General features: G+C 59.7%; 33 protein-coding genes and 3 pseudogenes (1 of these 36 running past the window's edge). 23 read left to right on the top strand and 13 right to left on the bottom strand.

What is annotated here, in order from left to right; translation table 11 throughout:
- Positions 1-13,969 carry the 5' portion of a T1SS-143 repeat domain-containing protein gene (locus GA0061103_RS16445; protein ID WP_092712922.1) on the bottom strand. 1,460 nt of this gene lie to the left of the window's left edge, so 13,969 of the gene's 15,429 nt are visible here — the first part of the coding sequence; the start codon lies at positions 13,967-13,969; its stop codon lies off the left edge, out of view.
- Between the two features lie 241 nt (positions 13,970-14,210).
- Here GA0061103_RS16445 and GA0061103_RS16440 point away from each other — a divergent pair, with 241 nt between their 5' ends.
- Positions 14,211-15,422 (top strand): type 1 periplasmic-binding domain-containing protein, encoded by a 1,212-nt coding sequence (locus GA0061103_RS16440; protein ID WP_092712920.1) that lies wholly within the window; start codon positions 14,211-14,213, stop codon positions 15,420-15,422.
- A 260-nt stretch (positions 15,423-15,682) separates the two neighbouring features.
- On the top strand, positions 15,683-16,627 hold the full coding sequence (locus tag GA0061103_RS16435) for a transglutaminase-like cysteine peptidase (RefSeq protein WP_092712918.1): 945 nt from the start codon (positions 15,683-15,685) through the stop codon (positions 16,625-16,627).
- Between the two features lie 62 nt (positions 16,628-16,689).
- Here GA0061103_RS16435 and GA0061103_RS16430 read toward each other — a convergent pair whose 3' ends face one another.
- From GA0061103_RS16430 to GA0061103_RS16405, 6 genes are all read right to left on the bottom strand, one after another.
- Positions 16,690-17,343: a ribbon-helix-helix domain-containing protein gene (locus GA0061103_RS16430; RefSeq protein WP_092712916.1), complete on the bottom strand. Its 654-nt coding sequence runs from the start codon at positions 17,341-17,343 to the stop codon at positions 16,690-16,692.
- An 8-nt stretch (positions 17,344-17,351) separates the two neighbouring features.
- A complete protein-coding gene (locus GA0061103_RS16425) occupies positions 17,352-18,656 on the bottom strand; it encodes an HlyD family type I secretion periplasmic adaptor subunit (RefSeq protein ID WP_092712914.1) in 1,305 nt (434 codons plus the stop codon).
- Entirely contained in the window at positions 18,653-20,806 is a 2,154-nt protein-coding gene (locus GA0061103_RS16420) for a type I secretion system permease/ATPase (RefSeq protein WP_092712912.1), read from the bottom strand. Before GA0061103_RS16420 ends, GA0061103_RS16425 begins: the two co-directional genes overlap by 4 nt.
- Before the next feature lie 29 nt (positions 20,807-20,835).
- On the bottom strand, positions 20,836-22,230 hold the full coding sequence (locus tag GA0061103_RS16415; RefSeq protein WP_092714301.1) for a TolC family outer membrane protein: 1,395 nt from the start codon (positions 22,228-22,230) through the stop codon (positions 20,836-20,838).
- 1,236 nt (positions 22,231-23,466) lie between these two features.
- Positions 23,467-24,234 carry a coniferyl-alcohol dehydrogenase gene (locus GA0061103_RS16410; RefSeq protein WP_092712910.1) on the bottom strand — a complete coding sequence of 256 codons (768 nt, stop codon included), beginning with the start codon at positions 24,232-24,234 and terminating at the stop codon, positions 23,467-23,469.
- An 89-nt stretch (positions 24,235-24,323) separates the two neighbouring features.
- Positions 24,324-25,796 (bottom strand): benzaldehyde dehydrogenase, encoded by a 1,473-nt coding sequence (locus GA0061103_RS16405; protein ID WP_092712908.1) that lies wholly within the window; start codon positions 25,794-25,796, stop codon positions 24,324-24,326.
- A gap of 323 nt (positions 25,797-26,119) precedes the next feature.
- Here GA0061103_RS16405 and GA0061103_RS16400 point away from each other — a divergent pair, with 323 nt between their 5' ends.
- From GA0061103_RS16400 to GA0061103_RS16385, 4 genes are all read left to right on the top strand, one after another.
- Positions 26,120-27,907, top strand: coding sequence for a sigma-54-dependent Fis family transcriptional regulator (locus GA0061103_RS16400; protein ID WP_092714299.1), 1,788 nt, complete (start codon positions 26,120-26,122; stop codon positions 27,905-27,907).
- 124 nt (positions 27,908-28,031) lie between these two features.
- Positions 28,032-29,093, top strand: coding sequence for an aromatic ring-hydroxylating dioxygenase subunit alpha (locus GA0061103_RS16395; protein ID WP_092712906.1), 1,062 nt, complete (start codon positions 28,032-28,034; stop codon positions 29,091-29,093).
- A 3-nt stretch (positions 29,094-29,096) separates the two neighbouring features.
- A complete protein-coding gene (locus GA0061103_RS16390) occupies positions 29,097-29,840 on the top strand; it encodes a GntR family transcriptional regulator (RefSeq protein WP_092712904.1) in 744 nt (247 codons plus the stop codon).
- A gap of 80 nt (positions 29,841-29,920) precedes the next feature.
- On the top strand, positions 29,921-30,907 hold the full coding sequence (locus GA0061103_RS16385) for a PDR/VanB family oxidoreductase (RefSeq protein WP_092712902.1): 987 nt from the start codon (positions 29,921-29,923) through the stop codon (positions 30,905-30,907).
- Between the two features lie 43 nt (positions 30,908-30,950).
- On the opposite strand, the gene GA0061103_RS16380 is transcribed toward GA0061103_RS16385, so the two are convergent.
- Positions 30,951-31,355, bottom strand: coding sequence for a MarR family winged helix-turn-helix transcriptional regulator (locus GA0061103_RS16380; protein ID WP_245304766.1), 405 nt, complete (start codon positions 31,353-31,355; stop codon positions 30,951-30,953).
- Between the two features lie 409 nt (positions 31,356-31,764).
- On the opposite strand from GA0061103_RS16380, the gene GA0061103_RS16370 reads away from it, so the two are divergent.
- Both GA0061103_RS16370 and GA0061103_RS16365 read left to right on the top strand, forming a co-directional pair.
- Positions 31,765-32,604, top strand: coding sequence for a p-hydroxycinnamoyl CoA hydratase/lyase (locus GA0061103_RS16370; RefSeq protein ID WP_092712896.1), 840 nt, complete (start codon positions 31,765-31,767; stop codon positions 32,602-32,604).
- A 13-nt stretch (positions 32,605-32,617) separates the two neighbouring features.
- On the top strand, positions 32,618-34,774 hold the full coding sequence (locus GA0061103_RS16365) for an acetate--CoA ligase family protein (RefSeq protein WP_092712894.1): 2,157 nt from the start codon (positions 32,618-32,620) through the stop codon (positions 34,772-34,774).
- 24 nt (positions 34,775-34,798) lie between these two features.
- On the opposite strand, the gene GA0061103_RS16360 is transcribed toward GA0061103_RS16365, so the two are convergent.
- A complete protein-coding gene (locus GA0061103_RS16360) occupies positions 34,799-35,695 on the bottom strand; it encodes a helix-turn-helix transcriptional regulator (protein WP_092712892.1) in 897 nt (298 codons plus the stop codon).
- Positions 35,696-35,939: 244 nt separating this feature from the next.
- Between GA0061103_RS16360 and GA0061103_RS16355 the strand changes: the two genes are divergently transcribed.
- From GA0061103_RS16355 to GA0061103_RS35050, 9 genes are all read left to right on the top strand, one after another.
- The gene (locus tag GA0061103_RS16355; RefSeq protein ID WP_092714297.1) at positions 35,940-37,391 is read left to right on the top strand and encodes an aldehyde dehydrogenase; all 1,452 of its coding nucleotides are present in this window, start codon (positions 35,940-35,942) and stop codon (positions 37,389-37,391) included.
- A 71-nt stretch (positions 37,392-37,462) separates the two neighbouring features.
- Positions 37,463-38,773: an ABC transporter substrate-binding protein gene (locus tag GA0061103_RS16350; RefSeq protein WP_092712890.1), complete on the top strand. Its 1,311-nt coding sequence runs from the start codon at positions 37,463-37,465 to the stop codon at positions 38,771-38,773.
- Positions 38,766-39,533, top strand: a complete 768-nt coding sequence (locus GA0061103_RS16345; RefSeq protein WP_092712888.1) for an ABC transporter ATP-binding protein — start codon at positions 38,766-38,768, stop codon at positions 39,531-39,533. Before GA0061103_RS16350 ends, GA0061103_RS16345 begins: the two co-directional genes overlap by 8 nt.
- Complete coding sequence (locus GA0061103_RS16340; protein WP_092712886.1) at positions 39,530-40,258, top strand: ABC transporter ATP-binding protein; 729 nt, start codon at positions 39,530-39,532, stop codon at positions 40,256-40,258. Before GA0061103_RS16345 ends, GA0061103_RS16340 begins: the two co-directional genes overlap by 4 nt.
- Positions 40,255-41,151: a branched-chain amino acid ABC transporter permease gene (locus GA0061103_RS16335; protein WP_092712884.1), complete on the top strand. Its 897-nt coding sequence runs from the start codon at positions 40,255-40,257 to the stop codon at positions 41,149-41,151. The genes GA0061103_RS16340 and GA0061103_RS16335 overlap by 4 nt, the downstream gene beginning before the upstream one ends.
- Complete coding sequence (locus tag GA0061103_RS16330; RefSeq protein WP_092712882.1) at positions 41,148-42,167, top strand: branched-chain amino acid ABC transporter permease; 1,020 nt, start codon at positions 41,148-41,150, stop codon at positions 42,165-42,167. Before GA0061103_RS16335 ends, GA0061103_RS16330 begins: the two co-directional genes overlap by 4 nt.
- A gap of 39 nt (positions 42,168-42,206) precedes the next feature.
- Positions 42,207-42,992: a coniferyl-alcohol dehydrogenase gene (locus GA0061103_RS16325; RefSeq protein ID WP_092712880.1), complete on the top strand. Its 786-nt coding sequence runs from the start codon at positions 42,207-42,209 to the stop codon at positions 42,990-42,992.
- A gap of 26 nt (positions 42,993-43,018) precedes the next feature.
- The gene (locus GA0061103_RS16320) at positions 43,019-44,464 is read left to right on the top strand and encodes an aldehyde dehydrogenase (RefSeq protein WP_092712879.1); all 1,446 of its coding nucleotides are present in this window, start codon (positions 43,019-43,021) and stop codon (positions 44,462-44,464) included.
- A gap of 318 nt (positions 44,465-44,782) precedes the next feature.
- Complete coding sequence (locus GA0061103_RS35050; protein WP_167376596.1) at positions 44,783-44,953, top strand: hypothetical protein; 171 nt, start codon at positions 44,783-44,785, stop codon at positions 44,951-44,953.
- A 699-nt stretch (positions 44,954-45,652) separates the two neighbouring features.
- Here the strand turns inward: GA0061103_RS35050 and GA0061103_RS16315 are convergent.
- Both GA0061103_RS16315 and GA0061103_RS16310 read right to left on the bottom strand, forming a co-directional pair.
- Positions 45,653-46,360, bottom strand: coding sequence for a LuxR family transcriptional regulator (locus tag GA0061103_RS16315; RefSeq protein ID WP_208603532.1), 708 nt, complete (start codon positions 46,358-46,360; stop codon positions 45,653-45,655).
- A gap of 641 nt (positions 46,361-47,001) precedes the next feature.
- Positions 47,002-48,090, bottom strand: a complete 1,089-nt coding sequence (locus GA0061103_RS16310; protein WP_092712875.1) for a hypothetical protein — start codon at positions 48,088-48,090, stop codon at positions 47,002-47,004.
- Between the two features lie 572 nt (positions 48,091-48,662).
- On the opposite strand from GA0061103_RS16310, the gene GA0061103_RS16305 reads away from it, so the two are divergent.
- The 4 genes from GA0061103_RS16305 (at position 48,663) to GA0061103_RS16290 (ending at position 52,804) form a co-directional block, all read left to right on the top strand.
- Positions 48,663-49,238 (top strand): PE-PGRS family protein, encoded by a 576-nt coding sequence (locus GA0061103_RS16305; protein ID WP_092712873.1) that lies wholly within the window; start codon positions 48,663-48,665, stop codon positions 49,236-49,238.
- A gap of 104 nt (positions 49,239-49,342) precedes the next feature.
- The gene (locus GA0061103_RS16300) at positions 49,343-51,058 is read left to right on the top strand and encodes a type I secretion system permease/ATPase (protein WP_092712871.1); all 1,716 of its coding nucleotides are present in this window, start codon (positions 49,343-49,345) and stop codon (positions 51,056-51,058) included.
- Between the two features lie 14 nt (positions 51,059-51,072).
- Positions 51,073-52,518, top strand: a complete 1,446-nt coding sequence (locus GA0061103_RS16295) for an HlyD family type I secretion periplasmic adaptor subunit (RefSeq protein ID WP_092712869.1) — start codon at positions 51,073-51,075, stop codon at positions 52,516-52,518.
- Between the two features lie 7 nt (positions 52,519-52,525).
- Complete coding sequence (locus tag GA0061103_RS16290; protein WP_162747666.1) at positions 52,526-52,804, top strand: transposase; 279 nt, start codon at positions 52,526-52,528, stop codon at positions 52,802-52,804.
- Between the two features lie 413 nt (positions 52,805-53,217).
- Here GA0061103_RS16290 and GA0061103_RS35360 read toward each other — a convergent pair.
- Together GA0061103_RS35360 and GA0061103_RS16280 are read right to left on the bottom strand one after the other, a co-directional pair.
- A pseudogene (locus GA0061103_RS35360) lies at positions 53,218-53,322 on the bottom strand (hydantoinase/oxoprolinase family protein); the annotation flags it as partial.
- Between the two features lie 53 nt (positions 53,323-53,375).
- A pseudogene (locus tag GA0061103_RS16280) lies at positions 53,376-53,471 on the bottom strand (LamB/YcsF family protein); the annotation flags it as partial.
- A gap of 634 nt (positions 53,472-54,105) precedes the next feature.
- On the opposite strand from GA0061103_RS16280, the pseudogene GA0061103_RS35355 reads away from it, so the two are divergent.
- Positions 54,106-54,767, top strand: a pseudogene (locus tag GA0061103_RS35355) (3'-5' exonuclease).
- 1,011 nt (positions 54,768-55,778) lie between these two features.
- A partial coding sequence (locus tag GA0061103_RS16265) for a methyl-accepting chemotaxis protein (RefSeq protein WP_092712860.1) occupies positions 55,779-57,671 on the top strand: 1,893 nt, incomplete at its 3' end.

Here is a 57,671-nt window from a genome sequence, read left to right as displayed (position 1 = left end):
CGATGGTGTTTGCAAAGACCAGCGTGTCATTGCCGCTCGAAGCGCTCAGCGTGTCGTCACCCGACCAGGCAAAGATCGGCGCACCCTTGGCATAGGCTTCGACGTTGGTGGCGACCGTTGCCATTCCGGTCGAGCCATCCGCATTGGTCCAGGTTTCGGTGATCTGAAGAACCATCGCACCGGTAGTACCGTTTGGCGAGGTCACCGTCAGCGATGACGGATCGTTCGTCACCACGGTCCAGGTACCATCGGCATTATGCGTGCCTTCGCTGAGCACCCAGCCCGCCGGAACGCCCGCGACGCTCAAGGTCACCGCGCCAACGTGATGCGATGCATCCGCAAGCGCAAGGTTGATGGCCTCACCGGAGGCGCCGGCAGGCATGCTCGGAGGCTGCAGAGTCACAATCGCGGAGGATGATCCGCCATCTCCATCGGTGATGGTGAATTTGACAGTCCTGCCATCTCCCGAATTCGAATTCGACAGCAGTTGAATATCTTTTAGGAGTGCCGTTACCGCGTCAGGTGTAGCGCTACTGTTGAACGCGATCGTCAGCGTCGCGCCTCCATTGCTGGACGCATAAGTTCCAATTTTCGTCCCGCCATAATACACGGAGGTTGCGTCTACAGCTATTTTGCCAGGCAAGCTTCCCTGATACAGAATGCTCAACTTATCTGAAGCACCCGTGGAGGCGATGGTAAGAGTCCCGCCGTTGAAATTGGGCGAATCGGCATCCGTCACAAGAGCATGCGGTGCCAGATTAACGGTGGTCTGCCTTTTGTAACTGAACGATGCATCGTTTCCGCTAGTTCCGGTATCCAGATCCAGTATCGGCGCCACATTTTGGTGCGGCGTCACCGTAAGCGTCGTTGTGCTCACACTGCTATTTACCGCTCCGTCATTGACAGACCAACTGATCGTCCGAGTCGCCGTGCTGGAACTTGTCGACGAGAAGGTCACGCTGTCCAAAACCGCTTGATAATGCGCCAGCGTATCATTGCCGCTCAGCGTCAATACGCCGGTCGCGGCGTTGTAGCTTGCCGTAATCGACGTCCCCGTCAGCGTCGCCGACAATAGATCTCCGCTCACAAAGCCGTCCGAAATGGAAACCTTGGCGGACGCCATTGTTGTATTGTCGATATCGGCTACGGTTGTCGTGCTCGACAGAACCGATGCCGCACCTCCTATGGTATAGGAGGCACTCGAGGCAGTGCCACTCAGCACGGGCGCATCATCCGCTCCGTTGATCGTGATGTCGATCTGCTGCTGCGTACCATCGGCAGTCGTCACGGTGATCAGATCGTGCAGCATCGTGTTGCTGCCGGTGCTGTTCAGCGCCTGGACGGCATTATTGCTGTTGTCCAGCACATAGTTCCAATGACCGTTAGCGCCGATCGTGAAGTGACCGTAGTTCGTCGCCACGTTGTTTTGCGCCGTAAACGAGGCATCGCTGTCAACGTCTATCGCCGAAAGCACGCCGCTCACCACCGGTACCCCGGCCGTCCCGTTGTTGACGCCACCGGCCTCCGTCACGCTCTTGGCAACATCGCCAGTGATCACGGCAGCGTCGTTCGCTCCATTGATTGTGATATCGATCTGCTGCGGTGTGCCATCGGCAGTCGTCACTGTAATCAAATCGTGCAGGGTCGTGTTGCTGCCGGTGCTGTTCAGCGCCTGCACGGCATTATTATTATCGTCCAGCACATAATTCCAATGACCATCGGCGCCGATCGTGAAATGACCGTAGCTCGTCGCCACGCTGTTTTGCGCCGTAAACGAGGGGGCGCTGTCGACATCCGTCGCCGAAAGCACTCCGCTCGCCGTAGGCACCCCGACCGTCCCGTTATTGACGCCGCCGGCTTCCATCACGATAGCCGCCACGTCACCAGTGATGACGGCTGGATCATTTACACCGTTGATCGTCACGACGATGTCACGGGTCGTTCCATCAACCGAAGAAACCGTAAACGTATCGGTTTTGGTCTGGTTCGCACCCAGGCCCTGAACGGCCGACAGGCTGTCATCGACCTTATAGCTCCAGTTGCCGTCCGCATCGATCGTCAGTGTGCCGAGATGCGTGCCATCCGCGTTTATGGTCGTTGCCTGGAACTTGCTTTCCCCCCGATCGGCATCGTTGATGATCAACTGGCCGCTTGTCTGCAGATAGCCGGCGACAACATTCAAATCTTCCGTGACGGTGCCGGTATCGACCCCGGTGATCACGGCCGCGTGATTGGCGTGGTCGACATCGACGGTGAACGCACCTGTACCCAAGGTCACGGAGTCACCGTCACCATCCGTCGCCTTCACATATTGCGAGAAGTCGAGTGTCTGGTCCTTGGCACCGTCGAACGTTTGGTTCAGCACAAAGGAAGCGTGGCCGGCGCCATCGACAGTCAGCGTGAAGACCGTATCGCCGCCCGCCGAGCCGACAATCGTATGCCCGTCCGTACTTGCGAGCGTGATGGCTACACCGTTGTAGGTCAACGCGGTGCCGCCTGTCAGGATACTGGAAGAAGTACCGGCTGCCACAGCATTCAGCGACCACGCCAATGGACTGTCGGCACCGGGAATTACCAGCGAAGTCAGGTCCGCCGTCATCGCTGCGGAATGCGAACCGGCCGTCACCACGCCATCGTCGGAAACGGTTGCGGAGATCCCTGCACCGGTCAACTCAGGCGCATCATCGGCAATGTTGAACGTCAGAGTCGATTGACTTGTCCTGCCGTTCATATCGGTCACCGTGTAGGTGAACTGATCCATATCTCCCGATACATTCAAGCCCGGATGAGTGAGCGTGTATGTATATGCGCCATTCGCGTCGATTATGAGATCACCATAGGAGCCATGGATCGTTGTCGTCTGGCTGTCTGGGGCGGTTTGATCGACTGTTACGGCATTGTTGTCGGCGCCTGTGACGCTGGTAATATGCGGATTGTCGAATGTCCCAAGGACGATGCTCCCCGCGGCCGTCAATTGACCGGGCTGCGGATTGGAGCCGGTCGCAAGATAGGCCTCCGACAGCGGCGTGGTATCGATCGTCGGAGCAAAGACGACCGGCGCGATGACGGTGGAGGTTGTCTGCGTCACGGCATCGTTGAAGACCTGACCATCCGTATAGCTCACCGTCAAGATCAGCGAATGCCCGACATCGGCACTCGTCACTGTGTAGGACGATGCAGTTCCAAGAACGGTATGCGAGCTGTCGTCCGCCCAGCTCCACGCATAGGTCAGGCCCGACTGCCCGTGATCCGGGTCGTCTGCCACAATAGCTGCGTTCAGCGTGTCGCCCGCGACGATCGCCTTGCCTGTATGCGTGGTCTGATCGTCGATCGAGATCGTGGCCTTGCCGTCGTCGACGGCCGTGACGTTGATCGTCATCATATGGGCGGTTGACGTATTCGCGCCACCGTTGGCAGTGCCGCCATCATCCTGCACAGTGAAGCTGAAGCTCCCGGTTTCTGTCGAACCGGCAAACTCCGACGAAGGCGTAAAGCGGAGCGTTGCAAGGTCGCTCGCCGCGATATGCTGACCGACCGTGACTTGTGTCGAGCCGAGATAGAGCGCTCCATCGGTCGGCAGGCTGTTGATGGTGACGTAGCTCAGCTTATTGCCGTCGACGCTGTCGCTGAAGGCGAAATCCGTCGACTTGAAGTAATAGTCCGCATCTTCACTGGTAGAGACGCTTCCATCCGCCGTGGTCGGCGCATGGTTTACGCCATAGACGGTAATGTTGAAAGTGCCGCTGGATTTGCTGCCATCCCCGTCGGTGACCGTATAGCCGACCGACAGGACCGAGGACTTGCCGAGCGGCAGAGTGTCGAACACGCCACCTGGAGTGACGGTCACATGACCGGCGTCAATCGTGACGATGGAAGTGCTCAGCGTCGTTCCCGCGAGAGGGCCGCCGGCACTGACGCTGTCGACATGGATCGCACCGCTCTGGGCCGCTCCGTCAGCACCAAAGGCGATGGTTCCGGTAGAAAGCGTGAAGATCCTGCTGCTGTCGTTCTCATACATCGATCCCAGCGAAAGGGTGCTGGCGATCGGCTTGTCGTCACTGATGTTGAAGGTCAGTGTTGCTGTCTGGCTTTCACCATCAATCGGCGCATCGCTGATTTTAATGGAGAAGTCGTCATGATTGCCAGCGCCGCTCGTCGCGCCGGTCAGCGTATAAGTATAGTTGATAGCCGTCGTAGTGACGCTGAGGATATGCAGCGTTCCGTGGGCGCCCTGAATGGTGGCATTGGTATCGCCGTTGGCGATAGCGGTGCCGACGTTGAACGTATGGCCATTGATCGTCACGATCGAGGGCGCATCGCCTGCGGTGATCGCGATGCTGCCGGAATGGACGTTGGCGACGCCGGCTGTCCCCGTGCCACCTGGCAAGCCGCTTTCGCTGACACTTGACACCAGGCTCGCCGAAGAGATTGTCGGAAGGCTGTCCGTCGCCGACTGAACGACAATGGTTGCGGAACCGCCGCTCAAGGTGACGGAATCGCCGTCGAAATCCGTCGCTGTCAGATATTTCGAGAAGTCGAGCGGCAGCGTCTTGCCGCCGTCGATCGGATGGTAGAGATCGAATGTGGCGTGACCGGTCGCAGGATCGACGGTCAACGTGAAGACCGTGACGCCTCCGGCCGAGCCGGTGATCGTGTGCCCATCCGCGCTGGCAAGCGTGATGGCCGCGCCGTTGTAGGTCAATCCGGTACCGCCCGTCAGGCTGCCGGACGACGTTCCAGTGGTGATGGCGTTCACCGACCAGGTCAGGGGGCTATCGGCGCCAGCGTGAACCAGCGAGGTCAGATCCAGCATTGTCTCAGCGGGGGCATTGGTGGGCGTCGTCGTCGTGTCGATAACATGAATGTTGTCGAGCGTGATCGTCAGCGAATTGTCATGCGGATCGATCTCGAGCGACGTCAGTTGTTTGCCTTCGAGGGCGGTGCCGGCGGCAGAGAAGGTCGTACCGGTAGTCGTCACTGAATAGGTGTTGCCATTGGCATCGGTGCCGATGATCGTGACCGTCTTGGACGACGCACCTTTGTGGTCAAACACACCTATATCCATCTGGGTGAGGACAAAGGTCGTTCCCGTATTGGACACGAGCACGATATCGCCCCCCTTGGACGACGATTCCACATGGCCGTCGCTGACACTGCCCTCGCTGACCGTCAGTTTGGCAGCCGCAGGGTTCACCGTGTCGAAATCGACCGTGTAAGATGCCGTCGTCACTGCGGGAGCATTAATCGCCGTTTCCGAGACGGTCGCGGAAACCGAGGCATGATCAGCCAGCGTCGGCACATCATCGATCACATCGACGGAGAAGCTCTGCGTGCCGGTCGTGGTGTCGCCGTCGCCGTCATGTCCAGCAACCTGGAAAGTTAGCTTAATATCCGAGAGGTTGGTTTGATCGTTGACGTCGTCGAACGACTTGTAAAGCGTGAAGTCGTAGGCGCCGGTGGCGTGGCCGCTGTCCTGAGACAGGGCAACCTTGAAGACCCAGCTCGACTGGTCGGCAGCGTTGCTGCCCGTATAGGCGATCAGCGTCATACCGTCACTGCTGACCGAGTAGGACAACGCATGGCCGCCGGAGCTGAGCTTGGTCGCGTCAAGCGTCTGGTTGTTACCGTAGCTTGCGGTGAAATAGCTGCCGTTCGAATGTGCCACGAAGGTAACGGCATGGGCGGCCGGGCCGTCTGCGCCGAAGGCGAGATTAAGCGCGATCGCGCCAGTGCTGATGCCTGAAGGCGACAGCGAGCCCGAATTCGTCACAAGATCATGCTCGGCGAGCGTCTTCGTCGAGACTGTACCGCCAATCGACGGGCCGTCATCATCGAAACGAATGCTGCTGCCGATGGAAACAGACTTGGCGACAGTGTCGCCGTCGCTATCTGTCGCGCTCAGCACCGCCGAGAGCTTGCCGGTAAGATCGACCATGTCCCCGTCCGACTTAGACGTGTTCGGGTTGGCGAGCGACATGTACTGGGCGATGCTAACCTTGCCGCTATTGTCAAGGCGGATCGCAAAGGCGATTTCGCCGTCGCCGATCTTGCCGACAACCGTGCCGTCCGCGAGCTGCGAGAGCGTGATCGGCTGACCAGCAGTCGTCTTCAAGCCGGAGTCGGCATTGTCGATATGAAGCGTCAGGCTGCTCGTCGTACCCGACGCATCGTCGGCGCCCATGGAGATCGACGGCGAAACGACGTTGTGCTGAGCGTAGACCGTCGACATATAGGGATCGGTGCCGCCGGTGATGCCGGCAAACAGGCTCTTGACCGCATTGCTGGCGCTGACGTCGTTGTCGCCGCTGCCGCTCTCATCGATCGTGATCGAGCCCGTGAGGGCCAGATCGACCCTCGGCGTGTCATCGACGATCGTGACTTTCAAAGCACCGGTCAGTGTCACGCGGTCGCCGTCACCGTCAGTCGCCTGAATGACCGAGCCGAAGTCGATGGCCGAGATCGAGCCATTGCCCGAACGCAGATCGTTGCCAGGACCGGCAACATTGTCGAGCTGATCGTATTGCTGAAAGGTGAAATTGCCGCCGCCAGATAGCGACAATGACAGGACTGGACGGTCGAGAAGCGGATTGTAGCCGCTGTGGTGGTCGTTATCGACATAGCCGATGATCACGTTGTTGACGACGGCATAGGACAGCGCTTCGCCACCCGAAGTCAGATGCAGAGCGGTAAGCGTCGATGTCGCATTGGCCGTGAAGCTGAAGCCGCCGCCAACCGCTGCGCCGTCAGCACCGAAGGAGACGGTGGAGGCTAGCGAGCCGGATACCGTCGCCGCGAAGCCGAGGCCAAACAGTGCCGGCTGCGAGGACGATCCGTCATGCGTACCATCGAGCGGGCTGTTGCCATGCGACAGGAGATTGTGGATGTCGCCTTCATCAGCCCTGACCGCAACGGTCGTGCCGGAAGCAACCGGGACGTCGTCGGTGATGGCGATCGCCAGCGAACCCTTCGCCGCATCGCCGTCGCCGTCCGTGATGGTGAAGCTGAAATTCAGCGTCAGGCTATCTTCGGTGGTCGACGAGGTCGAATGAACGAGCGGCGCATCCGCGGTGAAGCTGTAGGACCCGTCGGCACCGATCGTCAGAACTGCGATGGTGGCATGGCTGGAAGCGCCAGTTGCCGTCCAAGTCGTCACACCGTTTGCCGCAGACGACGTCCAGGTGACGGCCTCCTGATGACCGATGCCGTGGCTGTCGAGATAGATCGCCTTCAGCGTCGGGAGGCTGTCCATCGACACGCTCTTGACGCCATCGGCGCCAGCGGAGAACAGGGCTCCTGCATTGCCGTTGATCGTGTTGACGTCCGCGGTGCCGCCGTCGAGGTTGCCATGTGCCTGTGCGTCGTCGTTAAGTGGCGTCGAGGTGACATCAACCTTATAGGCGATCGGTGCGTCGTCCTTGACGGTGACCGTGAGCGCGCCGCTGGCCGTATCGCTGTCGCCATCGGTAACAGTGAAGTTGAAGGTCAGATCCTGCGTATTTTCCGCAGTCTGGCTTGCGCCGTGAGCGACCGGCGCACTCAGCGTGAAGCTGTAGGAACCGTCAGCGCCGATCGTCAGCGTCGCGACCGTCTGGCCGCTGTCCTTGCCTGTTGCGATCCAGATCGTCTCGCCGCCCGCCGCCGTCGTCGGGCTGCCCCAGACGACCGACTCGACATGGGCAAAGCCGTCCTTGCCGGTATAGATAGCGCTGAAATCCGTGGTCGCTCCGAGCGTTACCTGATGAACTCCGTCCGCGCCGCCCGTAAAGAGCGTGCCGCTCGTGCCACTGACGCTATCGGTGGCGGCGACACCGACCGTGTCCGGGTTTCCGCCCTTCAGGGCATCGTCGTTCAACGTCACGCTGGTGACGGTGACGGTGCTTGCCAGCGGCACATCGTCCGTAACATGCAGGGTCAGCGAGCCGGTCGACGTGTCGTTGTCGCCGTCCGTCACCATGAAGGTGAAGGTCAGCGGCAAGCTTTCTTCCGTCGTTCCGGTGGTCGGATGCACGAGCGGCGCACTGGTGCTGAAGCTATAGGAGCCGTCTGCATTGATGGTCAGCGTGGCGACGGTCTCGTGATTGGCGCTGTAGGCAACCCAAGTCGTCGCACCTCCGGAAACCGTCGGCTTGCCCCAGGTCACGTCTTCCTGCTGCGCGAAACCATTGGCATCGACATAGATCGTCTTCAATGCCGGCAGGCTGGACTGGTCGATCGAGACGCTGGAAAAACCGTCGGCGCCAGCGCTGAACAGGGCGCCGGCAGCGCCCGAGACGCTGTTCGTGTCGGCGCCGTTGCCGTCCAGGTTGCCGCCGGTCTGCGCATCGTCGTTGACCGATGAGGCAGTATTGTCAACCGTGTGAGCGATCGGCACGTCATCCTTAACGCCAACCGTCAGCGAGCCCGTTGCCTTGTCGCCGTCGCCATCGGTGACGGTGAAATTGAAGGTCAGGGACAAGGTCTCTTCATCGGCTTGCGCGGTCGGATGCGCAAGCGGCGCACCGGTCGAGAACGTGTAGGAACCATCGGCATTGATGATCAAGGTGGCGACGGTCTCATGATGTGCGCTGCTCGCAACCCAGGTGGTGCTGCCATCAGTGATCTGCGCCTTGCTCCAGCTCACGGCTTCCTGATGCGCAACGCCATCCGCATCGGTGTAGATCGTGGTCAGCGTCGGCAGATCCGAATGAGCAATCGCGACCTTCTTGAAGCCATCCGCGCCCGTGTTGAACAGACTGCCCGATGCGCCGCTGACGCTGTTATATTCATCGGTCTTGTCGGGGTTGCCGCCCGTGAACATATCGTCGTTGAGGAGATGCTCGGCTGTGACGGTGCTTGCGGTCGCAAGGCTGTCGGCGACATTGAGCGTCAGCGAGCCCGTCGACTTGTCGCCGTCACCGTCGGTCACCTCGAAGCCGATCTTGAAGTTCTCATTGTCAGAGCCCTTGGCATCGGCAAACGCGCCGGACTGCACATAGGTATAGCTGCCATCGGCGTGGACTGTCAGCGTGAAGATGACGTGGCCGGAATCCCTGCCGGTCGCGGTGTAGATCGTGTCGCCGGAGGCGTCCCTCGAGGTGCTGTAGGATAGACCTTCCTTGTGAGCGACACCGTTTTCATCAATGTTGATGGCCTTGAGACCGGTTGGATTGGTGAAGGTCAGTCGCGCGAAGCCATCGGCGCCGGTCGTAAACAGGCTGCCCACTGCGCCGCTGACGGAGCCGCTCTTGGCGCCATCCGACGGTGTCGAGCCTTCGCTCGGCTGCTCGACAAGCAGGCGGACGGGAGATGGATTCGTCTCTGACGGCGTCGACGTGGTGTCATGGAGGCTGCCCGAGTCGACCGTCACGTTGTTGGCGACCGGAAGACTGTCGGCGACGTTGAGCGTCAGCGAGCCTATCGCCTTGTCGCCATCGCCGTCGGTGACTTCAAAGGAGATCTTGAAATTCTCGTTGTCGGAGCCCTTGGCATCGGCGAACGCGCCGGATTGCACGTAGGTATAGCTGCCGTCGGCACCGACGCTCAGAGTGAAGAGAATCTGGCCCGATTCCTTGCCGGTTGCGGTGTAGATGGTGTTGCCCAGATTGTCCGTCGTTGTGCTATAGGACAGGCCTTCCTTGTGAGCGACTCCGTTAGCATCAATATAGATGCCCTTTAGGCCGGTCGGATCCGTGAAGCTGATTTGTTGGAAGCCGTCAGCACCGGCAGCGAACAGGCTGCCCGATCCGCCGCTGACGCTGTCGGTGGCACCTTCCGACGGGGTTGACCCCTCGCTCGACTCGACGAGTGGGCGGAGCGGCGTCTGCTCGGTCGATGTCGTGTCGTAAAGGCTACCTGTGCCGACCGTGACGTCGCTGGCGACAGGCTTGTCGTCGACAACAGTGACGGTGAAGCTGTTCGTGGCGGTATCGCCATCGGAATCCGTGGCCGTGTAACCGAAGGTCAGCGTGATGGCGTCCGAGCCCTTGGCGTCGTCGAACGACTGAACCAGCGTGAAGTTATAATGACCGTTGTCGGTGTCGGAAACCGTCGCATAGAAGACGATATTCGAACCGATCACACCCTTCGCATCTGCGACAGCCGTCGGAGCAACATTACCGGTGTAACCGACCAGCGTACCGTCAGCAAGCAGCGCCGTATGAACTGCAAGACCATGCGAGCTCAGTGCCTCGCCATCCTGGCCCTGTGTTGTGACCGTGGCATCCGTGAAGGCAACCGAGCGATCGCCGGCGCCACCCTTGTCGGTGTTGGCGTTATCGGCACCCCAGGAGATGTTGAGCGAGCCGGTGGCGATGGCATCGGTTTCGACATGCGGGTTTTCGTTGCCGCTTGCCAGTGCACCTTCGGTGACCGAGCCCGCATCGCCGGTCGAGGCGACAGGCTTGTCGTCAGCGACCGTGATGGTGAAGCTGTTCGTGGCCGTATCGCCGTCAGAGTCCGTTGCCGTATAGCTGAAGGTCAGCGTAACGGTGTCAGAACCCTTGGCATCATCCAGCGACTGGACAAGCGTGAAGTTATAGTGACCGTTGTCGGTATCGGAGACCGTCGCATAGAAGACGACGTTGGATGCGGAAGTTGCCGTCGGAGCGGTCTCGCCGGTGTACCCGACCAGAGTGCCGTCAGCGAGCAACGCCATATGCACAGCAAGACCATGCGAGCTCAGTGCTTCGCCGTCCTGACCCTGGGTCGTCACCGTGGCATTGGTAAAGGCGACAGACCGATCACCCACTCCGCCCTGGTCGGTGTTGGCGTTGTCGGCACCCCAGGAGATGTTCAGTGAACCGGAAGCACTCGCATCGCTTGCGACGTGCGGATTCTCGTTGCCGCTTGCCAGCGCACCTTCGGTGACCGAGCCTGCATCGCCGGTCGAGGCGACAGGCTTGTCGTCGGCAACGGTGACGGTGAAGCTGCTCGTGGCGGTATCACCGTCAGAGTCCGTTGCCGTATAGCCGAAGGTCAGCGTGATCGCATCGGAACCCTTGGCATCGTCGAGCGACTGGACAAGCGTGAAGTTGTAGTGGCCGGTGTCAGTATCCGAGACCGTTGCGTAAAAGACGATGTTCGAGCCAACCGCGCCCTTGGCATCCGCAACCGCCGTCGGAGCAGTCTCGCCGGTGTAACCCACCAGCGTGCCATCGGCCAGCAGCACCGTATGAACGGCGAGGCCATGCGAGCTCAGTGCCTCGCCATCCTGGCCCTGGGTCGCGACGGTGGCGTTGGTGAAGGCGACAGACCGGTCGCCGGCTCCGCCCTGGTCGGTGTTGGCATTGTCGGCACCCCAGGAGATGTTGAGCGAGCCGGTGGCGGTCGCGTCGGTTACGACATGAGGGTTCTCGTTGCCACTTGCCAAAGCACCTTCAGTGACGGAGCCGGCATCGCCGAGGGCGGCGACAGGCTTGTCGTCGGCAACGGTGACGGTGAAGCTGTTCGTGGCCGTATCGCCGTCAGAGTCCGTTGCCGTATAGCCGAAAGTCAGCGTGATCGCATCGGAACCCTTGGCATCATCGAGCGACTGAACCAGGGTGAAATTATAATGGCCATTGTCGGTGTCCGAGACCGTTGCATAGAAGACGATGTTCGATGCGGAGGTTGCCGTCGGAACCGCCTCACCGGTATAACCCACCAGCGTACCATTGGCCAAAATCGCCGTGTGCACGGCGAGGCCGTGCGAGCTCAGCGCCTCACCATCCTGGCCTTGCGTCGTGACGGTAGCATCGGTAAAGGCAACCGACCGATCGCCCGCCCCGCCCTTGTCGGTGTTGGCGTTATCAGCACCCCAGGAGATGTTGAGCGAGCCGGTGGCGGTCGCATCACTCTCGACATGCGGGTTCTCATTGCCGCTTGCCAAAGCACCTTCAGTGACGGAGCCGGCATCACCGGTTGCCGCGACAGGCTTGTCATCGGCGACAGTGATGGTGAAGCTGTTCGTGGCGGTATCGCCATCGGAATCGGTAGCCGTGTAGCCAAAGGTCAGCGTGATGGCATCAGAGCCCTTTGCATCGTCAAGCGACTGGACCAGCGTAAAGTTATAATGGCCATTGTCGGTGTCGGAGACCGTCGCATAGAAGACGATATTGGATGCCGAAGTTGCCGTCGGAGCGACCTCACCGGTGTAGCCAACCAAAGTGCCGTCGGCGAGCAGTGCCGTGTGAACGGCAAGACCGTGTGAGCTCAGCGCGCCATTGTCCTCACCCGTCACCGCAACCGTGGCATCGGTGAAGGCAACGGAGCGGTCGCCGGCGCCACCCTTGTCCGTGTTGGCGTTATCAGCACCCCAGGAGATGTTGAGCGAGCCGGTGGTCGTTGCATCGGTTTCGACATGCGGGTTCTCATTGCCGCTTGCCAGTGCACCTTCGGTGACCGAGCCCACATCGCCGGTCGAGGCGACGGGCTTGTCGTCGGCGACCGTGACGGTGAAGCTGTTCGTGGCCGTATCGCCATCGGAATCGGTGGCCGTATAGCCGAAGGTCAGGGTGATCGCGTCGGAACCCTTAGCATCATCGAGCGACTGGACCAACGTGAAGTTATAGTGACCATTGTCGGTGTCGGAGACCGTGGCGTAGAAGACGACGTTGGATGCGGAGGTTGCCGTCGGAGCCGCCTCACCGGTGTAACCAACCAGCGTACCATTGGCCAAAATTGCCGTGTGCACGGCCAGGCCATGCGAGGTCAGTGCACCATTGTCTTCACCCGTCGCCGCAACCGTGGCATTGGTAAAGGCGACCGAGCGATCGCCGAGACCGCCCTTATCGGTGTTTGCGCTGTCAGCGCCCCAGGAGATATTGAGCGAGCCGGTGGCCGTCGCGGCGCCGGTATCATGGGTCAGGGCTGCGTTGCCGGCAGCCAGCGCCGCCTCGGTGACCGAGCCCGCCGTACCGACGGCCGCAACCGGTACGCTGTCCGTGATGTCGACGTTCGCGACAGCCGAAACTGTGTGGCCGCTCGTGTCGGAGACCGTGTAGCGAAATTGCAGTTCAAGCACATCGCTGGCCGAATTGGCACCGCGTGGATGGTCGAGGGCAGCCAGCTGGGTGAAGGTGTACTCGCCGGTCGAGGCGTTGAATACCAGCGTGAAGACCGTGACGCCATTGGCGACGCCGGTGACGGTCTGGCCGTTCTGGGTGACAACAACCGCAACACCGGCGGAGGTCAGGCCCGACAGCTGCTGTGTGCCGCTGCTAGTGATTTCTGCCTCGCCAACCAGCGTGACAGTGGTGATCGAGGCATTGTTGCCGCCGAAGCCGAAGCGGCCGGTGCTGCTTGAGGTAAGGAAGGCGCCGGTGCTGCTGCCGCGCTCGACCAACGAGGCCGTTTCAGTCGCCTGCGGATCGATGAAGGGAACACGGGTCTGGGTGCCGGAGAGATCGCTGCCGCTGCCTCCGCCGATTATGTCGCCAGGACCGAGAAGGCCAAGCAGATTTAGCGGCGTGCGGGGATTCCCAGCCTGACTGTCCGTGAACTGGTGGCCGGAATCCGTGCTGTTGCCGGCATGAACCGAACCATCGGGACCTTCGGCGACGTTGATGCCCTGCTGCTGCAGCGCGGCAACGACGGCCTGCTGCGGCAGCGTGACTTCACCGATCAGGAAGGTTGGAACGTGCAGCGCTCCGTTGATAATGACGATGCGCGTACCGTCGGCCTGGATGAGAACAAGATTACGCCCCTCGACGTGGATGTCGTCGATGGAGGTGTTCGGCGGCAGATGGACGATATTGCCATTGTCGGGCACGATCTGGATCGGCTGACGAGCGCCAGTGTTTTGCGGCTCATTGGCGGCAAGGCGTCCCGTCTTGCCATTCGCCTGTTGCTCTTCGGCTTGTGCCACCTCGAATGCAGCAACATCAGCATTCTGCGACAACGGCAGCGAATGATCGGCGCTGATATCGGCTGCAATGCCCTCGTCCCGGCCGCTTGAAGTGAAATCATGCGAAGCAGCTTCGTGGTCTACGGTCGAAATGCGCAAGTCTTCCATGGGTCTGGCTCCCGGTGTCTCGTAATTTGCTGCAATCAATTACGGGAGCGGGCCGATTGCAATACTTCATTAACCTCGCCGATATAGCCGGTTATGCAGCATCGCAGAATTATTTTACCGATGGTTAACTCAACCAAAGAACAAGTCGTTAAGTATACCGCTTGACTTTACGTCGGCCGCGGTGTGCAAATGCGGCCCGATAGGCTGTTGCGGCCTGCCATAGAGAATCGGGGGAGTAGTTGTGCCGTTTGCGATCAGCCTTTCGTTGGACTTTTTGACCGAGCGGCTACCGCGCAGACTGCATCAGCGACCAGCACGCGGTGCGGCCCTCATCCTCTGTGCCGGCCTCGCCAGCTGTCAAATGGACGGTGTCGGACTGGAGAACAACAGCAAGAAGGACGACATAAAAATGCCGTCCACCGCTATCGAAGAGACCTATGGTGGCGAAAGCGGCACGGAAATTACGCTGCTGCTGCGCAAGGGCGCGGCCGGCCTCTACGAAGGTCCAGCCCGCGACATACGCGACGGGGCAGTGCTTGGCGTCGGCGAACTCGGCAACAATCAAGTTCGGCTGCGCGTCAAAGATGTCGGTCCGGGTCTTGCTGGCGTTGCCGCACAGGTCACGGCGGCCAAAGGCCGAAATGCCGCTTTGATCGTCAGCTATTTGCCGCCGGCCGAGACTGCGTCCATTGCTGCCATCCCGCCCGCCCAGCGCCCGCCGTTGCTTAATCTTGCGAGCGCGAGCGCTACGACGGGCGGAGACGTCTTCAACCTCGCCTCGGGCGAAATCGACAGCGTGACCGAGGGTGTCAGGGCGGCCGGTCCCGGAGGTCACAAGAAGGTCTCGGCGCTGGTGCCTGCCGATTTTTCTCAATCCGATACAACGAGATTGGGCAGCGCTATCTGGAATAGCGGCAACACGTTCATGGGCCTTGGCCGTTACGGCGCAAGCGATCAGGCCGCCGATATCCTGACCAAGAACCGGCCGCTGATCCAGTCAGCCGAAATCGTGGTCATTCTCGGAAACACGTCGGAAGTCGGCATGGCAGCAAGTGCCGTACGCAGCGCCACCATTCCCGGTCAAGCGCTAGTCGGCACCAACCACTGGCCGCAAACGGTGTATGCGACGCCGGCTGTGGCTGGCGCATTTGTCGCGACGGACGACACGCAGAGCGGCGGGCTCATTGCCGAGCGTTATCAGCGCCATTTCAATCACCCGCTGACGACCTCCGGCTCCTATGGCTACGACTCTATGGCGATCGCCTCCGGCCTCATCCGCGCCCAGGGACCGCAAGCCATCACCGCCGCCAACCTGACGAACAAGGTCGGTTTCCGCGGTACGACCGGGCTTTTCCGCTTCACCGCCTCCGGTGTAGTGGAGCGCAAGATGGTGATCAATACGATCGACGGCGGCAAACTGAAGGTTTCCACACAGCCCTCGCAGTCGTTCTGAAGCCGGACAATCCCACAGAGCGCATTGCGCGTCGTTGCGGCGCGTTATCGCCATCACGATAGTGCCGTTTCACCGACGCGACCGTGGGATTGGATCACTTTGGCACCCTTGGCTGCATTATCCTTAATACTTTCCAATTGAACCTTGTAGAATTTTATACTTATTTGATCGCCTAATTTATATTTAATTTATCTACGTTTCCGAACGTCAAATTCAGAAGTATCGCGCACTATTCTCTCAAACAGGGGAATAGCGCACCAATGAAACGCAAGAACAAAAAAAATATACTTGCAGCACTTGCTGCAGCTTCCTTCGCTCTCGGCCTATCGACCGCTAGCATGGCGGCGACCGGCGATACCGTCCGCCCCGTCGTCAAGCTGCTTCAGGACCCGCTGGTGGATACGGCCATCGATCTCCTTGCACCCACCATCGGAAACGCCGCAAAGGCGATCAGCGGCGTCGACCTCGCTACGCTGAACCAGAGCCTTGTCGTTGCGCCAGGTGGCCTTCCGCATAATGACCTGACCGCATCCGAGCCGGCACGTCCCGCAAAGCCGAGCAACGTTCCTTTGGGCGACTCGGTATTCGGAACCGTCGCCATTCCCTTCAAACATCTTGCCGCACTTAACAATTTCGCCGGCCCGCTCGCTGAAATCCGGTCGGGTAAATCGCTCGATTGCGGTGCAGGTGGATGCAACGCAGCCGAAACCGCCATAGCCGCGGCTGAAACAAAGATTGCCGGCGCCTCGATCCGCGACAAGATCAATAACATCAATTACACGATCAACCATGCCATCCGCTACGCCAGCGACATGGAAACCTATCACGTGGCGGATTACTGGGCGAAGCCGAGCGAGGCTCTGTCGCACCAGCAGGGCGACTGCGAGGACTATGCCATATTGAAGATGGCAGCACTCTACAATGCAGGCGTCGATCTCGACCAGATGGCGCTGGTCGTTCTCTTCGATCAGCAGCGGCATTTCTACCACGCCGTCCTGTCGGTCTCCGTCAACGGCAACAACCTCATCCTCGACAACATGCGCGATGAGGTTTTGTCCGACAAGCGCATTGCAGAATATCTGCCGCTCTATTCGATCGTCGCTGGCCGCGGCTATCTGCATGGCTCGCGCGATCCCCGTGCGCAAGCAGTTGCCGCCGCAATGCCGCTCGCCAAGGTGGTTCCCGGCGAAGGCGAGGTTCACTAACCGAACCCGCCTCCCAGCTATTCCTGAACCGAGCGTGACGCATAACGAAAGCGATGGCGCTCTCAATAGACGGAAAGATAACCGATCAGCATCAACGCCTCGTGCGTCGGCGCCAACGCCAGACTGATCTGGCCCGTCAGCGATTGGGAACCGAAGCCGATCTTGAAGCCGGTGTTCAGCGTCTTGCCGCGATTGACCGATAGGACGGAGAGTACCTCCTGAATCTGGGTGTCAATCGACAGGCGTAACGTGCGCGCCGTCTGCTGGACATCATCGATCAGCGGCAGGCGATGGCGCAGCATCTTCAGGAAGGCATCGTTGAAGAGCTTGATCCCGCGCTCTTGCGTCAACACAACTGCTGGTGTCGGCGACGCCTGAAGCACGGCGTTGAGATTGGTCAGCGACGCGACATGCTCGACCGCATCAAGACGATTCAGCGCCCATTTGAAGCTCAGCACGCGCAGCAGGGATGTGAGGTTGCCGGTTTCCGGCATTTCGGCCGCCGTATTGGAAACCAGGTCACCAATGCTGATGCCGCCGGCTTCCGACATCCGCCCGAGACCATCCCAATAAATACGCTCCAGACGAATGCCGCGACGCTCGCCGCCGCCGGTTACGGCGCGGAAACGTGGCTCCAGCTCATCACCATCGACCGATGGCAACGCCTCTTCTCGGACTATCACAGCGGCTTCGTCTTTCCCGGCTCCCTTGCGCATGACCGCCCTCACCGTTCCGTCAACGCTTCGGAGCGCGCCTTGTTGATCGGCTTCATCAAATAGGTCAGGATCGTCTTGCGGCCGGTCATGATCTCGGCCGAAGCCACCATGCCCGGAATAATCGGATAGTGCTTGCCGTCGCGCTCCAGCGCCGATTTGTCGGTCTTGATGCGTACGAGGTAATAGGTCTCGTTCTTGTCCTTTTCGACAAGGCTGTCGGCGGAGACGTTGACGACCTTACCGTCCAGAGCACCGAAGATCGAGAAATCATAGGCCGAGATCTTGATGACCGCCGGCTGGTCGATACGCACGAAAGCGACGTCGCGCGGCGAAATCTTCGCCTCGATCAGCAGAGTGTCAGCTGTCGGAACGACACCGGCGATGACCTTGCCGGCGTCGACATAGGCGCCGATCGTGTTGACCTCCAGCGTATTGACGATGCCGTCGACGGGGGACCGGATATCCGTATGCTTGACCCGATCGGATGCCCCGCGGATCGTCTCGTCGACGACCGAAAGTTCAGACAGTGCCTGTCCCTTGTCGGTCAGGGCCTGCTGGCGCAGCTGCAGCCCAAGGTCGGTAGCCTGCAATGTTGCCTCTTTGATGGCCGCCTGCAGGCGATCGAGGCTTTCGACATAGACTTTAAGCTGTCCTTGCAGGTCGACAAGGTCTCGCTGGACTTTCAGAACTTCCGTTTGAGCAACGAGCTTTTTCTCACCGAGCGGCCTCAGCAGATCATATTGCTTCTGGGCACCGGCGATATTCTGCGTCAGGCGGTCTATGTTGGCGTGGGCTTCGTCCAGCTCGTTCTGATGTTGCTTCAGGCGCTGATCGAGAACATCGAGTTTGTTCTTATAGGAAGCGCGATCCGCCTCGAAGAGCTTTTCCTCGTTGTCGCAGACGTCTTTTGCGGTGGCAAGTATATCGGTCGGGCATACGAACTGTGCGTCGAAAGCACCCGCCTCCTCCAGAGCCAGACGTTCAACTTTGGCACCGAGCGCGCGGGCCTTGGCAACGGATTCGCCGAGTGTCGATGCCGTCGTTGTGTTGTCGAGCTGGACGAGAATATCGCCCTTGTGGACGACCTGTCCGAGATTGACATTGATCTGCTGGACGATACCGGGCTCGGACGATTGTACGATCTGCGTCTTCGATACCGGTATCACCTTCCCCTCGCCGCGCGCGATCTCATCGATATCGGCGAAGGCCGCCCAGGCGATGAAAGCAACGATCATCAAGGCACAGAGGCCAAGGATCAGCCGGGCGAAGAGTGGGGGATTGTCGTGGATATTGCGGTGAGAGGCAGCCATCATTGCACCGCCTTGCGCTGCATCGCCTCGATGACTGCGTTTTTCGGCCCATCGGCGATGATGCGGCCCTTGTCGATGACGATCAGCCGGTCGACCAACTCCAACATGCTGTGACGATGGGTTGCTACCAGCAGCGTCGTTTGCGGGCCGAATGCGTGGGTCAGCCTGCTGATGAGATGACGCTCGCTCGCCAGATCCATCGCCCCCGACGGCTCGTCAAGAAAGACGATCTTCGGCCGGGTCAGGAGCAGGCGGGCAATCGTCAATGCCTGCTTTTGGCCGTTCGAGAGGTTCGCACCGCGCTCGCCGACCGGCATGTCGAAACCGCGTGGGTGAAGGGCAACGAACTCTTCGACGCCGGTCATGCGCGAGACGGCCAGCAATTCCTCGTCGCTGGCGTCAGCCCGGCCGAGCAGCAGATTTTCCTTCACTGTGCCGGAGAACAGGTCGGACGATTGGCCGGCGACAGCCACCGCGGCGCGTACCTCAGCCACGTGATACTGGCGTATATCGACGCCATCGATCAGGACGCGGCCGCTGGCCGGCTGAAACAGCCCGTCGAGAAGCCGACCGAGTGTCGTCTTGCCTGAACCGATGCGGCCGATGATCCCGATCTTTTCGCCAGGCGCAACCGTGAAGGACAGCTGATTGATGACCGCCTGGTCAGAGCCCGGATATTGGAAGGAAACGTTCTGGAAGCTGAATCCGCCGTTGCTGATCTGCCGGTTGACGAAGCCGACGGTCGACGGGCGATCATCAGGCTGCTCCATGATCTTGTCGAGAATGCGCAGCGACATGGTGGCCTGTCGGAAGCGCGCCAACGTCATGGCGATCTGTCCGAAGGGCGCACCCGCACGGCTCGCCAGCATGACGGTTGCGACGATCGCGCCCATCGCGATTTTTCCGTCGGCAAATTCGTACGTACCCGCAACGACGATGAGCACGCTGACCATCTGCTGCATGAACATCGTCATGTTCATGGCATTTGACGAGATGTGTTTGATATCCTCGCTGGTGCGGCTCGAATATTTCGTCAGCTCCTGCCAGCGGCGCAGCATCGTTGCCTCGGCGCGCAGGCTCTTCAATGTCTCGATCGTCGAAATGGTCTCAACGAGCAGCGATTGGCGGCGCGATGCCTCATTCGTCGCGGTCGCCATGCGCTTGCCGATCTGGGCCTGGGCCACGAGGCCGATCGTTACTGAAAGGACGAAAGCGACGGCCGGAATGATCACGAGCCAGCTGGCGATCAAATAGATGACGATCAGGAAGATCACCACGAAGAGGCTGTCGATCAGCACGCCGATCGTATTCGACGTGAAGAATTCGCGCACGAATTCATATTGCGTCACGCGGTTGGCATATTCGCCGGTCGACATCGGGCGGGACGCCAGCGTCGAATTGAGGATCTTGTCGAAGATCAACTGCGACAGCCGCAGATCCGCCTTACGACCCGCATAGTCGATCAGCGATGCGCGCGCTGTCTTCAGCAGAAAATCGAAGAGATAGGCAAGTGAGATGCCGGCGGTCAGCACCCAGAGCGTGGGGAACGCCTTGTTCGGCAGGACCCGATCGTAGACGTTCATGGTGAAAAGCGGCGACGCCAGCGCGATGACGTTGATGAACAGCGCCGCCAGCATGACGCGGGCGTAAGTGCGCCAGTAGGGCACCAGCGCCGTTGCCAGCCAGTGCCGTTTCTCGATCTCCATCGCATGACCGACGCGCTCTTCTTCCGAAGAGTTCTGATAATAGAGCGTGAAGGCAAATGCCGATTGCGGATTGAGCGCGGCGAGCTCCTCCCGCGTCAAACTGGTTGCCGTGCCCGCGACCGATACAATATCGGTGACGTAAGAGCCGCTTTCGGTCATTTCGAGCAGTGGCAGAACGCCGCCATCAGCAAAGGTGACGATGGCGGGACAGTCGAAATTGCCGAGCCGGCAATCACGTTCCGTATGCTTCAGGACTTGCAGACCGACGCGTTCCGAAAGCCGTTCGACATCGTCCAGCTCCATGGCTTCCAGAATTTCGTCCGGAATGCCCGAAAACAGCACAGTGTCCGAGTTCGGGCGACCGTAAAACGCAGCGACCGATTTGAATGCCGACTTGAAAGTCTGCAGCGATACGCTCGCAGACACGTCAGGTGCTACGTTCAACATGAAGTACTATCCAATTCGGATCGTAACGATTAACGAATCGGCTCGAGCAGATCCATCGGCAGGCCGGGCTTCTGATGCGAGTCGTATTTGGTATATCCGGGATCGGCCGTATTCGACGAAACAGCGAACTGATCACGGGCATAAGGCGTCGCCTGATCGACCGGCTTCAGCTTCATCGTCGACAACAGGCTGCCCGATGCTGCAAGGATCTTGTATTCGGCGAAGAGTGATGCGACTTCCGCCGTCTTGGCCAAAACCTCCGTGTTGAAGCGGGTGTTCTGGGCATCCAATAGATCCAGCAACGAGCGCTGACCGACCTTGAACTGCTCCCGATAAGACGTGACGAGCTGAGCGTTTGTCTTTTCCTGCCCGTCCAGGATATGAGCTAACTGAGCCTGATTGGTACGCTCGCTCCAAGCAGAGCGGACGGACTCATCGACCTCACGGTAAGTCTGGCTCAGCGCGAACCGCTGCTCGGCGGCGCGACGAACCAGCTCCTGTTGATGAGCGGTATCGATGCCGCCATGATAGAGGTTCCACTTGGCAACGACCCCGACCTGGACGTCGCTTGTGTTACCCTTGTTGCCGTCGACATCGTCACCGATGCGGGCGCTGCCGACAAGGTCGAGCCGCGGCAGGAATGCAGACTTGGAACCGCGGACGTCGGCGTCTGCGGCATTGACATCAGCCTTGGCCGACGAAATCTGCGGATTGTTCTTTTGCGCGATGAAGACCGCGTCGTCCAACGTCTTCGGCAGGTAGCGGGACACTGAGGCGGGGCGATTCGCATTGCTGATCGGTTCGCCGACGACCTGAAGGAAGCGGATCTTCGTCGCGTCGAGTTCCTTCTTTGCTTCCTGAAAGCGAGCATTGGCCGCCTGCAGGCGTTCACGGCCCTGAAGACGATCGGCATCGGTGAGGGCACCGCCCTTGATGCTATCCTCGATGTTGCCAACCATCTGCTTATGGAAGGCGACATTCTTTTCAGCAGCCGCGACGATCTCCATCTGCAGCTGATATTCAAGATAATCCTGGGTTACTTCGAGCGCCAAAGCTTCCGAGCGCTGCTGGACGCGAAAGGATGCACCGTCGACACGAGCCGCCTGCTTGTCCTTCTGCGCCTTACGGTCGCCGCCGTCAAATAACGTCTGCGTAATAGTCAAGCTTACGTCAGCGGGATTCAGGTAATCATTGGTACGCGACAGGGCTCCGGACGTAACATCCGACAATCTACGACGACCGTAGCCAGACTCGAGGTCGACGGAGGGCAAGTAAAGCCCCCGCGCCTGGCGCAATTGAAACTCGGTTGCTTCCCGATCCTGCGCAGCCTGCATGATCTGGGGGTTGGTTTTCATTGTCTTTTCAATCGCCTGCTGCAATGTCATAGCGCCAGCAGAACCACCTGATAGAGAACTTATGGCCATCGAAATCCCGATTGCCGCCTTCAATCGCATCTTATAAGCCAAAACTACGTCCCTTCCCCAAACTATACTTTATAGATACATTTTATAAATCTTATTCATCTAAATTCGTAGACGAAATCACGTCTATTTGTAAGACAGATTCACATTTAATCTCCTGAAACAGTTAATATCAGAGATCGCAAGCCTACACGGCAGAAATCTATTGACTATTTTTGGACTATTCACAGTGACCACATCCATGTTGCATGATCGCAACAACAATAATATTCAACCAAACAGAGAATGTACGTGATGTTAACTACCAATACGCGCTAGAAATCAACTTATAATACTAGGAAAACCTGGAAATATTAGAAAGAACTCATCGGCACGCCAATTCGCCCGGATGCATGGGTGGCACTGAACCGCGATCCGCCAACCATCGGGGACTGAGCAGGCCAAATCCTTTGTTGGATGTAGCCGTCCTAGCCAATGATCTGTAAGTAGGGCTTATTGTATCGGTTGCCGACGCAGGTTGCGTCCTTTCCAAGGGAGACAACGGCGTCGTCGAAGCAAGGATCAGCAGTGAACGAGGTCTCCGTGTCGCCGTTGTTCGATCCGCTGGCGAATGTCGGAGTACCATCACTCTCAGGACGTTTTGACCATTGTCCTTGTCGTTTCGGGCCTGTCGCATGACGCACTCAATCGCAATCGCACTGTTCTGCGACCCGCGGGCAACGGCAGCCCGTCTGCAGAGGGTCAGTGCAGGTCGATTGACAGGGTGAATGGCAGCCATGTTACAAATTCCTTCGACACTGAAAGATGGGGCGGACCGAATCGCCCTACTGGCTTTCGCCGTCGTGATCCGTCAATTGCCGAGACGCTAAGACCATCCACATTAACTGTCGCCGTCCATTTTTGATCGGACTAAGATTTTTTGAACCTGTCGCCTTGGAAGAACTTCGAAGTGCGGGGCGACGGCTATCCGATCGTCGAATAACTGCATTCAGTTCTTGGCTTGCTCGCCAGACCGCCTGAGTTGCACCGCTCTGGCGCCGTCAGCATTCGACACCGGTTGCCGCGCTCGGGAAACCAACCGGGAACGACCGAGTCAATTTTTACCAAGGAAAAGTGAGTGCCATATTTTAAGGCCGAAACACGCGGGTCCTCATGCCGGGCATGAGCTTTCGCAGCTCATCGCCTATGGCAAGGTCGATGACGTCGGATAGGCGACCAAGAACCAAAGACTTTGGTTGATCAGAGAGCAGTCGCGGCCAGGCCGCCATCGACTGCCAGGTTGACGCCGACCACCCAGCGAGCGGCATCCGAGCAGAGAAATAGGGTTGGTCCGGCAATCTCGTCGGCAAATGCGGGGCGCTTCATCAGGCCCGCGTCTCGCTGCACCCGTTCTTCGCCCAGCATGGCGACGAAATCGCCAAGGATCGGCGTGAAGACCGGCCCTGGTGCCACCGAATTCATGCGGATGTCATGCCGCATGAACAGGTCCGAGCTACGCACGCGCGTCCAGACAATCAGCGCCTCCTTGAAATACTGATAGCAGGTCTCTTGCGCGACCGGGTTGTCGTTTAGCCAAGCCAGTCCCTTGGCGAAACTCTCCGTCGCGGCGAGTGCATGATGAGCCTCGAAACGTTTGGGCCATTCGGCGGCAAGAATGGAGGCGAAGTTGACGATCGATGCCCCCTTTGGCATCCGCGTCACCAGCGCTTCGGTGAGGTGGCGAAGCCCGAGGTAATTGACGTTCGCAACGAGACCCGGATCGGCGGTTCCGGGCACGCCGGCCGCATTGATCAGCGCATCGACCTGCCCGGGCAGTGAGCGCACAGCGATGTCGATTGCGGAGGGATCACTCAGGTCGGCCTTGATGAAGCCATCAAGCGTCAGCATCGGATCGTTCCGATCAAGGCCGATAACATGTGCGCCATGAAAGCGCGCCAGGCGGGCGACTTCGCCGCCAATGCCGGAGGACGCGCCGGTGACGACGATTGTTTTTCCGTGAAGGTTCATAGGAGACATCCTTTTTCTAAAAGCCATCGAGCCACGTGCTGCGAGGCAGTCCCGGCTGGATCGGGAAAATGAGTAAGAAAGCAGGCAGATCAGAACGGATAAGGCGTTGCGGCGTTTTTGACCGAAACCCACTGCCACTGCGTGAATTCCTCGATATCCGCCGGGCCGCCTACCCGCGTGCCGTTACCCGATTTGCCGCATCCGCCGAACGGGGCATATGGCCCACCATTGACCGTCTGGTCGTTGATGTGCAGTTGGCCAACCTCAAGCTCTTGTCCGACTGCCATCGCCCGGCCGACGTCGGCGGAAATGACCCCGGCGGCGAGGCCGTAGTCGGATCGATTGGCAAGCGCGATCGCCTCTTCGTCGCTGCGGAAAGAGACGATGCAGGCGACAGGACCGAAGATCTCCGCCTCGAAGGCGAGCATGCCGGGCTTCACGCCGGAGAGAACGGTTGCCAGATAGAATCGCCCTTTGCTGCGGCCACCGGTGAGCAGTTGGGCGCCCTTTGTGACGGCGTCGTCGACGACCGCCTGGATCGCCATCACCTGGGCATCCGAAATGATCGGCCCGAGCGCCACCTGGTCGATCGAGGGATCGCCAACCGGCAGATGCGCAGCCTTTGCGACCAGACGCTTGGTCACCGCCTGTTCGATCTTCTCGTCGATAAGAACCAGGCCGGTTGCCATGCAGATCTGACCCTGGTGAAGGAAGGCCCCCCACGCGGCATTGGAGGTGGCGATGTCGGGATCGGCATCATCAAGAATGATCAGTGCGTTCTTGCCGCCAAGTTCGAGCTGAACACGCTTCAGGTTCCTGCCGGCGATCTCGCCAACCTTGGCGCCGCCGCGTGCAGAGCCGGTAAACGAGATCATCGCCACGTTCGGATCACTGCAGAGGGCTTCGCCGGCATCTATGCCGCCGGGCACGATATGCAGAATGCCTGCCGGCAAGCCCGCCTCCTCGAAAATACGCGCGATGATGATACCGCCGGAGATCGGCGTGCGCGGATCGGGCTTGTGCACCACCGCATTGCCGACTGCCAGCGCCGCGGCAATGGAGCGAACCGAAAGGACGAGCGGAAAATTGAACGGCGAGATGACGCCGACGACGCCATGCGGCACCCGCCGGGCATAGTTTTGACGATCATCCATGCCGGGAAGGAACATGCCGGAGGGAGCCGTGGCGAGTGTTGCCGCATGGCGAATGAAAAGCACTCCGTGCTCGATCTCGATCATCGCCTTCTGACGGATCGAGCCGGACTCCTTCATGATCCATTGGGCAAGTTCCTCACCATTTGCCTCTAGCAAGTCCGCGGCCTTGTTGAGGATACGCGCACGCTCGCTACCGAGCATTTTCGCCCAGGCTTTCTGGGCAGCGCGAGCCTTGGCAGCGGCGCGAGCGATATCTGCTGGCCCACCAAGCCCGACGGAAGTGAGAACCGTTCCGCTGGCGGGATCAGTGACATTGATCGTCCCCGTTTCGGTCCGATCCCAGCCGCCGAAGAAGGCGCGGCCGGTCCAGCGCTCGGCATCGATGAAGCTATGGGTCTGGATGTTCATGCTGTGGGCCTCCTCAGATCCTCTTGTCATGGGAGAAAGGCATCGCTTCACCATTGCACGGTCCGTACAGTTCGACCGATGTCAGCTATGGTCAATGCTGCAATCCTCCCGGCCGCTGCTCCTCAAGCGGTCACTTCCTCCGCAGCAAGGCGCGTGCCAGTTTTCATTTTTGCTCAGCAGGATGATGGTGGCGGCAGATAAACGCCTCCACCAACTTGATTTTCTGGGGATCGGAAGATCAAAACCGCCTCGGAAAGCAGCTTGCCGAAATTCATTAAATGATAAATAATTTCATTATTTTCAGAATTCCATGAAAGATGGTCATGCCAAAGCGCACAGTCCCGCCGCACCTGATCTCCCTGGCCGATGCATCCAAACAGACCGGCAAGATGCTGTCGCGCGGCGCATACAGCGAGCTCGACACCGGCGCATCCCCGACACTGACCGAATTGACCGAGGCGCTTCACTTCGCGCTCGGGGACGGCCGCATCTGGTTGAACGATCAACGCATGGTGTTGATGCAGTCTAAGGTTCTGGGCCGGCTCAGGCAGGAGATCATCGAAGCCTTCGGGGTCGAAACCGCCACGGCCATGTTCATGCGGGTCGGCTATATGCAGGGCGTGCGCGATGCGGAGTTGATCCAAAAGCGGTTTCCGAACGAGGACCTGACCCATGCGCTGGCGGCCGGGCCGCGGGTCCACACCCTCGAGGGCTTCGTCAAGGTCACCACCCGGCATTTCGAATTCGACAGCCCTCGGGGCACCTACTTCGGCGAGTTCGACTGGCACGATTCTTCCGAGGCTGCCGAACACATCGCCCATCATGGTCTTGCCAGCGCGCCGGTCTGCTGGATGCAGACCGGCTATCCCAGTGGCTACACCAGCACGCTCTTCGGACGCCCCGTCATCTTTCGCGAGGTCGAGTGCGCCGGAATGGGTGCATCCCATTGCAAGGTCATCGGCCAGAATGCCGAGGAGTGGGGCGACGACGCGCCGGAGCGCGCCTACCTCGGACTTGAATGGCCAAGGTCCCGCCGCAACGCTCGCCGGAACGCCGAGCCGGCATCGCAGCCAACTGAACCGTCGGCAGAGGCCGGTCCGTCCGATGTCACCGGCTCCAGCCAGGTCATCGGCGTGTCGGCAAGCTTCCTGCGCGCCCGGCTGATGGTGGAAAAGGTTGCCGACACCGAAGCTACCGTGCTGCTGATCGGCGAATCCGGTGTCGGCAAGGAGCTGTTCTCGCAGCAGCTCCATCGGCTGAGCGGCCGGGCCGGTGGCCCGTTCGTGCCGATCAACTGCGCCGCAATCCCCGAAAACCTGGTAGAATCCGAGCTCTTCGGCGTCGAAAAGGGAGCCTTTACCGGCGCTGTCGCGTCCCGGCCGGGATATTTCGAGCGGGCTGCAGGGGGCACCATATTCCTCGACGAGATTGCCTCGCTCGCCTACGCGGCTCAGGGAAAGCTGCTCCGCGCCATTCAGGAGCGGCAGATCGAGAGGGTCGGTGGCATCCGCACCATTCCGGCCGACGTGCGGGTGGTGGCTGCATCCAACGTCAGCCTTGAAGGCGAAGTGCGCGCCGGGCGTTTTCGGCAGGATCTCTATTTCCGCCTCTGCGTTTTCCCCATCGTCATCCCTCCATTGCGCGACAGGCGCGACGATATTCCAATGCTGGTCGATCATTTCCTGCGTACCTTCCGCGAACGTCACCGCCGCGATGTCATCGGCCTGTCGCGACGAGCGATCGATGCCCTGCTGGCCTATGACTTCCCCGGCAATATCCGAGAACTGCAGAACCTGATCGAACGCGGCGTGATCTTTGCCGAGCCCGGAGGCCTGATCGATATCCAGCATCTCTTCACCAGCGGCGAATCCTCGCCGACGTTTCCGCAGACGTTACGTCGAGACGGGCGGATAACGCCGAAGGACACGCCCCTCCCCGTCCCGCATTCGGGCACCATCGCCTCGCCCGGCGATCTAGTCGCCGCCGAGAGCGCTCTTTACCGGGAAGCGTTGCGGGCCGCCGCCGGCAATGTCTCGGCCACCGCCCGCAGCCTTGGCCTTACCCGCGCCAAACTGGAATACAGGTTGAAAAAACTTGGCCTTGTGAATTGAGATGGCTGTATACAGCGATCAGGAAAATTCCGCTTCAACCGCCATATTTTCGAATTTATGCCGCTCTTCCTTGACAAAATGTATACAGCATGCGCTCCTAATCCATCTGAGGAGGACGGATGAGATGAAGCGACCAACCTTTCCCCTGAATGCCTGGTATGCTGCGGCCTATGACGTGGAGCTGAAGCGCGCGCTGTTGCCACGCACCGTCTGCAACAAGCCGATCGTGCTGTATCGCAAGGAAAATGGCACGCCCACAGCCTTGGCGGATGCCTGTTGGCACCGGCTGGTGCCGCTCTCGTTCGGTCGGCTCGATGGCGACAACGTCGTGTGCGGCTATCACGGTCTCGAATATGACGAGACCGGCCGTTGTGTATACATGCCGTCACAGGACACCATTAATCCATCGGCCTGTGTCAAATCCTATCCGGTGGCCGAGAAGCATCGCTTCGTCTGGATCTGGCCGGGCGAGCCGGCACTTGCCGACCCGGCGCTCATCCCTGACATGCATTGGAACGACGATCCCAATTGGGCCGCTGACGGCAAGCTGATCGAGGTGAAATGCGACTATCGCCTGGTCGTCGACAATCTGATGGATCTCACCCACGAAACCTTCGTACACGGCTCGTCGATCGGCGACCGTGCCGTGGCCGAATCTCCCTTCGAAGCCAACCATTCCGATCACTTCGCCTATGTAACCAGATGGATGCATGATATCGACCCGCCGCCCTTCTGGCGCAAGCAATATGGCAAACCGGGCAAGGTGGACCGTTGGCAGATCATCCGCTTCGAGGCTCCCTGCACGGTCACCATCGATGTCGGTGTCGCGGCAGCCGGAACCGGCGCGCAGCAGGGAGACCGCTCGCAGGGCGTGAACGGCTACGTCCTGAACACGATCACGCCATCGACGGAGAACACCTGTCTGTACTTCTGGGCTTTCGCCCGGAACTACGACCTGCATAACCAGGCCCGTACGCATGAGCTGCGCGAGGGCGTCGCCGGTGTTTTCCGCGAGGATGAGGCGGTGCTTCAAGCACAGCAGATCGCGATCGAAGCCAATCCCGATCATCAATTCTATAATCTCAATATCGATGCCGGCACGATGTGGGCTCGCAAGCTTATCGACCGGATGATCGACAAGGAAATCGACCCAGAGCGAAAGGCCGCCGCAATGGCGGCGGAGTAGGAAATGGCGACAGAGCGGGACAACGCGCCGAAACAGCAGACGGCAAAGGCCCTGACCGGTCTTCGTGATCTCGTGCTCAAAGGCGAGGTGCTGCCTGGGGAGCGGCTCTCGGAGGTGGCGCTCGCCGCCCGGCTCAATGTATCCCGCACGCCCTTGCGTGCGGCCCTGCAGAGGCTGGAACAGGAGGGGCTTGTCGTCATGATCCCCTCGGGCGGCTATGCGGTCCGCAGCTTCAGTCGCCAGGACGTGATCGACGCCATAGAACTTCGCGGCGTTCTCGAGGGCACCGCCGCCCGGCTGGCGGCTGAACGCGGCGTGCCGCCGGTAAAGCTGAAGGCAATTTCCGACGTGGTCGCAAGTCTCGACCGCGTGGTCGAGGCCGGGCCGGGCGCGATGGATTTCGGGCTCTATGAAATGCTGAACGAGCACTTCCACCGTCAGCTCGCGGCCCTGAGCGGCAGCGAAGTCCTGAGCCGGGAGATCGAGCGGATCACCGGCCTGCCATTTGCCAGCCCCAATGCCTTCGTCAACACGGAGGCGGACGTGCCGGCCTTTCAACGTACGCTGGTGGTCGCACAGACGCAGCACAGGGCGATCATTTCCGCAATCGAACTGCGCGAAGGCGCGCGCGCCGAAGCGTTGGCGCGCGAACATGCACGACTGGCGCGTCAGAACCTGGATTTCGTCACGGAAGAACAGCCGGACCTGCGCAGCAAAGTGCTGGCACTGGCTTTGATGTCCGGCTGAAGCAGAAATGGGCCCGTGCGGAGCAGGCCCGTGCGGCGGACGGCCGGCAGACTATAGAGATTCACCAAGGGGAGGAAAACATGCGGTCCAGACTGGAATGGCGCAAGGCGCGGGTCATTGACACGCGGACGATCGCCGAGGATGTGCGGGCGGTAACCTTTGCCGTCGAAGGCTTATCTGTTGGTTTCGATCCCGGCTCGCACACCAATATCAAGGTGCAGATCAACGGCGAACCGGCAATCCGCACCTATACCGTCATACCCGGACAGCCGGGCACGCTCTCCATAGCCGCAAAGCTTCACCCGAACAGCCGTGGCGGTTCGGCGTTCATCTGGCAGCTGCAGCCGGGTGATGACACGGAACTGACCGAACCCGAAAACCGCTTCGAGCTTTCCTGGCGCGCCTCCCGCTATCTCCTGATTGCCGGTGGCATCGGGATTACCCCGATCTATGGCATGGCGAAAGCACTCGCCTCTCGGGGGAAAACACTCCGGCTAGCCTATGCCGCGAAGAGCCGTCAGCAGATGGCCTTCCTCGACGAGCTAGCCGCGCTGCTTGACGAGCGGCTACAGGTTTTTGCTCAGGATGACGGCGAAACACTGGATCTCGATGCCGAATTCGCAGCCCTGCCGCCGGATGGCGAGGCCTATATCTGCGGCCCGCTCGGCCTCCTGGAAGCGGCGCGGCAGGCTTGGCAGAGAGGCGGCCGCTCCATGAGCCGGCTGCGCTACGAGGTCTTCGGCGATAATGGTCGCTTTGCAGAGCAGGCCTTCGATGTCGAAGTCGCGGAGCTCGGTACTCGTGTTCGGGTCCGGGCCGATCAATCCATGCTCGACGTATTGTTGGAGGCAGGCGTCGGCATGGTTTTCGATTGCCGCCGCGGAGAATGTGGGCTCTGTGCCGTCAACATCGTGGAAGCGGATGGCGTCATCGACCACAGAGATGTCTTCTTTTCCGAAGCCGAGCGGCAGGAAAATTCACGCATGTGCGCCTGCGTTTCGCGCGCCTGCGGCGGACGGATCGTCATCGACACCGGCTATCGCGGTGAGCTTGCCGCAGCAGAATAAGCCGAGCAGCGCAGTGACGGCCATTTGTCATGGCTCCAGCCGATTAAGTACCATCAGGCAGTTCCTGATCATCCTGACGCGAGACGCCTTCGCCTTCTTGCCGGATGCTTCGCAGGACTTCCAACGCTGCCTCCCGCAGCTCGGGTGCGAAAAGACGCCGAAACCGCGCCTCGTGTGCCTCAATGATGGCATGCACCGCCTCCAGTCTCGCCATGCCGGTCCTGGTCAGGCGAAGAGCCTGCGATCGGCCGCCGACGGGAGCCCGGTCGACAAGCCCGGCCTTGGTCAACCCGACCATCAGGGGAACCATGTTGGCACGCTGGATGCCGAGGCTACGGCCGAGATCGCTCTGGGTACAGCCGGGATTGGCATCGATCAGCGTCAGAATGGAAGCTTCGACCGGCCTGAGTTCGATTGCCTGAAGCCTTGAGCCCAGGTCGGCCATCATCACGTTGGATGCCCTCCTCAGCTGATAGCCAAGCAAAGCCTCGAGCGGGTCGCTCAATTTTGATGTGCGGGCGTCGATATCCATAATTCACCTATAATGCTATTGCACATAACAATCAAACAATACTATGAGACATAACATTGTCGGCGAGGAGATCAGATGCCGGTATTGGAGGAATTTTCTTTTGAAGAATATAAGCAGGAGCGCCGTGATCCGTTGATCAGCGACGCAACAGCTCGCCCCGCCCATCATTAGCCGCGCATTCGCGCCGGCGGAGATGAGAGGGAATTTCATTTCGCTTGCACTGCGGCCAAACGGCCCGGTGCGGCCTACCGTATTCGATGCGGGTCGCCTCCTTGCGGCCCGCTCCCTTTGATGTGCAGGCCCTAGCGGCAAGAAGGACACCATCATGACAACCGAGCATCCCGAAAAAGATACCGTCGCCTTTACCGTTGAAGCCGGCATCGCCTGGGTCAGCTTCAACCGCCCGGAAAAACGCAACGCGATGAGCCCCACGCTTAACCGGCGCATGATGGAGGTTCTGGACGAACTCGAGTTTCGGGCCGATGTCGGCGTACTGGTTCTGTCCGGTGAGGGCACAGCCTGGTCCGCGGGCATGGATCTCAAGGAATATTTCCGCGAGACCGAGGCTCACGGTCTACAGGGTACGCGAAAGGCGCAGCGTGAGAGCTACGGCTGGTGGCGCCGGTTGCGCTGGTATCAGAAACCGACCATCGCCATGGTGAACGGCTGGTGCTTCGGCGGCGGTTACGGACCTCTTTTTGCCTGCGACCTCGCATTTGCCGCCGATGAAGCCAAATTCGGACTGAGCGAAATCAACTGGGGCATCCTGCCCGGCGGTGGCGCCGCCAAGGTGGCGAGTGAACTCACATCCTTCCGCAACGCGATGTACCACGCGCTGACCGGCGAGAACATCGACGGCAGAAAGGCGGCCGAATGGGGCTTCGTCAACGAGTCCTTGCCGCTTGCGCAGTTGAAGGAGCGCGTGACCGATGTCGCCAACATCCTGCTGCAAAAGAACCCCGTCGCGCTCAAGGCCACCAAGGATGCCATTCGCCGCGTGCGGGAGATGACCTACGACAATGCCGAGGATTACCTCGTCCGCGCCCAGGAAGCGGCCAACAGCTATGATAACGAAGGACGCAAGGAAGGTATCAAGCAGTTCATCGACGACAAGACATACAAGCCCGGTCTTGGTGCCTATGACAGATCCAAGCACCAGGCCTGAGGAGCGCCCTAACATGACGGTCGAAACCACTAGCGCGCGCCCATCGGCTCTTCCCAGCGGTTCGATGGAACGGCTGCTGCGCCCGAGATCGGTGGCGATCGTCGGCGCCTCCGACAAGCCCGGCGCACTTGGCGCTTCGGTGCTTTCCAACCTCGACCGCAGCGGCTATGCCGGTGCCATTCATCTGATCAACCCCAAACGGACCGAAATCGGCGACCGGCCCTGCCTCGCTTCGATCGATGACCTGCCGGATGGGGTGGATGCGGCAGTTCTTGCCGTTCCGCGCGCAGCCGTGCTTTCCTCTATCGAGGCGCTTGCCCGCCGCCGCGTTGGTGCCGCCGTCATCTTTTCGGCGGGCTTTGCCGAGGGCGGTGAGGAAGGATTGGCCGAACAACGCGAGATCACCCGCATAGCGGCAGAAGTCGGAATGGTGATCGAGGGGCCGAATTGCCTCGGCATGATCAACCATGTTGACCGCATCCCCCTGACCTTTATCGAAACCGCTTCAGAGGCACTGGGCGATCGGCCGGGTATCGCGATCGTGTCGCAGAGCGGCGCCATGGCCGCCGTCCTCGGCGTGACCTTCGCCAGCCGCGATCTGGGCCTCTCCTATTCCGTCTCCACCGGCAACGAAGCTGCAAGCGGTGTCGAGGACTATGTGGAATTTCTGGTGGAGGATGCCTCCACGCGGGTCATCGCGATGATCGTCGAACAATTCCGTAAGCCCGCCCGTTTCCTTGCCGCAGCGCGCAAGGCATATGCGAGGGGAAAGCGGATCGTCCTTCTTCATCCCGGCCGGAGCAGCTCGGCGCGTGAATCTGCCGCAACCCACACCGGCGCCATGGCCGGTGACTATCAGGTCATGCGCGCCAAGGTCACCCGTGCTGGCGTTATCCTGGCTGAAACGCTCGAGGAACTTGGTGACATCGCCGAGATCGCCCTGCGATGCCCGGCCCTTCCGGCTGGAGGCCCCGCAGTGCTTGGCGAATCCGGCGCGTTCAAGGCGTTGACACTCGACCTGTGTGAGGAGCTTGGGCTCGATCTTCCTGCGATTAACGATGAGACGGCGCCAGCGCTGCGCGCTGTTCTGCCGCCTTTCGTCGGCGTCAGCAATCCGCTGGATCTGACGGCACAGGGCCTCGTGGAGCCGGACCTTTACGACAGAACGCTTACCGCCCTCTTCGACGATACCCGTTTCGCCAGCATTGTCGCCTGCATCATCCAGACCGACCCTGTCACCTTAGCCATCAAACTGCCGCCGATCCTGAAAGCCGTGCGAGAACGCAAACCGGCAAAGCCGCTGATCTTTGCCGGGCTTGATGAGGGTGCCCCCATCCCCGCGAACTATATCGCGCAGTTGCGGGCGCTCGGCATCGTCTATTTCCCATCCACCGAACGGGCCTTCCGCGCGCTGAAGCGCATTGATGCGTTCGCGGCTCGCGACATTGCCACCTGCACCGCAGCTCCGGTCGCGATTGCCGGCCTCCCCTCGCAAGGAGGTGTCATTCCCGAATATCAGGCCAAGCAAATCCTGGCGCCTCTTGGAATTCCCTTTCCTGAAGGCCGCCTGGCAACAACCCTCGAACAAGCTCTCACTGCGGCGGGCGCGATCGGGTATCCGGTGGTGCTGAAGGCGCAATCGCCCGATCTCAGCCACAAGAGCGACGCGGGTGGCGTCGTCATTGGATTGGTGGACGCAGCCAGCCTCCGGCAGGGCTGGGGCAAGCTGCATGCCAATATCGCGGGCCACCGCCCAGGCCTGACCCTCGACGGTGTGCTGATCGAAGCCATGGGCAAACGCGGCATCGAGCTGATCATCGGCGCGCGCAACGACCCTGACTGGGGACCTGTGATCCTCGCAGGCTTCGGCGGCATTACGGCGGAGATTCTTGGGGACGTCCGCATTCTGACGCCCGATCTGCCCGATGACGCTATCATCCGCGAGCTACACCGGCTGAAGAATGCGCCTCTGCTGCGCGGTTTCCGCGGCTCGCCGCCGCTCGACGTGAATGCCGCCGCCCGCATCATCGCCGCGCTCGGCCAGCTGCTGCTGGCCGAGCCGGCGATCCGGGAAATAGACCTCAATCCTGTCGTGATCTATCCCGACGGCGAAGGTGCAGTGGCGCTGGATGCCTTGATGTTGGCCGCATCCAAGCCTACCGATGTTTGAGCTGCAAAGCCTGCCCGCTCGAAATTACGGCCAATCGGCATAGTCCGACGAAAGCGTGCTTTCCGCGACCTCGCTACTACGGGCAACGTCGCGATAGGCAGCCGGTGAGAAGCCGGTCTTCTTCTTGAAGAAGTGGCTGAAATAGGTGGGGTCGCGAAAGCCGAGCCCGTCGGAAATTTCCTGAACGGTACGGGCCGAGCGTTCCAGTCGCAATTTCGCCTCCTGTACCACCCGTTCATGCAGCAACTGCACAGGGGAGCGCCCGAGTGCGCTTTGGCAAATGGCGTGCAGGCGGTCGGTGGTAACACCAAGTTCACGCGCATAATCCGTGATCGGCCGATGCTGCCGGAACCAGGCTTCCACCAGCTGCCGATATCGTTGCAGGATCGACGCACTGCCGCCGCGTCCGCGCTGTTCCGAAGTCTCCGCGCCTCCGGCCCGCCAAAGGGTCAAAAGGATCAGCCGCATATAGGCCGAAATCGCCATCCATGACGCGCGCGTGGGGTCACCAAGCTCGCGAACGAAGCCGGCGACAAGCGGCTGCACCTCATTGACGGCGCCGATGTTGCGTTCGGTCATGAACCAGGGGCGTTCGCTGAAAATTCTGAGCGCGTAGGATTCGGCCCGGTCGCCAATCGCATCAACCATGATCTGTGGCGAGGCGCCAACGAGGAATCCCGCCGCGCCGGCCGCCATGTGCAGCTCGCTGCGCGCCTGCGGCGGCAGATAAGCCATGGTCGGTCCCTGCAGGGTTCTCTGGTCTTCGGCTTCGAGCACAAGCGTCGCTCTGCCCGCCTGCAACAGGAAGACGTGATGGAAGGGGACGTAGAGACCTTTCTGGAAGCGGATCGTGCGGTGCGTCAGGGATGGCTCGCGCCATTCTCCCCGCGCATGAAGATGGATGCCGCTATCGGAAACCAACGCATCCTCCTTGGTTTGGCATGATGAAAACGTGACATAATTGCCAGATAATTGCAATATTAACCCAGAAAATCACATTCAAAGCTCTCGGCAACCACGTAATCTCTTCTCATGAGCCTTTGGGAGGAGGTCTCCATACGAAACATATGCTCGACGAGGCTGCATCCCGGCCGCGCGAACCCGTGTGCATCTTTTCCCAATCAGATGACTGTAGGCCTGACCTGCCAGAGAGCGGATGATCGCCATGTTCGTAGCGAGACTGCTGATCAATGACGAAGCGCTCGACGCGTCGGATGCGTCGACATTCGAATGCATCGATCCGGCAACGGGCGATGTCGCGACGATCGCACCGGCCGCCTCTCTGGCCGATGCGACCAGCGCTGCCAATGCCGCCGCGGCCGCTTTTCCCGCATGGTCCGAAATAGGCCCCAGTCAACGACGGGCGCTGCTGAACAAGGCCGCCAATATTCTGGCGGCCCGAACGGCAGACTTCGTCGAGGCGATGGTTGGCGAAACCGGGGCGACCGCGCTCTGGGCGCGGATCAATTGCGATCTTGCTATCGATATACTGCGCGAAACCGGAGCCATGACGACACAGGTTGCCGGCGAAATCATTCCATCCAGCGAGGCCGGAAGTCTCGCCATGGCGGTTCGCCAGGCCGCCGGCGTCTGCCTGGGGATCGCGCCCTGGAATGCGCCGATCATTCTCGGCGTGCGCGCGATCGCAATGCCGCTTGCCTGCGGCAACACGGTCATTCTCAAGGCGTCCGAGCTTTGCCCCAAGACCCATTGCCTGATCGGCGAAATCATGCGCGAAGCCGGATTTCCGGCCGGGGTCGTCAATGTCGTCACCAATGCGCCGAAGGATGCCGCGGCCATCGTCGAAGCCCTGATCGCGCATCCGGCCGTGCGCCGGATCAATTTCACCGGCTCGACCCGCGTCGGCCGCCTGATTGCCGAGGCATCGGCGCGCCATCTCAAGCGCTGCCTGCTCGAGCTTGGCGGCAAGGCACCCTTCATCGTGCTTGCGGATGCCGATATCGATGAGGCCGTTCGTGCAGCCGCCTTCGGCGCCTTCATGAACCAGGGCCAGATCTGCATGTCGACCGAGCGGATCATCCTCATGGATGAGATCGCCGATGAATTCGTCGAAAAACTCAGGGCTAAGGCCGAGGCGCTCGTTGCCGGCAATCCGCGCGACGGCAACACGCCGCTCGGGACGATGATTACGGCCGAAGCCGCACGCCGTGTCCGCGCGCTGGTCGAGGATGCCTCGCAGAAGGGCGCGGTCGTCGTCTGCGGCGGTCACGCTCGCGGCACGTTGATCGATGCGACCGTCATCGATCACGTCACGCCGGCCATGCGCATCTACCGCGAGGAAAGCTTCGGGCCACTGGCGGCGATCATCCGCGTCGACAGCATCGACGAAGCCGTGACTGTTGCCAATGACAATGAGTACGGATTGTCGTCGGCCGTGTTCAGCCGCGACATCAATCGGGCGCTTGCCGTCGCCAGGCGAATCGAGACGGGCATCTGTCATATCAACGAGGCAACCGTCGCGGACGAGCCGCAAATGCCGTTCGGCGGCGTCAAATCGAGCGGCTACGGCCGCTTCGGCGGCCGGGCGGCGATCGACGAATTCACGGAACTACGCTGGATCACGCTTGCTTCGGGCCGGCGGAACTACCCGATCTGAATTGCTGCGGATCGGCAAGACACAGGGGAACGCGGAGTTAAGAGGGCTCCGCCAAAGAGGGAGGAAATGGCATGACTGGTTTCAAGGGACGGATTTTGGGCGCCGGACTGACGCGGCGCGATTTTATAACCACCGCCGCAGCGGGCACGACCGCATTGGCCTTCGGTGGGCGCAAGGCCTTTGCCGCCGACGACACGCTGAAGGTCGGCTTCATCAGCCCGCGCACCGGGCCGCTTGGCGGCTTCGGCGAGACGGATGGCTACGTGCTCGATCTCGCGCGCAAGGCGCTGACCAATGGGCTGCAGGCCGGCGGCAAGACATGGAAGGTCGAAATCCTCGACCGCGATACGCAGTCCGATCCGTCGCGTGCCGGTCAACTGGCAAAGGATCTGATCAACAACCAGGCGGTCGATCTGATGCTGGCCGTCTCGACGCCGGAAACCATCAATCCGGTCGCTGATGCTTGCGAGGCCGCCGGCGTGCCGTGCCTGTCGACGGTCATGCCGTGGGAAGCCTGGTATTTCGGCCGCGGCGCCAAGCCCGGTGCTCCCTCGCCGTTCAAGTGGACCTATCATTTCGGCTTTGGCGTCGGTGAATTCCTGAAGACCTATATCTCGCAATGGAACCTGATCGAAACCAACAAGAAGGTTGGGGTGATGTATCCGAACGATGCCGACGGCAATGCCATCCGCGCCAATCTGGCGCCGGCACTCGCCAAGGCGGGCTTCACCATCGTCGATCCCGGCGCTTATGAGACCGGCACGACCGACTTCTCCTCGCAGATCGCGCTCTTCCGCCAGGAGGGCGTCGAGATCTTCAACAGCTTCCCGATTCCGCCGGATTTCGCCGCCTTCTGGCGTCAGGCTGCCCAGCAGGGTCTCATCCAGCAGATCAAGATCTGCCAGGTCGCCAAGACCGGGCTCTTCCCGTCCGACATCGAGGCGCTTGGCGACCTCGGCGTCAACATCGCCAGCGCCGCCTACTGGCACAAGGCCTTCCCCTACAAGTCGACGCTGACAGGTGTTTCGGGGGCCGAGCTTGCCGATGGCTACGAGGCAGCAAGCGGCAAACAGTGGACGCAGCAGCTCGGCGCGAGCCTGTCGCTGCTCGATGCCGGTTTCGACGCCTTGAAAGCTGCCTCGGATGCAAAGAGCAAGGAGGCCCTTGCCAAGGCGCTGAGCACGCTGAAGACGACGACGATCGCCGGCAAGGTGGATTTCACCAGCGGCCCCGTCGCCAATGTTTCGCCCGGCCCGATCATCGGTACGCAATGGGTCAAGGCGCCGGCCGGTTCGAAATTCGCGCTCGACTATGTCGTGACCGAGCACGCCACCGATCCGAACGTGCCCGTCGCGGCCAAGCTCATCGCTTACAATGGGTAAGGCTATCGTGCAGGGACAGGAACGACATAGGCCAGGGCAGGATTTCCTGTCGGCCAAGGGGATCCACAAGCGCTTCGGGGCGCTTGTGGTCCTCGAAAATCTTGATTTCTCGATGGGAGACGGCGATGCGGTCGGCATCGTCGGCCCGAACGGAGCCGGCAAGACGACGCTGTTAAGCGCGCTGGCTGGCGCCTTTCCGCTGAGTGCCGGAACCATTACCTTCGACGGCCGAAATGTGACCGCTTTGACTGCGGCCGATCGCTGCCGGTCCGGCCTCGTCAGGACGCATCAGATCCCGAAACCTTTCAGCGGCATGACGACATTCGAGAATGTCTTCGTCGCTGCTTCGCACGGCAAGACATCGAGCCGCGACGAAGCCTACGAGCGCGTCGTCGATTCGCTGCGGCTGTGCGGCATGCTCGGGGTCGCCAATCGTCGCGCGGACACACTTGGTCTTCTCGATCGCAAGCGGCTGGAGCTGGCGCGCGCGCTTGCCACCGGCCCGCGTCTGCTGCTGCTCGACGAAATCGGCGGCGGGCTGACGGATGGCGAAGCAAGCGAGCTTGTCGGCACCATTTTGGAGCTGCGGCGGCGTGGTATCGGCATCGTCTGGATCGAGCATATCGTCCATATCCTGCTGCAGGTCGTCGAACGGCTGATCTGCATGGATGCCGGCAAGATCATCGCCGATGGCGATCCGAAGGCCGTCATGAGCGATGCCGAAGTGGTGCGCGCCTATCTTGGAGGAGCGCCCGCATGAGCATTCTGTCCATTCGCAATCTCGATGTCCGCCATGGCCTGCTGCAGGCGGTGCGCGGCATCAGCTTCGATCTCGCCAAGGGAGAGGTGCTGGCGTTGGTCGGCGCCAATGGCGCCGGCAAGACGACCTTACTGCGTTCAATCGCCGGCGCGCATCTGCCGGCGGCTGGCCAGATCCTGCTCGATGGCGAAGACGTCACGGCCATTCCCTCGCACAAGCGCATCGCCAGGGGCATTGCGCTTGTGCCGGAAGGACGGCGACTGTTTTCGCAAATGACCGTCGAAGAAAATCTGCAGCTCGGCACCAGCGCCGGCCGCAAGGGCGACTGGACGATCGAGCGGATCTTCGATGCGTTTCCTAACCTGAAGCCGCGTCGGCACGCCAAGACCGGCCATCTGTCGGGCGGCGAGCAACAGGCAACCGCAATCGGCCGGGCGCTGATGAGCAATCCCGATATCCTGCTGCTCGACGAGGTCTCTCTCGGCCTGTCGCCGCTCGTCGTCGACCGCGTCTACGAGCAGTTGCAGGGGCTTCTGTCGTCGGGCACGACCATCGTGCTTGTCGAGCAGGATCTGGCGCGCGCCATGGGCGTGGCAAGCCGCGTCATCTGCATGTTGGAGGGGAATATCGTGCTCGACAGGCCGGCAAATGGCGTCACACGCGAGGAAGTGACCCGAGCCTATTTCGGCCTGCATCGGGCGACAGCCGAGAGGAGTGTGTCGTGACCAACACCCTTATTCAAGGCATCCTGCTTGGCGGCTACTATGCCGTTATCGCCTGCGGCCTGTCCTTCATGTTCTCCGTCATGCGCATCATCAATCTTGCGCATGGCAGTCTTGCGGTCGTCGCCGCCTATGGCCTCTGGCTGCTGGCCGCAAAACTCGGCATTCCGCCCTTCGCCGGCCTGCTGATCGTATTGCCTGTCATGGCTGTCCTCGGCTGGCTTCTGCAGCGCTTCGTTCTGGAGCGCAGCGCACGGGGAGGGGCGTTGCTGCCGATCCTCACGACCTTCGGCCTGTCAATCGTCATCGATAACCTGCTGTTCGAGCAATTCGGGGCGGATACGCGCTCGCTGGCGCCCTTCATCGGCAATCTCTCCTATGCGTCCTGGCAATTGCCCGGCCACGTCTTCGTTGGCAAGCTTGCCGTGCTGATGATGGTGACGGCGATCGTCATTATCGGCGGGCTGCAGTTTTTCTTGAGCCGCTTCGCGCTCGGCCGCTCCATTCGCGCTACGGCGGAGGATCCGGATACCGCCGGCCTCGTCGGCATCGATGCACGCCGCGTCAATGCCGTTGCGACGGCGATCACCATGGTCACGGTCGGTATCGCCGGCGCTTTCCTTGCCATGCGGGCAACCTTCAACCCTTATTCGGGCGGGCCGCAGCTGCTGTTTGCCTTCGAGGCCGCCGTCATCGGTGGCGCCGGTTCGCTCTGGGGAACCTTGGCTGGTGGCATCGTGCTCGGATTGTCGCAATCGATCGGTGCCCAGATCCATCCGCAGGGCTTCCTGATTGGCGGCCACGTCGCCTTCCTTCTCGTTCTCTTCGTGCGGCTGCACCAGTTCGGCTTCCTGAGCCTCGGTAAAGTTCGCGCGCTTCTTCGGAGCCCATCATGAGCACGATCGCACCTGGAATTTCCGTCGAGCGCTGGACCGCATCCTCGCGGATGACCCTGGCTGCCATGATGGTGGCAATCGGCCTTCTCGCCGCCGTGCCCAGCGTATCGAGTGCCGGCGTCACAGACCGTATGACGGTCCTCTTCATCTATGTGATCCTGGCGGCCATGTGGAACGCGCTGGCGGGCTTCGGCGGTCTGGTCTCGGTCGGCCAGCAGGTCTTCTTCGGACTCGGCGCCTATTTCACCATCCGACTGGCGGATGCGGGGCTCGATCCCTTCGTATCGCTGCTTGCCGCCGCAGTCGTCACCGGCGCGATATCGTTACCGCTCTCGTGGCTCATGCTGCGGCTGAAGGGCGGCGAATTTGCCATCGGCATGTGGGTGCTTGCCGAGCTTGCCCATCTGCTCGTCAATCTTGACCGGCTCATTCAGGGCGAAACCGGAACCTCGCTGATCTCCTTAAACGTCTACGATAGTGGCATGCGACGCGTGGCGATCTATTGGCTGGCGCTGGCGGCCATGGTCGGCCTGCTGGGTGCGCTCTTTGCCCTCATGCGGAGCCGGGCAGGGGCCGCGATGCAGGCGATCCGCGACAATGAGGATGCGGCAACCTCTGTCGGCGTCCGCGTTGCGGCGACGAAACGGCTGCTCTTCGTTCTTGCCGCCTTTGGCATCGCCGTTGCCGGAGGATTGTGGCTGGCAACCGCAGTCACCTTCCAGCCCAAGACCTATTTCAGTGTGCAGTGGACCGCCTACATGATCTTCATGGTGCTGGTCGGCGGCATCGGCAAGTTCGAGGGCGCGATCCTCGGCGCCATCCTCTTCTTCGTCATCGAGACCGTCTTCGGCGGAGCGGGCGTCTGGTATCTAGTCGGCCTCGGCGCGACCGCGGTGCTCTTCTCGCTCTATCTGCCGCGCGGCCTCTGGGGCGAGATCGAACGCCGCTTCGATCTGCAGCTCCTCCCCGTCGGCTACCGGCTGACCTTTTCTGATCTCTTCAAGGATAAACAGTAGCGGCGAGCTTTCGCTGCTTTTCATTAGAAAGGTGAAATCATGCTTTTTGGCAAAACCATCCTCATTACCGGGGTTGCCTCGGGCATCGGCGCGCGTGCCGCGGAGCTTGCAGGACAGATGGGAGCCGATGTCATCGGCGTCGACGTCCGCGAACCGTCATCGGGCACCGGCTCCTTCATCAAGGGGGATATTTCGAGCGCCGCCGGTGTCGAGGACATCGTCAAGCAGCTGCCCAATCGCATCGACGCGCTCGCCAATGTTGCCGGTCTCTCCGGAAATACCGGCGTCACGACGACACTGGCTGTGAATTTCTACGGCCTGCGCGCGCTTTCGGAAGCTGCAGCACCCCGGCTGCGCGAGGGTGGGGCGATCGTCAATGTCGCCTCGATCGCCGGCTATGGCTGGCGCGCCAATCTGGAGCGGGCAAAGACCTTGACTGACATTGAAGGCTTTCCGGATGTCGCCCGTCTGGTCAGCGAACACGGACTGAAGAACGAGGAGGGCTACCCGCTCTCCAAGGAATTGCTGCTGCTCTGGACGATGCGGGCTGCGCACCAGCCGCTCTTCAAGGAGCGCGGCATTCGCGTCAATGCCGTCAGCCCCGGTCCTGTGGAGACGCCGATCCTGAAACAGTTCCGCGCCGTGCTCGGCGATGCCCGCGTCGACAGCGATATCACCCGTGTTGGCCGCGCCGGTACATCGGCCGATATCGCGCCTGCCATCCTGTTCCTCTGCTCGGACGGTGCGCGCTGGATCAACGGCGCCAACCTTCCGGTCGACGGCGGACTGGAAGCCTCCATCAATGCCGACGTGATCGGCTTCTAAATACCATTCGCATCAGGAGACAAGAGATGAACATTTCCCTTCTCATCAACGGCGTCGACAAGCCGGCGGCCAGCGGCCGCATATATGACCGCCACGATCCCTTTACGGGAGAGCTGGCAAGCACTGCACCGGCGGCAGGGCCTGAGGATGTCGCAGCCGCGATCGAGGCTGCCTCCAACGCCTTTCCCGCCTGGTCGAGCACAGGGCCTGGCCAGCGTCGTAAGATCTTGGCCAAGGCTGCCGATATCATGGACTCGAAGGTCGGCGAGTTTACCAAGCTGATGATGGAAGAGACGGGGGCGACCGCGCCCTGGGCCGGCTTCAACGTCATGCTCGCGGCCAATATCTTGCGCGAAGCTGCCGCCATGACGACGCAGATCGGCGGCGAGATCATCCCGTCCGACAAGCCCGGCACGCTCGCCATGGGCGTGCGTCAGGCGGCAGGCGTTTGCCTGGCTATCGCGCCATGGAATGCGCCCGTGATCCTGGCGACGCGCGCCATTGCCATGCCGATTGCCTGTGGCAACACCGTGATCCTCAAGGCGTCCGAACAGTGCCCGGGCACGCAGCGGCTGATCGCGACCGCGTTGACCGAAGCCGGTCTGCCGGCTGGCGTCATCAACGTCATCACCAACGCGCCGGAAGATGCGCCTGGTATCGTCGAAGCGCTGATTGCCCATCCCACCGTCCGTCGCGTCAATTTCACCGGCTCGACGAAGGTCGGCAAGATCATTGCCGAATTGAGCGGCAAGCATCTGAAGCCGGCGCTGCTCGAGCTCGGCGGCAAGGCGCCGCTTGTCGTCCTTGAAGATGCGGATATCGATGGTGCCGTCAACGCCGCCATCTTTGGCGCCTTCATGCATCAGGGCCAGATCTGCATGTCAACGGAGCGCATCATCGTGCATCAGGCGATCGCCGATGCATTTGTTACCAAGCTTGCAGCGCGTGCCGCAGCTCTGTCCGCCGGTGATCCGCGCGGCCATGTCGTCCTTGGCTCGCTGATCAGCCTCGAGGCGGCCAAGAAAATGGAAGAGCTGATCGCCGACGCGCAGGCCAAGGGCGCCAAGCTGGTGGCCGGCGGCAAGCGTGACCGCACCGTGGTCGAAGCAACACTGCTCGACTTTGTCACGCCCGACATGCGCGTCTATTCGGAAGAATCCTTCGGACCGGTAAAGCCGATCATCCGTGTGGCGGACGAGGACGAGGCAGTGCGCGTTGCCAATGACACGGAATACGGCCTGTCGTCTGCCGTCTTCAGCCGCGACGTGCAGCGGGCGCTCGCTGTCGCCGGCCGAATTCAATCAGGCATTTGCCACATCAACGGCCCGACCCTTAATGACGAGGCGCAAATGCCCTTCGGCGGTGTTAAGGGCAGCGGCTACGGCCGCTTCGGCGGCAAGGCGGCGATTGCCGAGTTCACCGATCTCAGATGGATCACCATCGAGGATTCGGCGCAGCACTATCCGTTCTGAGAAACCGGGCGGCGGGCATCCGAACGCCGCCCAACACTAAATTTCGTAATGAACCAAAACCTATTGGGTTGGCTACGTTCCCTCATGATGGGGCTGCGGACAGACATCGAGCATGGCTTCACGCCGATATCAATGAGCAGCGATTAATATCTTTGCGACGAAGCACGAGCCGTAGCATCTGCGGAAGGACCGTGGAGTAGCATCCGAAACAGCGGCGCGCAGCTTTCCGCTGCGAATGCGCACCAGTTGAGGCGGCCACGGTCGGCCTAAGTATCTCCAGAATGTGAATGCTCACAACCCATACCGGAGAGACCAACCATGACCCGTCCAGATCCTATACCCGTCAATGCGGTGATGGTGGCCATCGACATTGTCAAAGTTCGCAAAGACATGCTGATCGAGGCTCGCTGCAAAAAACACCGTGGTCGGCTTTCGGTTCTCAATACGCGAGCGGAGCACGATCGTATAACCATGCATCAAAAGAGATAGTCAACCGCAAGACGCGCTACTCGGCTTTTATAACCCTGAAAGCGCCAGGCGTAGACATCGACCTCTATAGTGGGTTATCGCTGCGAAAGCTCGAATTGAAACCGAGATCGCGGCTGATAATGATATCGAGATCTGATGACGACAAGTAACACACCGGCCGAAGCAGCTCAAAGAAGCCTTAGGTGAAATCACGGGATGTCCAGTCAGTTCATTGGGCATGGGCTCCCGTTTAAAGATCACGTGCGCCTCTGGTGAAGTCCGATTGCTCTTGAAAGGATAAGAACCGCTGACCCTCCTATCAAGTGGCGGCCTGGTGCGACGAGCCGTGCATCGCGGCGGCGCGTAAGAGGGATATCCGGCAATCAAGACCGAGATACTTCCAACGGATCGATCCAGCGCGCCGGCAATCCTGTCCTTAGACCGTAGGATGATGTAAAATCCATGTCTCGGATTGGCTAACCGCTTCTTGGAGATTTGCCGCGTTAAAGCTGCGGTGAAGCCGTCGGGTTTAAGCGGTAGCGCCGCCAGAGCCTCTTCCCGGGTGAATATCGAGAACCCGGCCATAAGCTTTTTTTCAATGTAATCATCCAGAGACGGCATTCGCAGATCACACGCAAAAACAAGCAAGATAATAGGGGTTTTGCATGCAATTGGTCTGTTGCGCAGCTCCGGCATCGACCATGTTGGCACTTGCGATACCTAATTCGGGGAGGCGTCATGCCCGCCCCCGGCTCTTCGAACCAGGCGAGCGACCACCTCAGTCCGGTTCTGCGCCTGCAACTTACGCATTATGTGTTGCAGATGCATCTTCACCGTATGGCCTGACAAATTGAGTTTTCCTGCAATGACCTTGTTTGAGCAGCCGCATTGCAACTCTGCGAGGACCTCCGCCTCCCTGGGAGTGAAATCGGCAATCGTCCAATACTGCGTCCTTTCATCCAAACTTTTCTCCGCCTCGTTTCTGGCGGGAGCATGCTCGTTTGATTCATCTGCAACAAAGCCTAACAGCTGAGGGCAGAATGTTCCTCCCGCGAGAACGAGACGAAGGCCGGCAAGGGCGATATCAATGGGAAGTGACGTCGAAAAGAAGCCGCGAATGCCCATTTTGAGCGCCTGACGAACTATGTCGACATCATCCGTACCTAGAAGCAAGGTGATGGGAGCCTGAGGAAACCGCGCGGCAATTGCCGCGAGATCGTCACGCAGGCTTGTACTCTCGACATCTCTGCCGGCCAGATCTAGCGCAATCAAACGTACCTCGGCTCCGAGAGCTCTATCGAGACTCTCTGTCGAGATCATGTCGACAAAATTCCACCCGGCAAATTCACGCTCAAGAAGCTTCACCACAGTCGTACGCGCCAATGTGGAATGCTGAATAACGACAATAGTTGGTATATTGCGCCCCATATGACGCTTGGCTTTGGCACTGTTGGACAATTGACCGCTCCCCGGAATATTTGCAGCCCAACCGCAACCCAGATTATTCCCGCTCTCGTTTCATGTCATGACACAAAAAAGAGGTACTATCGATATCAATAGTCTTATCTCTCACGATAGTTGTCATAGAGTGCAATTGCTCAAAGACAGTCAACCTTTGCATGTATAATGCATCGAAATCTTCATTCACGAGGATATATTTCGTCGATTCCATTCTTAAAACCATACACAGAAAGCGTGTCAACAAAGCTGTCGATAGTGTTAAAAATACATATGATCTTCTACAAATACATGTAGGAAAAGCAGCTAGATGTCATTCTCTGTCGATCAGCTTCGTTTTAGGCACAGCTTTCAACTTAAAGCAGCTGCAATACCGAATCGGCACCTATAGATGCCGGCCAGACATAGCGGCCTCGAACGGTCGAGATCTATAGCAACATAAATTGAGTTACGGCGGAATATTCTGCATCCCGGTGACCGGACATTCCGCACCATGTCTCTCCGAGAGGCAAAGGCCAAACGGATGAAGCAATCCAGCATATGGTTTTTAATGGCGTGGAAGACGGCTTCATGAAGTTGAGCCTTCACAATGCCAGCAAGGAGACTATCTGTCAGGTATGTACGAAGCCCAGAATGTCATCTACGAGAGCCGAATGGGCGTCCGTAAGGTTGCCGCCGCCACCATGGCCACCGACGCCGGCCAATTGAAGTGCATGCTGATCGTAGAGAACATGGTCGATCTGCTGGGCATCCGCCGTCCCACCGGCAGGAACTGCGATATTGATGGGATGGAAATAGGCGAGATTGACGTCAACCATGCTGCCGGTCGACGATCCAACTCCACCGCCGCCAGCTTCATGGTTGCCGGTAAAAATCGTCCCCGATGACATGTTGAAGCCACCGCCGTTGCCGCCGATGCCGGCAATCTGCATCGTGCCCTGATCGAAAATCGCATTGTTTGTCTGATGGGCTTCCGCCGAACCGCCTGCAGCACCTACGGCGATGTTGATCGGGGAGAAAATGGCTACGTTCACATCGACCATGCTGCCGACGAAAACTCCGTTGCCGCCATGCCCCGCATAATTGTCACCGGTAAATGTAACTGCGGTTCCCGGGCTCGCCGTCGAGTCGTGGATCGCGACATTATGGTCCCCGCCGGAGCCGCCGATGCCGCCCATCTGGGTTGCCCCCTGCAGAAACATGGCGTTGTTCGTTTGATCGGCGTGAGCCTCAGCGCCAGGGCCAACCGCCACAGCCGTGTTCACAGGGGCAAACACGGCAACATCGGAGCTTACGAGCCCACCAAAAAAGAGGCCGTTGCCACCGGTGCCGGCATGATTGACGTCACCGCCGCCGCCGATGGCAGCATTGCCGCTTCCGCCATTCCCGCCGAGCCCAGCCATTTCGGTGGGATGCTGATTGACCAGCGCATCGTTACCCTGGAAGGCGTCTGCACTCGAATGAGGTCCCGCAATGGCCGCATTGGAGGGCACGAAGACGGCCAGTGCGTTGCTGTCGATCACGCCGTCGCTTATCCCATCGCCGCCGCTGCCAGCTGAATTGTAGTTCGGACCCGAAGAGACATCCAATGGAAGCCAGGTCGGCACCAGAGCCAGATGCCCCGCAGCCAAATTGGAGGTGAGGTTCTGATCGGCACCTGCTTTGAGCAAGTCTTCCGATAGGGGACGAATTTCCGTCATAACCATCTCCATTGCACGATCAACCGCACGTCCCACGGAGCGTGCAACTTATGCAGCCAGAATTTTGCGGACATTGTGCATCTGAACGTGAGAAAAGCAGAGCCTGCAATTCGTCTACATCCTATCGGCTAGTATCATAGCCATTTGGCTATCATGGATGTAGCACCCCGCCATGCGAATTTGAGGGCGTCAAAGCCGCCCTTGGAGCAGAGACCCGACATGTTGCCCTGCTTTTCTCGCAACGGTTTTCGGCTCCGAGCCAACCCTCCTCAGAACCCCGGAATCCAGCCTGTTCGCTTGAACCGCCTTTGCTTCGAAAGGCTAGGTGCGTCGATCAGGCCGCGGACTTGATCACGACCATATCATCTGGTGCCTATCGCTACGCACCGAGATCAAACTGCGCTCCGTCATTTCCAAGCATACGCCTGAAGGAGCGTCACCGAATATCTAGATAGATCGCGGATTTAACCGCAGGTAATATTCACCCGCGGTTGTATTTGCTGGCGGTGAGATGCTGGATACCTATGCCGTAGAACCCACACGGACGAAACGAAGTTGAAGGAGGGATATCAATGCCTATTCCACAAATATCGGACACGATTCAATTCAGTGACCCGGTTGCCGGCGACGGAAGCGCCGGCAACGGCGGCGATGGCATTAGCCATGGCAATATTGACTACAATCCGGTTGCGTATGTCGCCAATGTGCAATCGGTCGAAGGAGCATCTACCGATCTGCACAACGGCGACCATGTCGGGCAGATGGCGGATTGGACTGCGGGCAGCGGCGGACCTGGCGGCTTTGCTCAAGCCCAGAATGGCTTCCTGGCGGCGGTCACGAACAGCGGCGCCGGCGGCGCTGGCGGAGATTCTCACTCCAACGGCAGCCAAGGAAGCGTGAGCGGCGGCGACACGGCAGCGGTAAGCGCCGATACCACGGCGACGCAATACACTCAGCTTCTAGCCGATCAGCATGCCACCATCCTCGCCGGTGTCGGCGGCAACGGTGGTAACGGCAACATGGCTCGTGGCGGTGACATCTCGGCAGCGTTGGTTCACACGGACCCGTCAACGACGACTGTGAACAATGCTCTCGATCATTTCTCGAACGACTTTGGCCATATCGATCTCAGCCATCTTGGCTCATGAACCCCAGGCCCTGCGGGTCGCCGGCTTCGGCTGGCGACCCTCATAGGCTGCGAAACCCACCGGCAGCCTTGTCTTGTCAATATCAAGTGGAGCGAGATCGGATAATGGCAACGCCTTCTGTAACGCCATCGCGCCCACAGACACAGCTCGTTGTCGCGCTTCGGGCTTGCGCCGGAGCCCTCGGGTTGGTTTTCCTCTATAGCTGCGGCTACAATCTCTTTCTTCTAGCGCCTTCCGTCTATCTCCTGCAGATCTATGACAGGGTCCTGTCGAGCCGAAGCGCCGATACGCTTCTGATGCTGACAATGATCATCGCTATCGCCGTGGTAGTCGGAGCAACGCTGGATATCGTGCGCAGGGCAGCTCTTTCGCGCATCGGCAGCTGGCTTGATCACCGGCTGCGGCCCATGGTGCTCACCGCATCATTCGAATATGCCGCGCGCGCCGATGCAGGAGCCGCCACGGAGTGCTACAGGGATCTTACCACCTTACGCCAATTCCTCGATTCACCGGCAAGCTCCCTGTTTTTTGACGTCCCCTGGGCGCCGGTCTTCCTGCTCCTGCTCTTTCTTGTTCATCCGCTGCTCGGGGCGATCGGCCTTCTGAGCGCGCTGGCGCTTCTGCTGTTTGCGTTCCTCACGGAACTGGCGACGCAAGAGCCGCTTACCCGCGCCAATCTCGCCCTTTCGAGGAGCTATATGCGATTCGCGAACGCGCTCAAAAACATCGAGGTCATCCGGGCAATGGGCATGCAGTATGGTGCAGCGCTGCTGGTCTATCGCGATGCGGAAATGGCAAGAAGAGCACAGGACGTCGCGATGCATCGGACGGAGATCATTCTTGGTTTCTCCAAATCGATCCGGACACTCGCGCAGATCCTGATGATGGGATCCGCCACATGGCTGGTGCTCGCGAGCAACAGCAGCCCCGGCATCATCTTCGTTGCGAGCCTGCTGCTCGGGCGCGGGCTCGCGCCGATCGAAGGCGCGATAGGTGCATGGCGCTCCTTCACGTTTGCTCGCAATGCCTTCAATCGCCTGAACCGAATGCTGATCGCCGTTGCATCGGAACGCGATGCCAGAACGGTGCCGCAACCGGAACCCAATGGCCTTGTTCTCGACAATGTCGGCTATATTCAGCCATTCGCCAACAGGCAGATATTGGCTGGTATCACATTGCACCTGGCGCCTGGCGATTGCATCGCCCTCATCGGCCCGTCGGGATCGGGAAAATCGACGCTAGGTCGCGTCATAGCAGGCGTTGTGCAAGCAACGAGCGGGTGCGCTCTTCTTGGTGGGGTAGATATTTCGGCTCTGCGCCTTTGCGGAGGGACCCACCACGTCGGATATCTGCCGCAGGACATCGAGCTCTTCGGCGGAGCTATCAAGGATGTAATCGGCCGGCTGGATGGAGGAGATCCCGCCAAAGCGATCGATGCCGCGAAGCTGGTTGGATTGCACGAGGCGATCATGCGGCTGCCAAAGGGCTATGAGACCGATATCGGCGAAGGTGGAAGCCTGCTCCTTCGCGCTCAGCGCCAGCAGCTGGGACTGGCACGGGCGGCCTATGGGAATCCGTCCCTCATCGTTCTCGACGATCCGAACTCGAGCCTGGACTATGACGGCGAACGCATGCTGTACAAGGCGATTGAGCGCATGAAATCGAGGGGCATGACCGTTGTTATCATAACTCACCGGATGGGTATCCTGCCAGTTACCAACAAAATTGCCATTATGCGCAACGGGACTGTGGCTGCCTTCGGCGACAGTGAGCGGATTTACGAAACTTATCTTCAACCGCCATCTCGAACAGGAACGTAGGGAGGGACGCGGTCATGACCCTTGTTCAACTGGATGCTACGCTGGCGAGATTTTCAAATTCGTCACGAGCGAGCCAGCGCTTTGCGGAACGATCGATGGCGACAGTCAAGCAACAGGCAGTCTACGCGCCAGTGCTCGGGACGAAACAGCGCGGCCCCGCCCCCCCTTCGCCCATGCCGGGGCTCAGGGGCGTAATGTGGACGGGGAACCTGTTGATCGGCATCTTCATAGTCGGATTGGGAATCTGGTCGGTCCTGGCGCCGCTGAAAAGCGCAGCGGTTGCATCGGGCGTCATCGAACCGGAGTCCAGCCGCAAGACCATTCAGCACCTGGAAGGCGGCATCGTGCGGCGGATACTCGTCAAAAACGGCGATGCGGTCACGGCCGGACAAGTCGTGATAGAACTCGACGACACGAAGTCCCGCTCGGAGCGTGACAGTATTCAAGGGCAACTTTGGGACGCCGAAGGAAGCCGCGCCCGCCTGCTTGCCGAGCAGACGGGCGCTGACCATATCGCCTTTCCGCAAGACCTCAGGGCAGCAATGGACAAAGATCCTTCGGTCGGCGCGATTATGACCGGACAACGGAAAATCTTCGAAGCGCGTCGCCAGGTCATGCAGGCGGAAGCTGGTATCACCAATGAGAAAATCGCGCAGGTGCGCCAGGAAGTCATCGGACTTGGCGCACAGAAGGCAGCACTGACCGACAGAGCGGCAATCTCGCAGCAGGAACTGGATCAGGTTACGACCCTCAACGCCAAGGGATTGGAACGAAAGAATACCGTTCTCAACCTACAGCGGGAAAAAGCAGACCTTGCCGGCCAGCAGGGTCAGGTGGAGGCGCAGATTTCGCGCGCCTACCAGGTGATCAGCGAGGCACAGGCCGATCTTGCAAAGCTTGAGAGCGACCGGCTGAGCGAAGTCGCGCAAGGCATGCGCGACACGGAAAATCAGATCATGCAATTGCGCGAGCGCTTGTGGGCGATCGACGACCAGCTTTCAAGGACCGATATCCGTGCTCCCGAAGATGGAACAATCATGAACCTGCGCATCCACACCGCCGGCGGAGTGATCGGCGCGGGCGAGCCACTCGTCGATCTTGTGCCGCGCAGCGATCGTCTCATCGTGTCCGCCCACGTCAGACCGGAAGACATCAATCTCGTCCGTGCAGGACTTGAGGCGCAGGTTCACCTCCTTCCATACAATCAGCGGCGCGTTCCATTGCTGAAAGGCCGGGTCGAGTATGTATCGGCGGACCGTCTTACCGACGCGCAGAGCGGCCAACCATACTTTGCTGCGACGATCCGAGTAACGGACGAGCGGTTGGCGAAGATGAGCGATGTCGAACTGGTCGCAGGCATGCCCGCACAGACACTGATCGAAACGGGCAAAAGCAGCGTGGCGTTCTATGCTGTCAGACCACTTCTCGACAGTTTCCACAGAGCATTTCGTGAGGACTGAAGCGGTGATGGGCAAGAGAAAATTCGACGACGACCAGATTTCCGGCATTCTGAAAGAGCACCAGGCTGGGGTGACGGTTGCTGATGTTTGCCACAAGCACGGCATCAGCGAACCGACCTTCTATCGGTGGCAATCCCTTCATTTCGGAAATGCCGGTCTCGATTCCAAAAGAATGAGAGCACTGATGGAGGAAAATCAGAAGCTCAAGAAACTTTTGGCCGAAGCCATGCTCTCCGCAGCAACACTGAGCGAGATGCTGGCGAAGACATCGAATGGGCGAAACTAACCTCCAATCATGGAGTGAGCCGCGTTCGGCCCTTTTTATATCAGGGCAGGCAGTATGTTTTTGGCCAAGTAGCCTCAGAAATGGAGGGCAAAGGAATACGGCTCAAAAGCTAGTAAGCTCTATCATCATGTGGCCTAGCTCTCGAAGGAATCCCAATCGCTTCCGACTATGATGGACAGATAAAGGTCCACTGTGGGACGGTATTAAGCCGATCGGAATAGACTATTCTTTGGCAGCAATCATATTCTGCTCGACGAGTTGAATGATGCCGGCGGCGGGGTTAACGCCGAGGCCAAGTGGTTTTGCCACATGCGTCTCGATCGCTTCCACAGCCTTTCCAGGCTCAAGATTATCACCCCGCCCGCATATGGACCCGGCTTGAGCCTCCCGAGCACGGGCTGCGCATCGCTTACGGTCGGGCGCGTGCCGCCACGACCGTAACATGCCGGTCCAGGCGTCAAGCCCGCGCCTTCCGGTCCAGCTCTTAGAAGCCCCGCACGGTCCACGGAGGCGATCATGCCTCCGCCTGTGCCGACCGGGTGGATATCGACGGAAGGAATGTTCAAATGATATCACCATGGACACAGATCGATTGTGCCTCGATCGCGATATCTGTCCCGTCGACAGCCGTTACCCGGCCCTCCTGCACGAGGCGCAGCATTCGTGCGCAACCCTCGCGGCTATCCGTTGATCGTCCACGGAGCTTCCGATGCTTTCGTACCTTTACAAGGCGAGACAAGCCTGTTTGGTTGACTCGAGGCGTGGGCCGGCAGGATCGCGCTCATATGCCTCCAGATAATCCTTCTGCTCTGCGACCCGCAAGCGAAACGTTTCGACGACATTCCGCGCGCCGGCCTTAGGCCTATCCGCCTTCTTGGCAGACCATTTCTCAATAAAATCCGTCACAACGATATGTTCCATAGCTTTGAGATGCATTGTCGAAAGATCCTGCATCTCCCAGCGGACACACCCTAGTCCCTCATGTATTGCCCCTCATGTATTGCAATGGCAGTTCAATGATTTGCGCGCGCATCGTTCGCCCTGTCACCGGAGTTTAATCCGGTGACAGGGCAGACCGCCGACGGGTGGCAGTGGTGTCGGCGACCGGGGGCAGTCATGCACTATCTGAATAGAGCTGCCTTGAACATTGGACCTTGGTCTGATGACGATCTCCCATTGCAATTTTCTGCTCCTTCAATCCAATCTTTTGCACACAATATCGGTGGGTATCGACGTGCCCATGAAGCCGAACGCTTTTCACCTTGAGATCGGCTCTTTAGACTTCCCATCCTATTGATTGGATGGCCAATGACGTCCCAGCTCGACATGTTTTCGCAGAATGCACAGACCGTTCGCAAAACGTCGGCATCAAATTTGCGCGATCGGCACTACTCCAAAGCCAGGGCTATCCGCTCCGAGGCATCATTCTCGATACAGAAACCACCGGTCTCGATTCGAGGAAAGACGAGATCGGAAATGTCACCGACGCCATGGTCCTCGGCCAGATGATCGACATGCCGGCGGTGCGGGCGCTCATCGAGCCCGAAGATCCCATCATTGCCCATAATGCCGGCTTCGATCGTCCCTTTTGCGAGGCCTTTTCTCATTTTTCTCCGCAAGGCCTGGGCTTGCTCGAATTCTGAGATCGATTGGAGTGCCAGAAGATATGAGGGAACCAAACTCGGCTATCTCGTCAATCAGAGTGGCTATTTTCATATCGGACACCGCGCTGTCGATGATTGTTTCGCGCTGTTGGAGGTGCTGGTGCTCTCCCAGAGCGATAGTGATCAAACACCTTTTGCCGAGCTTTATCAGACAAGCCAGCGGTCCCGCGCGCATCTTCGCGGCGAACGCACCCTTCGACCTGAAGGACCAGCTCAAAGAGCGAGGCTATCGCTGGGAGGATGCCGATCCGCCAGTTCAGCGTCTGACAGCGTTCGAGCGGTTCCGGAGCCGAAAGTAGTTACAACTCCAGTTTTTCTGTCCACCAGCTTGTGACACCATCGAGAGGCTTGGTTGCGGCCGCGGAGTCGAACCGCCTGTTTCGGCTTACTTTCACCGACGAGCGCACCGGCGCTCCTGGCCGCATCTCCCCTGACTTGCGAACTCAGGATCAGAAGTCTACGACCGACGCGACAGTTTTCCAGCTCCCCAATAGTACTAAATCGTCTGCACCTTCCGCGCTAACAATTCCTCCCTACGCGTCTAATCTCGACCGGAGCGTTCGGTTTGCATGCATCGATTGCCGGAAAGAGACCCCTCTCGACACTATACATCGAGGCATCTAATACCGCTTGGGATTCTCAACCCTCTCAACGGGATGGAATCTGCCGATGCCCTACTCGGTTTGAACCTTCCGTTGCACCTGATCTTTCACCAAGCCAAAGCGACCTCTCATGATGGACCACCCACCATACAACCAAGAAATTACGGCACTTGGTGAGAACTGAACCACAGAACCCCAGCAACCTCCGATAATTGAACGGTCGCGATGCGACGTGCTTAGGGCAATTTTCTGCCAGTCCTGCTGCGCGGATCATCGACCGCATCTCTTTTTGTGCGGATACGTTTTGCCTCAAGTCAGGTCGCCTTGCATGTGTCGGGCTCCGAAATTCGTACAATATACTTGCCGTCGAGATGATATGATCATCGCTTGCCTTTTAATTGCATAACCAGCAAATATTCGCTTTAGTTGCCTTGATATAAACGAAATGAAATTTGCTGCAATCAACGGTTAATAGGCAAATAAAGGCACAGCAATCAGCATAATATTTAACATTAAATTTATGCAATATTCCAGCAATCTTAACCACTTTGTCAGGTAGAGGGCGCTCTCATCGTTACGCAGCGCCATAGGCGGCGAGCAGGAAGCTCCTTCTCTGTACTGTCCCTATCATCCGAAGCGGGTCATCGCTGGCGTGCAACCATGCCGTCGCACTAGCGGTCTCCACTCTTTACCGAGAGCGACCAAGCCATGTCATTTCTTCAGAACGTCAAGATCAGGACTAAGATCCTATCAGTGATCATCCCGATCTGCATGATCGGCATTGGCGGAGCGCTGCTCATATCATCGCAATATCGCGACACCGTAGGCAGCTATTCCAAATTCATATCCACAGATGAAGCTGCTGCGGTCCAGATGTCTATGGCCAATCAAAGATTGGCTGCGCTGAGCTATAATGCCTATCAAATCCTGGTCTACAGCTCGAAAGATCAGGAAATGGCTAGCTTCCTCACCGGCTATGAGGAGAATAGGCAGGCACTCCTGGAGCGCTTCGCAAATGTCAAACAATCCCTGCCTGAACAAGCAGATGCGATAGAGCCGCTTTTGGCAAGGGCCAAAGATATTCTTGTCCTAACCGACAAAGCCGTAGCCGCTGGCAAACTCGATGATAATGACACAGCAACAAGCATGCTGAAGCAAGCAGATAAATTGATCGGCGAAGAAGCCCTTGCCATTCGGCATTGGGTTGAGACCAATAATCAGAACATCAGCGCCAAGAGCGATGAATTGGGCGCCCATGCAGCAGCTACCATCACCGACACCCTGATCGCGCTTGGCGTTCTTTTCGCGGCTGCGGTCGTAATCGCGGCCTTTGTCTCGGCGCGCGGGATTGCCGCCCCGATCGAACGGCTGCGGGCACGCATGGTATCGCTTGCGGACGGCAAGACCGATGAGCAGATCGCCGGCATTGGCCGCAAGGACGAAGTCGGCCAGATGGCTGCTGCCGTCTCCATCTTCCGCGACCATGCCATCGAGCGGATAAGACTGGAACAGGAGGCGAGCGCCAATCGCAGCCTCTCCGAGAAGGAAAGGCTGGAGCGCGAAGCGCAGAAGGCCAAGGATGCGGCGGACACGCAATTTGCCGTCGATGGCCTGGCAAGCGGTCTGGCCGAGCTTTCGAACGGCAATCTGGTCTATCGCATCGAGCAGCCCTTCGTTGATCACCTCGACCGTCTGAGGGCCGATTTCAATGCCTCGATGGCGAAGCTGGAGGAAACGCTGCGCTCCGTTGGCCAGGGAGGTCAGGCCATTGCCGCCGGCGCCAGCCAGATCCGGTCTGCAGCCGATGATCTTTCCAAGCGCACCGAGCAACAGGCAGCCTCCGTCGAGGAGACGGCGGCCGCACTCGAGGAGATCACCACGACCGTCAAGGATTCCACCCGGCGCGCCGAGGAAGCAAGCTCGCTGGTCGGACGCGCGCGCATCGGCGCCGAAAAATCCGGGGAAGTCATGCAGGAAGCGATTGCCGCCATGGAGGCAATCTCGAAATCCTCGGGCGAAATCAGCAATATCATCGGTGTCATCGACGATATCGCCTTCCAGACGAACCTGCTGGCGCTCAATGCGGGCGTCGAGGCGGCGCGGGCGGGAGAAGCGGGCAAGGGCTTTGCCGTCGTCGCCCAGGAAGTCCGTGAGTTGGCACAGCGCTCCGCCACGGCCGCCAAGGAGATCAAGGCGCTGATTTCCACATCCGGACAGCAGGTCGACAGCGGCGTCGATCTCGTTACCAAGACAGGGCACTCGCTGCAGCAGATCGTCAAGGAGGTCGAAGACATCGACCGCAACGTGCGGGCGATCGTCGAGGCCGCCCGCGAGCAGGCGACCGGCCTGCAGGAGATCAGCACGGCGGTCAACAGCATCGATCAGGGAACACAGCAGAATGCCGCCATGGTCGAGGAATCCACCGCGGCAAGCTACAGCCTTGCCAAGGAGGTGACGGCCCTGAATGAGCTGCTCGGACAATTCGATCTGCAAAGTGGTCGCAGCCATGCGCGGCCAGCTGCCGCGACGGAGCGATCCAGCCCTGCCGCCTCGCCTGCACGGGCGCTGCGATCCAGGATCGCCGGCGCATTCGGTGGTTCC

The sequence above is a fragment of the Martinezella multihospitum genome (genome assembly GCF_900094585.1).
GTDB lineage: Bacteria > Pseudomonadota > Alphaproteobacteria > Rhizobiales > Rhizobiaceae > Rhizobium > Rhizobium multihospitium.
Note: the sequence above shows the minus strand (reverse complement) of the source record. Positions and strands in the feature narration are given on the sequence as shown.

Excerpts from the sequence above, each read along its gene's own strand:
- GA0061103_RS16435 (WP_092712918.1), top strand. The coding sequence starts at position 15,683 with ATGAAACGCAAGAACAAAAAAAATATACTTGCAGCACTTGCTGCAGCT.
- GA0061103_RS16430 (WP_092712916.1), bottom strand. The coding sequence starts at position 17,343 with ATGCGCAAGGGAGCCGGGAAAGACGAAGCCGCTGTGATAGTCCGAGAA.
- GA0061103_RS16425 (WP_092712914.1), bottom strand. The coding sequence starts at position 18,656 with ATGATGGCTGCCTCTCACCGCAATATCCACGACAATCCCCCACTCTTC.
- GA0061103_RS16420 (WP_092712912.1), bottom strand. The coding sequence starts at position 20,806 with ATGTTGAACGTAGCACCTGACGTGTCTGCGAGCGTATCGCTGCAGACT.
- GA0061103_RS16415 (WP_092714301.1), bottom strand. The coding sequence starts at position 22,230 with ATGGCCATAAGTTCTCTATCAGGTGGTTCTGCTGGCGCTATGACATTG.
- GA0061103_RS16410 (WP_092712910.1), bottom strand. The coding sequence starts at position 24,234 with ATGAACCTTCACGGAAAAACAATCGTCGTCACCGGCGCGTCCTCCGGC.
- GA0061103_RS16405 (WP_092712908.1), bottom strand. The coding sequence starts at position 25,796 with ATGAACATCCAGACCCATAGCTTCATCGATGCCGAGCGCTGGACCGGC.
- GA0061103_RS16400 (WP_092714299.1), top strand. The coding sequence starts at position 26,120 with ATGCCAAAGCGCACAGTCCCGCCGCACCTGATCTCCCTGGCCGATGCA.
- GA0061103_RS16395 (WP_092712906.1), top strand. The coding sequence starts at position 28,032 with ATGAAGCGACCAACCTTTCCCCTGAATGCCTGGTATGCTGCGGCCTAT.
- GA0061103_RS16390 (WP_092712904.1), top strand. The coding sequence starts at position 29,097 with ATGGCGACAGAGCGGGACAACGCGCCGAAACAGCAGACGGCAAAGGCC.
- GA0061103_RS16385 (WP_092712902.1), top strand. The coding sequence starts at position 29,921 with ATGCGGTCCAGACTGGAATGGCGCAAGGCGCGGGTCATTGACACGCGG.
- GA0061103_RS16380 (WP_245304766.1), bottom strand. The coding sequence starts at position 31,355 with ATGATGGCCGACCTGGGCTCAAGGCTTCAGGCAATCGAACTCAGGCCG.
- GA0061103_RS16370 (WP_092712896.1), top strand. The coding sequence starts at position 31,765 with ATGACAACCGAGCATCCCGAAAAAGATACCGTCGCCTTTACCGTTGAA.
- GA0061103_RS16365 (WP_092712894.1), top strand. The coding sequence starts at position 32,618 with ATGACGGTCGAAACCACTAGCGCGCGCCCATCGGCTCTTCCCAGCGGT.
- GA0061103_RS16355 (WP_092714297.1), top strand. The coding sequence starts at position 35,940 with ATGTTCGTAGCGAGACTGCTGATCAATGACGAAGCGCTCGACGCGTCG.
- GA0061103_RS16350 (WP_092712890.1), top strand. The coding sequence starts at position 37,463 with ATGACTGGTTTCAAGGGACGGATTTTGGGCGCCGGACTGACGCGGCGC.
- GA0061103_RS16345 (WP_092712888.1), top strand. The coding sequence starts at position 38,766 with ATGGGTAAGGCTATCGTGCAGGGACAGGAACGACATAGGCCAGGGCAG.
- GA0061103_RS16340 (WP_092712886.1), top strand. The coding sequence starts at position 39,530 with ATGAGCATTCTGTCCATTCGCAATCTCGATGTCCGCCATGGCCTGCTG.
- GA0061103_RS16330 (WP_092712882.1), top strand. The coding sequence starts at position 41,148 with ATGAGCACGATCGCACCTGGAATTTCCGTCGAGCGCTGGACCGCATCC.
- GA0061103_RS16325 (WP_092712880.1), top strand. The coding sequence starts at position 42,207 with ATGCTTTTTGGCAAAACCATCCTCATTACCGGGGTTGCCTCGGGCATC.
- GA0061103_RS16320 (WP_092712879.1), top strand. The coding sequence starts at position 43,019 with ATGAACATTTCCCTTCTCATCAACGGCGTCGACAAGCCGGCGGCCAGC.
- GA0061103_RS35050 (WP_167376596.1), top strand. The coding sequence starts at position 44,783 with ATGACCCGTCCAGATCCTATACCCGTCAATGCGGTGATGGTGGCCATC.
- GA0061103_RS16315 (WP_208603532.1), bottom strand. The coding sequence starts at position 46,360 with ATGGGGCGCAATATACCAACTATTGTCGTTATTCAGCATTCCACATTG.
- GA0061103_RS16310 (WP_092712875.1), bottom strand. The coding sequence starts at position 48,090 with ATGACGGAAATTCGTCCCCTATCGGAAGACTTGCTCAAAGCAGGTGCC.
- GA0061103_RS16305 (WP_092712873.1), top strand. The coding sequence starts at position 48,663 with ATGCCTATTCCACAAATATCGGACACGATTCAATTCAGTGACCCGGTT.
- GA0061103_RS16300 (WP_092712871.1), top strand. The coding sequence starts at position 49,343 with ATGGCAACGCCTTCTGTAACGCCATCGCGCCCACAGACACAGCTCGTT.
- GA0061103_RS16295 (WP_092712869.1), top strand. The coding sequence starts at position 51,073 with ATGACCCTTGTTCAACTGGATGCTACGCTGGCGAGATTTTCAAATTCG.
- GA0061103_RS16290 (WP_162747666.1), top strand. The coding sequence starts at position 52,526 with ATGGGCAAGAGAAAATTCGACGACGACCAGATTTCCGGCATTCTGAAA.